This is a genomic window from Cellulomonas massiliensis JC225 (genome assembly GCF_000312005.1).
GTDB lineage: Bacteria > Actinomycetota > Actinomycetes > Actinomycetales > Cellulomonadaceae > Cellulomonas > Cellulomonas massiliensis.
Genome location: NZ_HE978588.1, coordinates 3,308,898 through 3,365,075 on the forward strand (window position 1 = coordinate 3,308,898; position 56,178 = coordinate 3,365,075).

Consider the following 56,178-nt stretch of genomic DNA (forward strand, 5'->3'; position numbering starts at 1 on the left):
CCAGGCGGCGTCGGGGCCGCCGGTGCCCGTCCGCGCCGCCACGGGCAGCTCGTCGAGCCGGCGCAGCAGCCCGGACGCGGCGAACGGGGGGTTCAGCAGGTCGTCGCGGACGCCGAGGTCGGCGACGAGCACCGTCGGCACGCCCGCGGCCAGCGACTCCAGCGCGGCCGTGGAGCTCACGGTGACGAGCGTCGTGCCGGGCCGCAGCCGGTCCCGCAGCGGCCCGGTCGCGAAGCGCAGCCGGTCGGCGGGGTGGCCGAGCCGCGCGTGCTCCTGCGCCCACAGCCGCGGGTAGGGGTGCGGCTCGAGGTGCGTCTGGCGCTCGCCCCGCGTCGCGCGCAGCTTGACGACGACGTCCAGCCCGGTCGCCGCCGCGTCGGCGAGCCCGGCGAGCAGCCGGACGCGCTCCCCGCGCGCCGCGGGGACGGACGGCTGGGCGGCGAACAGCACGGTCGGCGCCCCGGACGAGGGCGTCGCGCCGGGGTCCGGCGGGGCGAACGGCAGGCGCGTGAGCACGAGGCGCGGCTCGAGCCCCTGGGCGGCGAACGCCGCGCGGTAGGCCTCACGCTCGGCGCGCGAGTGCACGACGAAGGCGTCGCACCACGCCCGCCGGCGCACCCCCACCGCGGTCGCCGGCAGCGCGAGGCCCGGCAGCCCGGTGACGAGGGCGGGGCGGCGGCCGGGCAGGTCGTGCACGAGGCGCCCGACGACCTGGCCGACCGGCCCGGTCGCGGCGACCAGGACGACGTCGAACGGCTCGGAGCGCAGCAGGCGCCGCAGCCGCCACACGGGGAGCACCGCCGGCTCGGGCCCGGGAGCGCCCGCCGTCGCCGCCGCGACCTGGGCCGGTGTGGGCAGCACGGGGCTGCGGACCACGACGGTGCGCGTCCGGACGGGCTCCGCCGTCCGAGCGCCGCCGGGCTCGAGCGCGGCGAGCGTCGCGACGGCCCACTTGAGGTACGCGTCGGAGTCCGCGACGGCCAGGACCCGCACCGTCACGCCTGCGCGGGTCGAGGGGCGAGCGCGGCGGGCGGGCGCAGCGCGAGCACGCTCGACAGGTGCTCGCGCACCGCCGGCGCGGCACGGCCGGTCCACCAGTCGTCCGGGACGGGCGTGGCCTCGACGCGCACGCCCGTGCTCGCGTGCAGCGCGCCGAGCAGGACGTACGCGGTGGAGGGCAGGCAGACGACGCGCTGCGGCGCGCGCAGCCCCCGCAGGACCATCTCGACGGGCAGGCCCGCCGGCTGGACGCGGACGCCCTCGAGCGCCGCCACGCGCCGGAGGACCTCGGGGTCGCTGCGGCGGTGCGGCAGGTAGAGCACGGGCGCACCCGCGGCGACCTGCCGGACCCACTCGACGTAGGGCTCGGGGCGGACCCAGCCGTCGGCCACGAGCGCGGAGCCGACGACCACGGTGAGCTCGGCCGGCCCCGGCACGGCGGGCTGCCCGGCGAGCCACTCGAACCGGTGCACGACGACGTCGACCCCGAGCCGGCGCAGGCGCCCGATGACCCGGACGTCGAGCGGCATCGCGGTGAACAGCCGCAGCCGGCCCTGCCGCGCGAGACGGCGCAGCCGGGCCGTCGTCAGCCGGCCGAGCACCTGCCGGGCGGCGGAGGCCCGTCCGGACGAGCGGGTGGGCCGCACCAGCGGCCGGTTCGCGACGAGCAGCTTCGCGAGCGTCACCGTCGCGAGCCCGTCGTCGAGCAGCACCACGTCGCCGGCGGGCGGCGTGCGCAGCAGCTGCGCCTGCCACCGCCCCGAGAACGCGTCGCCGACGAGCCACGGCGCCGCTCCCGGCACGGTGCCGTGCCCGTCCACGAGCGCGACACCGGCCGGCAGCGCGCCGGCGCGCAGCTCCTGCGCGGCCCGGTCGAGCGACGGCACACCGGGCCGCACGAGGATGGTGGTCCGCGGGCCGGCCAGACCGGCCGCGTGCGCCTCGAGCGCGCCGAGGAGCTGCAGCGGTGACTCGACCACCGCGAGCGCTCCGGGGCCCGGGCCGGCGGCGCTCACGACGCACCCCGGGCGAGCGCGGCGACGCGCGCGGCGTGGCCGCTCCCCCGCCACCGGGTCACCGCTCCCCGCACCAGCGGCTGCACGACGGACAGCAGCGCGCGGCGCGCGGCGCGGCGCCACCGGCGCCGCTCGTGCGGCGGCCTGCCCCGGGCCCCCGGCAGCGCCAGCTCGGTGAGCCGCTCGCGCGGCACGTACAGGCCCCGCTCGTCGTCGGGGACGCTCGTCAGGGTCCGGACCGCACGCTCCCGCCAGGCGGCCAGGCGTCGCGGCTGCATGCCGTACGCGACCGCGTCGACGACCTCCTGCAGCCGGTCGCCCGCGAGGCCCCGCGCCCACGCGTGCACGATCGCGACCGGCACCCGGTTGCTGTTCCCCGCCTCGAGCCGCTGCAGGAGCAGCTCGGTCCCGACGGCCTCCGTGGGCAGCCCGAGCAGCGTGCGGGCGGTCGCCGTGGCGGTCGAGAAGCAGCCCACGACGAGCGCCGGCGGGTGCGCCACCAGGGCCACCTCCGCCGGCAGCGGGTCGTCGACGACCACGAGCTCGATGCCCTCGCGGTCCGCTGCCGCCCGGACCGGCGCGAGCAGCCCCGGCGGCGCGGACGGGTGGGGCTTGAGCACGACGCGGCGCGCGCCCGCCGCGGCGGCGCGCCGCACCATGCGGGCGTGCAGCTCGGCCTCCTCCGCGGCGCTGAGCAGCTCCAGCGCGGCGAGGTACTGGCCCACGAGGAGTGCCGTCGGCACCTCGTCGTCGGGCCACCAGCGCGGCCGAGCCTCCTGCGCCATCTCGTCGAGGAGCCCGAGGAACGGCTCGGCGGGCACGGCGCGGGCCTCGAACCCGAGCTCGCGCGTCGTGACCGGCTGCAGGCCGGGCACGAGGTCCAGGTGGACGAGCGCCCGGAGCCGCTGCCGCGCGTGCAGGGCCGGCTCGCGCCGCCACGGCCCGTACGCCATCAGCCCGTCCGAGTGCACCGTCAGCGGCGCGCTGCGCAGGACGCGCGCCAGCCACGCCGCGGGGTTCACCGTCGGCGACTCGACGACGAGCTCGACCGGCCCCTCCCCCAGGCCCCAGACCGTGCGCAGGAGCCGCTCGAGCACCGGCAGGTCGGTGTCCCGCGGCGACCAGACGTGCGGGTGCAGGCCGCCGAGCAGGTCCGCCAGGTGCACCACGCGGTCGAAGCGCGCCAGCACCGGACCGCAGCCCGGGATCTCGTCGAGGGCCGGCGCGAGCTCCGGGACGGGGGCCGCGTTGCTCACCAGGAGCACCCGCTCCTGCGGGCGCCCGAGCAGCCCGGCGTCGACCGCCGCGGCGGCGCCGGCGGCCGCGAACAGCGTCGAGGCGAGCACCAGCTGCGTCATGCCGCGACCTCCCCCTCCCGGGCCGCGCGGACCGCCCGCCGCACGAGCCGCCGGCGCTCGTCGTCGGCCCGCTCCAGCTCGGCCGCCACCACGTCCTGCGGCAGGCTGCGCACGAGCCGGCCGACCCCGACGCGCAGCGCCCGGCGGTCGGACGGCGTCATGCGCCCGGCCCGGCGCAGGTGGTGGCTGCCCACCGCGACCACGGTCCGGGCGACCTTCGGCCACCACCGGTCCGCCTCGCGGTCCGCCGCGACGAGGCCGACGACGCGCTCGAACGCCGGCACGACGTGCAGCTGCCGGGAGTCGACGACCTGGGTGAGGGACGTCGCGGAGCCGCGCCGGTACCGCACGCCGGGCGAGTCGACGACCGCGTAGGCGTGCGCGTGCAGGTGCAGGCGCCACACCCACGGCCGGTCCTCCGCGGTGTGCAGCCCGTCCGGGAACGTGAGCAGGCCGTCGGTCGCGAGCGCGCGGTCGTACATCCCGGCCCACGCGTAGGGGTAGTCGACCATGGTCGAGTGCTCGGAGGGCAGGATCGAGCCGCGCGGGTCGAGCACGACGTCCCGGCGAGCCTCCGGGGCGCGACGCAGCACGCGCTCGCGGCCCTCCACCGTCGTGTGGTCCGTCCGGACGAACGAGCAGCGCAGCGCGTCCAGCGCGCCGGCGAGGTGCGCCAGATGGCCCGGGGCGAGCCAGTCGTCGGCGTCGAGGTACGTGACGTACCGCCCCGTGGCGTGCGCCAGCCCGGAGTTCCGGGCGCTGGCCAGCCCCAGGGCCCGGTCGTGGCGCACCACCGTCAGGCCGGGCAGCCGCGGGGCGAACGCCGCGGCCACCTCCCCGGTGCCGTCGCTCGAGCCGTCGTCGACGAGCACCACCTGCAGCTCGCCCGGGGCGAGGCCCTGGCGGGTCAGGCTCACGAGCGCGTCGGCGACGACGTCGGCGGCGTCCTTCGCGGGGACGACGACCGAGACGCGCGGCGCCGCCGGTGCCGGCACCGTCAGCTCGCGACCCGGCGCAGCCGGGACATCGGGGCGAGCTCGCCCGGGAAGACGCGCTTGACGCCGTCGCCCATCGCGTCCTGGAGGATGCGGATGTCCCGCACCAGGTGCTCGAAGCCGGTCGGCTCCAGCGAGGCCGCGTGGTCGGACCCCCACATCGTGCGGTCGAGCGTGATGTGCCGCTCCACCGCGACCGCGCCGAGCGCGACCGCCGCGAGGGAGATCTGCAGGCCGCGCTCGTGGCCCGAGTAGCCCACCGGCACGCCGTAGCGCTCGCGCAGCGTGTGGATCGCCCGCAGGTTCGCCTCCTCGGCGGGCAGCGGGTACGTCGACGTGGCGTGCAGCAGCACGAGCCGGTCGGTGCCCAGGATCTCGACGGCCGCGTCGACCTGCTCGAGCGTCGACATGCCCGTCGACAGAATGACCGGCTTGCCCGTCGCCGCGAGCGCGCGCAGCAGGTCCACGTCCGTGACCGACGCCGAGGCCACCTTGTGCACCGGCACGTCGAGGTCCTCGAGGAACTCGACGGACGGGACGTCCCACGGCGAGGCGAACCACTGCAGGCCGCGGTCCGCGGCGTGGGCGGCGATCTTCTGGTACTCGGCGGTGCCGAGCTCGACGCGGTGCTTGTACTCGAGGTACGTCATCTCGCCCCACGGCGTCTGCCGGATCTTGTCCCGCTGGTCCGGCGGCGTGCTGATCTCGGGCGTGCGCTTCTGGAACTTCACCGCCTGCGCCCCGGCGGCGGCCGCGACGTCGATGAGGCGCTCGGCGAGCTCGACGTCGCCGTTGTGGTTGATGCCGATCTCGCCGATCACGTAGACCGGCTGCCCGTCACCGACGAGGTGCTCGCCGATGGCGACCGGGGTCTGCGGAGGCGTCATGGGGGTGCTCCCTGTGCTCGGGTGGGTCGTCACGGCGTGCTCGTCGTGACGGGGGCGGCGCTCGTCGGAGCGCCCTCGGACGACCGGCCGCGCGAGGCGATCAGGTCGCAGACCTCCCGGACGGCGCCGTGCCCGCCGCGCCGGGTCAGGACGAGCCGCGCGGCGGCCCGCACGTCCGGGTGGGCGTCGGCCACGGCGACCGGCCAGCCGACCCGCGCCATCGCCGCGAGGTCGTTGACGTCGTTGCCGACGAACGCGACGTGCGCCGGGTCGAGGCCGCGGGCGGCGATCCACTGCGTCAGCGCGGACGCCTTGTCGTCGACGCCGTGGCGCACCTCGACGCCGAGCTTGGCGGCGCGGGCGGGCACGACGGCGTTGCGCTCCGTCGACAGGACGAGCACAGGCACGCCGCTCTCCCGCAGGCGCGCGACGCCCCAGCCGTCGCCGCGGTGCACCCGGACGGTCTCCCGGCCGTCCTCGTCGACCCACGCGTGGTCGTCGGTGTGGACCCCGTCGAAGTCGGTGACGAGCGCGTCGACGTCCGGCAGGAGGCCCTGCTGCTCCCGCCGGCCGGCGAGCAGCCGCGCGAGCTCGAGGTCCTGGGGGTCGTCGATCTCGAGCGAGCCGTCCGCGTCCACGACCTGCAGGGCCAGCCGGCCGAAGAACCGGCGCCCCGTCTCGCGCAGGCCCGCGGTGCGCATGACGTAGAAGGCGCCGGTCTCGCGGAAGTGGGGCGCCCGCTCCTGGCGGCGTGGCCGGTGCAGCGCCGAGTGGCCCACGGGTGCCGCCTCGCCGCCGTCGAGCGTCCACTGGAAGTCGTGCGTCGGTGCGACGGCGAACGCGACGTCGGCCTCGCCGGACGCGACGCGCCCGATGGCCGCGGCGAGGTCGTCCGGGTCGACGAAGGGCGAGGTGCACTGCAGCAGCACCGTGACGGCCGGCCGGACGCCGTCCGCGGCGAGCGCGTCCAGGGCGTGAAGGACGGCCGACTCGGACGACACGGTGGCGCCCGAGAGCTCGTCGGGACGGCGGACGACCGCGGCCCCCGCGGCGCGCGCCTCGGCCGCGATGCCGTCGTGGTCCGTCGAGACGACGACGTGGGCGGCGCCCGCGGCGAGCGCGGTGGCGACCGCCCGCGCGACGAGCGAGCGACCGCCGACCCGCTGGAGGTTCTTGAGCGGCACGCCCTGCGAACCGCCGCGGGCCGGGATGACGACGAGCGCGCCCTGCCCCCTGCCGGCCGCGCCCGCCGTCCGTCCGCTCGTCATGGCGCGAACGTAACGACGCCGTTCGACGCGGCGTCGACGCGGGCGCCGCGGCCCGGCGAACGTCAGGTGACGCCGGTGAACGGGGGGCGGCGCGCGGGCGCGACGGCCGAGCCGCGTGAACGGCCGGCGAACGACGCCCGTCCGCGGCGCGCCGCCGGGCGGCCGGCGGTCGCGTCAGCCGCGGCGCAGCACGGGGTTGCGCAGGACGCCGATGTCCTCGACCTCGACCTCCACGACGTCACGGTCCGTGAGCGGGCCGACCCCGGCCGGCGTGCCCGTGAGGATGACGTCGCCGGGCAGCAGCGTGAAGACCTCGGAGACGTACGAGACTAGGAACGCCGCGTCGAACACCATCTGCGACGTGCGCCCGTCCTGCCGGGTCTCGCCGTTTACGCGGGCCGTGACCTGCAGGTCCTCGGTGTCGAGGGCGGGGACGATCCACGGGCCGATCGGGCACGAGCCGTCGAACCCCTTGGCGCGCGTCCACTGGTCGTCGCTGCGCTGGATGTCGCGGGCCGTGACGTCGTTGGCCGCGGTGAAGCCGAACACGTGGTCCAGCGCCCGCTCCGGGCTGACGTCCTTGGTGACCTTGCCGATGACGATCGCGAGCTCCGCCTCGTGCTCGACGCGCTGCGACCAGTCGGGCAGGACGATCGGGTCGTCCGGACCGATGACGGAGGTGTTCGGCTTGAGGAACAGCAGCGGCGCGCTCGGGACCTCGTTGCCGAGCTCGGCTGCGTGGTCGGCGTAGTTGCGGCCGACGCCGACGATCTTCGAGCGCGGGATCACCGGCGCGAGCAGGCGCACGGCGTCGTCGTCGAGCCGGACGCGCTCGCCGGTCGGCTGGACCGGCATGTAGATCGGGTCGCCGGTGATGACGACGAGCTCTTCCTGTCCCGGCTCCCCCTCGACGAGGGCGAAGCGGGGGTCCTGACCGGTGGTGAACCTGGCGATGCGCACGGGCCCACCCTAGATCGCGCCCGCGGGTCAGACGCGGACGAGCACCTCGCCGTGCAGCACCGCGAACCAGCCGTCCGCGTGCCGGCCCCACTCGCGCCAGCCGTCCGCGAGCAGCTCGAGACCGACCTCGTCCGCGAGGCCGTGGCCGATCGCCTGGGCGGCGAAGTTCGACGCTACGCACCGGTCGGCCCACAGCTCCGACCACCACTGCCGGTCGACCGGGCTGGAGTAGCACCAGACGCCGGCGCCGGGCGCGATCGCCTCGGGCTCGAACCCGGCCTCGAGCACCCACGAGACGAGTCGCCGGCCGGCGTCGGCCTGCGTCCCGTTCGCCTCCGCGACCTCGTGGTAGAGCGCGACCCACTCGTCCAGGCCCGGCGAGGAGGGGAACCAGGTCATCCCGGAGTAGTCCGCGTCGCGCACCGCGACGTAGCCGCCGGGCCGCGCGACGCGCCGCATCTCGCGCAGCGCCGCGACGGGGTCCGTGAGGTGCTGGAGCACCTGGTGGGCGTGCACGACGTCGAAGGACGCGTCCTCGAAGGGCAGCTCGTAGGCGTCGGCCACCTCGAACCGGACGTTGGTGCGGCCGGCCTCCGCGGCCGCCTTGCGCGCGACGTCGACCACCGCCGCGGAGGCGTCCACGCCCACGACGTCGCCCTCGCTCGCGCGGGCGGCGAAGTCGATCGTCACGGAGCCGGGGCCGCAGCCCACGTCGAGCAGCCGGGTGGACGGCTCCAGCACCGGCAGGACGTACGCCGCCGAGTTCTCGGCGGTGCGCCACCGGTGCGAGCGGAGGACGGACTCGTGGTGCCCGTGGATGTAGACGTCGGGCTCGCGGACGGGGCTCACACGGCACTGTAACCACCCGGTAGCCCCGATTCTCTACGGGCGGGACGGTTCGTCTCGGTGTGCGAGACTGACGGGCGAAGAAGGGGGCCGCCGAGCGTCCTAGAGTGCCCGCATGCCCCGGATCGTCGGCATCGACGTCGCCCGCGGCCTGGCCGTGCTCGGCATGATGACCGCGCACGTCGGGCCCGACGACCACGGCCCCGTGCCGCCGGGCGGCTGGTCGCAGCTCGCCGACGGCCGCCCGTCCGCGCTGTTCGTCGTCCTGGCGGGCATCTCGCTCGCGCTGCTGTCGGGCGGGGACCGCCCTGTCGACGGGCCGGACCTGCGGCGTGCGCGCGTGCGGGTCCTCGCCCGGGCGGGCGTGGTGCTCGTCCTGGGCCTCGGGCTGCAGGCGCTCGGCACCCCGGTCGTCGTCATCCTGCCGACGTACGCGGTGCTATTCACGCTCGGCTGCCTCGTCCTGCGGCTGCACCCCGTCGTCCTGGCCGCCGCGGCGCTGGCCGTCGCCGTGCTCGGGCCGGTCCTGCGGCTCGCGCTCGTCGACGCCCTCGGCCAGGACCGCGTGGGGGCCGACGCGTTCGCGACCCTCTGGGTCGGCGAGTTCTACCCGGTCGTCGTCTGGCTCGCGTACCTGCTGGCCGGGCTGGCGCTCGGACGCCTCGACCTGGCGTCGGGGCGCGTGCAGGCGTGGGCCGCCGCCGCGGGCGCGGCGCTCGTCGCCGTGGGGCACCTCGGGTCGCACGCCGCGCTCGCGGCGGGCTGGACGACACGCGTCGCGACCGCCGAGCCGCACTCGTCGACCACGTTCGAGGTCGTCGGCAACACGGGCGTGGCCCTGCTCGTCGTCGCGGCGTGCCTGGCCGTCGCCACCCGTGCGCCGCGGCTCGTCGCGCCGGTCGCCGCCGTCGGGGCGCTCGCCCTCACCGCGTACACCGTGCACGTCGTCGCCATCGCGGTGCTCGGCGAGCAGGTCGTCTGGCAGCCGCGCGTCTCGACCTGGGCGGCCTTCCTGCTCGTCACGACCGGCGGCTGCTGGCTCTGGCACGCGACGCTGGGCCGCGGACCGCTCGAGCGCGTGCTGCACGGGATCTCGACCGGGCTGGCCGACGTGCTCGTACCGCCGGCGCCGGTGGACCCGGACCGCGAGCGCGAGCTCAGCTGAGGCCGCGCGCGAAAAGGGAGAGAGTGATCAGCGCGCTGATCACCGCCAGCGCGGGGACGGTCCCCTGGGTGGCGGCCGCCCGCGCCATGCGGTGATCGGTGAGGACGAGCACGAGCGCCGCCGCGAGCATCGACCCGCACGCGAGCAGCACGAGCGCGAGCCCGGTCGTCAGGTCCCCCGCCCACATCACGACGACGCCGGCCAGCGCCCCGAGCGCCAGGAACAGGTTGTAGAAGCCCTGGTTGTACGCCCAGGGACGCACCGCCTCCACGTCGTCCGGGTGGGTGCGGAACCGTGCCTGCACGTCCGGCCGGTGCGGGAACCACACCGCCTCCATGACGAAGATCAGCACGTGGAGCGCCGCGGCGAGCGCGGCGAGGACCGAGGTGACGACGACCACGGGCACAGTGTGGCCGCTCGGCCGCGCACGCGCGAGGGCGCCTCGCACGCCGACCTACCCTGGACGCGTGCGCACCGCCGTCCTCCTCCCGCCCGCCGCGTGGCGCGCGCGGGCGGACGCGCACGCGCGGCGGGCGGACGTGCTCACGGCGGAGCACCGCGCACGCCGCTCTCGCCACGAGAGGCACGCGGTCGAGGACTTCCTCTTCGAGTACTACCCCGCCTCCCCCGGGCAGCTGCGCCGCTGGCACCCCGGGGCGGAGGTCGCGCTCGCGCCCGGCGACGAGCCCGCCCCGCAGGCGTCGTGGCGCTGGTACCGCACGGACGACGACGGGGCCGTCACCCTCGACCTCGACGCGTTCGCCACCGAGCGGGGCGAGGCGGTGCGGTTCGTCGTCGGGCTGCTGACCGCCACCGCCTCCCGCCCTGCGGCGACCGGCTGCTTCGGGCTGCACGAGTGGGCGATGGTCTACCGCGAGCCGGCGGGCGCGCACCGGCACACGCTGCCGCTGCGCCTCGGCGAGGAGGGGACGGACGCCGTCGTCGAGCGGCACCGCATCCGCTGCTCGCACATCGACGCGTTCCGGTTCTTCACCCCGGACGCCCTCCCGCTCAACACGCTGCAGCCGACCCGCGAACGGCAGGTCGCGATGGAGCAGCCCGGCTGCCTGCACGCCGCGATGGACGTCTACAAGTGGGCGCTCAAGCTCGGCCCGCTCGTCCCGGGCGAGCTGCTGCTCGACTGCTTCGAGCTCGCCCGCGAGATCCGGACGACCGACATGCAGGCCTCCCCGTACGACGTCTCGAGGTTCGGCCTGGAGCCCGTCGCGATCGAGACCCCCGAGGGCAAGGCGGAGTACGTGTGCCGTCAGCGCGACTACGCCGACCGCTCGAACGCGCTGCGCGGGCGGCTGGTCGAGGCCGCGTCGGCGGTCGTCGACGGCTGACGCGACCCGGCGACCCCGACCCCGACCGCCGGCCGCTCAGCCCGCGAGCGCCGCGCGCACCAGCGCGGAGAGCTTCTTGCCGTCCGCCGAGGTGCCCGCGCGCGCGGTGGCCTCCTTCATGACGGCGCCCATGTCGCGCATGCTCGTGGCGCCGGTCGCCGCGACGACATCCCGGACGAGCGCCTCGAGCTCCTCGTCGGACAGGCGCGCGGGCAGGTAGGTCTCGATGAGGTCGGCCTCGGCGGTCTCGGCCTGCGCGCGCTCGGGCGCACCCGCGTCGGTGTAGATGTCCGCGCTCTCGCGGCGCTTCTTCACCTCGCGGGCCAGCACCTTGAGCACGTCGTCCTCGGTGAGCTCGCGCTGCACGGGCCCGGCCTTCTCCTCGGCCCGCACGGCGCCGATCGCCTGGCGCAGCACCCCCGTGCGGTGGGCGTCGCGCGCCTTCATCGCGGCGGTGAGGTCGGACGTGAGCCGGTCGAGGGTCTGTGCCATGTCCCCATCCTGCCGCGCACCCGCTGCCCTGGTCGTGGCGAATCGCGCTCGGTACCGTGCGTGCGGTGCCAGCCGAACGAGTGGTCCGGGACGCGACGCCCGCCGACGCCGCCGCCTGCGCGGCGATCTACGCGCCGTACGTCGAGGGCACCGCGGTGTCCTTCGAGCAGCGCGCCCCCACGCCCGACGAGATGGCCGGCCGGATCGCGGTCGCCCAGGAGCGCCACGCGTGGCTCGTCTGCGAGGACGACGGACGCGTCGTCGGCTACGCCTACAGCGGCACCTTCCGGACCCGGGCGGCCTACCGCTGGACCGCCGAGGTGAGCGTGTACCTCGAGACCGGCCTGCGCCGCTCCGGCGCCGGCCGCGCGCTGTACGAGGCGCTGCTGGCGCGGCTCGCTCAGCGGGGCTTCCGCACGGCCGTCGCCGGCATGACCGAGCCCAACGAGGCGAGCACGGCGCTGCACCTGGCGCTCGGCTTCGAGCGCGTCGGGACGCTGCGGGACGTCGGGTTCAAGGACGCCGGTGGCACGCCACGACGTGGTTCCAGCGGCCGCTCGGCCCGCACGACGACGCGCCGGCCGAGACGGTCTGACGCCCACTCAGCGGCGGTAGCGCCGCACGAACGCCGCCAGCACGCGGGGCGGCGCCCACACGTCCGCGGCCTCCACCCGCGTCAGCACCTCCTCGAGCTCCGCCGGCGGGAAGTAGCCGTAGGTGGCGTACGTGCGCACCCGGCCCTGGATGCCGGGCACATCCAGCTCGGGGTGGAACTGCGTCGCGTAGAGGTTCCGGCGCACGCGGAACATCTGCACGGGGCACGTCGGCGAGGACGCGAGCAGCACCGCCGTCGGCGGCAGCACCCGGCAGGCCTCCTTGTGCCCGACGAACGCGTCGAACGCGTCCGGCACGTCCGCGAGCAGCGGGTCGGCGCGGCCCTCGTCGGTCAGCGTCACGCGCACCGCCCCGACCGGCTCGGCGTACGTCGAGTCGATCGTGGCGCCCTGGTGCACCCCCAGGGTCCCCACGCCGTAGCAGGCGCCGAGGAACGGCAGGTCGCGGGCGACGACGTCGTCCAGCAGCGCGGACATCTCGGCCTCGACGCGCTGCTGCACCGGGGACTTGTGCGCGGCGCTGGCGTCGAACGGGCTGCCGCCGACGATGATCCCCGAGATCGCGTCGAGGTCGATGTGCGGCATGGGTCCCGCCTCGAGGCGCACCCGGACCAGCTCGTCCGGGGCGAGACCCCCGTGCTGGAGGAAGGCCGCGTACTCCCCGTCCGCGGCGTCGTCCTCCGCGCGCGAGGCCAGCAGCACGAACGGCTTCATGGCTGCAGCGTGGCAGCGGGCGTCCCGCCGCGCGACCTCGGTCGGGCGCGCCGTCAGGAGGCGACCGGCGCCGCGTCGTCCGCGTCGTGCGGGTGGGGCGCGACCCGGCTCGCGTCGTCGGCCCCCAGCAGCCAGCGGATCGTCCGGGTCACCACGACGCCACCCGCGTGGTCGAGCCGGCGACGCACGGTGGGGCGCGGCCCGACGCCGAGCTCGGCCGCCGCCCAGGCGGGCAGCGACGACGCGGCGGCCGACGCGAGCAGGGCGTAGCCCGGCCGCAGCGACCACGGGACCGGCGGCTCGGTGAGCAGGAACCGAGCGGTGTCGCGCGCCTGCTCCCCCGCGCCGAGCGCGGGGCGGAAGGCCGCGAGCGCCTCCGCCAGCGCGGCCACCGTCTCCGGCGGGTCGGGCACGCCCAGGCGCCGGGCGACCGTGGCCGCCTGCGCGACGTACGCGTCCTGCCCGGCGGCGTCGAGCGGGCGGGCGCCGAGGCGCTGGTGCGCGTGCAGGAAGCTGTCGACCTCCGCGACGTGCACCCACGTCAGCAGCTCGGGGTCGTCCGCGCGGTAGGGACGGCCGTCGGGCGCCCGGCCGCGGACGCGCGCGTGCACCGCCCGCACCCGGTCGACCGCGGCCTGCGCGTCGTCGGCCGTCGCGAACGTCGTCTCGGCGAGGAACGTGCTCGTGCGGGCCAGCCGCCCCCAGGGGTCCCCGCGGTAGCCGGAGTGCCCGGCGACGCCCGCCATCGCCAGGGGGTGCAGCGACTGCAGCAGCAGCGCCCGCAGGCCGCCGACGAACATCGAGGCGTCGCCGTGGACGCGCCGGATCGCGGCGTCGGGCTCGAACCAGCGCGGGCCAGGCGTCCCATGGATGCGCGCCCGCGACTCGACGCCGTCGGGGCCGGCGACGCGCAGGAACAGCGACGTCCCGACCCGGTCACGCCAAGTGCTCACGCCCTCATGGTGCGGGACGGACCGCGCTCACGCCCCCGGGAGGGCGGACGCGCCGGATCCGACCGCGCCGGCGCGCACGTCGTCGACGCCCCGGTTGGCCAGCGCGTCGGCGCGCTCGTTGCCCGGGTCACCCGCGTGCCCCTTGACCCAGACCCAGTGGATGGTGTGCCGCGCCACCTCGGCGTCGAGCTCCTGCCAGAGCTCCTTGTTCTTCACCGGCTTCTTGTCACCGGTCAGCCAGCCGTTCCGCTTCCAGCCGTGCACCCACTTCGTCACGCCGTTCATCACGTACGTGGAGTCGACGTGCAGCGTGACGTCGCACGGCTTGGTGAGCGCCCGCAGGCCCTCGATGACGGCGGTGAGCTCCATCCGGTTGTTCGTCGTCGCGGCCTCGCCGCCCCACAGCTCCCGCTCGTGCCCGCCGGAGCGCATCCACGCGCCCCAGCCGCCGACCCCGGGGTTGCCCTTGCAGGCGCCGTCGGTCCACATCTCCACGCGGGGCAGCTCGTCCACGCGCCCACCCTACGGCCGCTCGTCGGCACCCTCGGGCGCGGCCCCCGCGAGCGCCGTGGGACCATCGACGCACCATGCGCACAGGTGACCTCGCGGACCGTCTGCCGGCCGACCCGACCGACGACGCGCTGCTCGAGGCGTTCACCGGCTGGGCGGCGGACCAGGGCCTGACGCTGTACCCGCACCAGGAGGAGTCGCTGCTCGAGCTCGTCACGGGCTCGCACGTGATCCTCTCGACGCCCACGGGCTCCGGGAAGTCCCTCGTCGCCGTCGCGGCCCACTTCGTCGCGCTCGCCCGCGGCCGGCGCTCGTTCTACACCGCGCCGCTCAAGGCCCTGGTGAGCGAGAAGTTCTTCGCGCTCGTCGAGGCGTTCGGCGCCGCGAACGTCGGGATGATGACGGGCGACTCGTCCGTCAACGCGGACGCGCCGATCATCTGCTGCACGTCCGAGATCCTCGCGAACCTCGCCCTGCGGGACGGGCCTGACGCCGACGTCGGCCAGGTCGTCATGGACGAGTTCCACTTCTACGCCGACCCGCAGCGCGGCTGGGCCTGGCAGGTGCCGCTGCTCGAGCTGCCGCGCGCGCAGTTCGTCCTCATGTCGGCGACGCTCGGCGACGTGGCGTTCTTCGCCGAGGACCTCACGCGGCGCACCGGCGAGCCCGTCGCGGTGATCACCAACGCCGAGCGCCCGGTCCCGCTCACGTTCTCCTACGTCGTCGAGCCGCTGCACGAGCTGCTCGACGAGCTCGTCACGACGCACCGCGCGCCGGTGTACGTCGTCCACTTCACGCAGAAGGAGGCCGTCGAGCGGGCGCAGTCGCTGCTGTCGACGACGCTCGCGAGCCGGGAGCAGCGCGACGCGATCGCGGCCGAGCTCGGCGGCTTCCGCTTCGGCCCCGGGTTCGGGCGCACGCTGTCGCGCCTGCTGCGCCACGGCGTCGGCGTGCACCACGCCGGGATGCTGCCCAAGTACCGCCGGTTGGTGGAGCGGCTGACCCAGAAGGGCCTGCTGCCCGTGGTCTGCGGCACCGACACCCTCGGCGTGGGCATCAACGTGCCCATCCGGACGGTCGTGCTCACGAGCCTGGTGAAGTACGACGGCGTGCGCATGCGGCACCTGTCGGCGCGCGAGTTCCACCAGATCGCCGGGCGTGCCGGGCGGGCGGGATTCGACGTCGTCGGCGAGGTGATCGTGCTGGCGCCGGAGCACGTCATCGAGAACCGCCGCGCGCTCGAGAAGGCGGGCGACGACCCGCGCAAGCAGCGCAAGATCGTCCGCAAGCAGGCGCCCGCCGGCCACGTGAACTGGACGGACAAGACGTTCGAGCGGCTCCGCGACGCGCCGCCCGAGCCACTGACGTCGAGCTTCGCGGTCAGCCACGCGATGGTGCTGCACGTGCTCGCCCGGCCGGGCGACCCGGTGGCGGCGATGACGCGCCTGCTCGCCGACAACCACGAGCCCGCGGGCGCGCGCGGCCGGCACGTGCGCCGGGCGGTCGCGGTCTACCGCTCGCTGCGGGCCGCGGGCGTCGTCGAGCGCGAGTGGGTCGACGACCCCTCCGCGCCGACGGGACGCCGGCGGACCGTGCGCCTCGCCCGCGAGCTGCCCGCGAACTTCGCGCTCAACCAGGCGCTGTCGCCGTTCGCGTACGCGGCGCTCGACCTGCTCGACCCCGGGGACCCGGGCTACGCCCACGACGTCGTCTCGGTCATCGAGGCGACGCTCGACGACCCCCGCCAGGTGCTGGCCGCGCAGGAGAACAAGGCGCGCGGCGAGGCGGTCGCCGCGATGAAGGCCGACGGGCTCGACTACGACGAGCGGATGGCGCTGCTCGAGGACGTCACCTACCCGCGCCCGCTCGCCGAGCTGCTGGAGACCGCATTCGCCACCTACCGGCGCACGAACCCGTGGGTCGCGGACCTCGCGCTGTCGCCGAAGTCGGTGGTGCGCGACCTGCACGAGCGGGCGATGACGTTCGCGGAGTACGTCGCGTTCTACCAGCTCGATCGCACCGAGGGCGTGCTGCTGCGCTACCTCGCGGACGCGTACCGGGCGCTGCGCCAGACCGTCCCCGAGGACGCCCGCACCGAGGAGCTGTGGGAGCTCGTGGAATGGCTCGGCGACCTCGTCCGCCGCACCGACTCGAGCCTCCTGGACGAGTGGGAGCGCCTGTCCAACCCCCTGGACGAGCACGGCGCCGACGCGCCGGGGGGCACGGACGACGACACCCCGGAGCCCCTCTCGGCGAACCCGCGCGTGCTGCGCGCGCTCGTCCGCGGCGCCCTGTTCCGCCGCGTCGAGCTGGCGGCGCGCGAGGCCTACGGCGCGCTCGCCGCCCTCGGCGACACGGACGCCGACGGCCTGCCGTGGACCGCCGACCGGTGGGCCGCGGCCCTCGACCCGTTCTACGACGACCACGACGAGATCCTCACCGGGCCACCGGCGCGCGGGCCGGGGCTGTTCCTCCTCACCACGGGCGCCGCGACGTGGCAGGTCCGCCAGCTGCTGGACGACCCGGAGGGCGACCACGACTGGCGCATCGACGCGACGCTGGACGTCGCGGCCTCCGACGAGACGGGCGAGCTGCAGTTGCGCGTCACCGCCGTCGGACCACTCTGAGGCGACCGCCGGCGGCCCGCAGCGGCGGCCGACTGAGGACAGGCAAACCTGCATCGGCGCAGGTCAGGGCAGCCTTCGCTTCGGTGACACGGCGTCGGCACCGGCCTACCGTGGCCGAATGACCACGTTCTCCGAGCTCCTCGTGCACCCCTCCGGGACCGAGCGGCGGCTGACCGCCGGCGGCCTCAACCGGCTGCGCGCCGGGGTGCTGGGAGCGAACGACGGCGTCGTCTCCGTCGCCGCCACCGTGGTCGGCGTGGCCGGCGCGTCGTCCGCGCGCACCGCGGTCCTCGTCGCCGGCGTGGCGGCCCTCGTCGCCGGCGCCCTGTCGATGGCCGCCGGCGAGTACGTCTCCGTCAGCTCGCAGCGCGACGCCGAGCGCGCCGCGGCGCTGCCGGCCGCGCAGCAGGTGAACCCGTGGCACGCCGCCGGCGCCTCGCTCGCCGCCTTCGTCGTCGGCGGGCTCGTCCCGGTGCTCGTCGCCCTGGTCCCGTGGTCGCACGCGGCCGTCGTCCCGGCGATCGCCGCCGGCGTCGTCGTCGCCCTCGTCGTGACCGGGGCGGTCAGCGCCCGGGTCTCCGGCGCCGACGTCCGCCGCGCCGTCCTGCGGAACGTCGCCGGCGGGTCGGTCGCGATGGCCGTCACCTACGGCGTCGGGTCGCTCGTGGGCCTCGCGCTCTGACGGCCCGCGCCGCCCCTACGCTGGCGCCGTGACGAAGCCGAAGCACGGACCGACGGGCACCCCGGCCCTCGTCGCCCTCGCGGCCGCGGGCGTCGCCCACACGGTCCGCGCCTACGAGCACGACCCGTCGTCGGCGCTCGGCTACGGGCTGGAGGCGGCGCAGGTGCTCGGCGTCCCGCCCGAGCAGGTGTTCAAGACCCTGCTCACGAGCGTGGACGGGCGCCTCGTCGTCGCGGTCGTCCCCGTCACGGGGCAGCTCGACCTCAAGGCGCTCGCGCAGGCGGTCGGCGGCAAGCGCGCCGAGATGGCGGCGCCGGCGGTCGCCGAGCGGGCCACCGGCTACGTGGTCGGCGGCATCTCCCCGCTGGGGCAGCGTCAGCAGCACCCGACCGTGGTCGACGAGACGGCCTGGCTGTTCGACACCGTGCTCGTCTCCGCCGGTCGCCGCGGGCTGGACGTCGAGGTCGCGCCGGCCGACCTCGTCCGCCTCACCGGCGCCGTGGTCGCCGACGTCGCGAAGGACTGAGCCGGCGGTACGGTCCATCCCCATGGACGCCTCGCCGCTCGTCGCCCGGCTCGCGGCCGTCCGCGAGCGCATCGCCCGCGCCGCCGGCGCCGCCGGCCGCGACCCCGGGCAGGTCCGGCTGCTGCTCGCGACCAAGACCCAGCCGGTCGACCTCGTGCTCGCCGCCCTCGACGCCGACGACGCGGCGCGCGCCGGCGACGCCCGCCTCTCGCCGGTCCTCGTCGGCGAGAACCGCGTCCAGGAGCTCGTCGCGAAGGGGCCCGCCCTGGCGGGGCGTGCGCCGCTGCACCTCATCGGCCCGCTGCAGTCCAACAAGGTCAACGCCGCCCTGCGGTGGGCGACGTGCGTCGAGTCGGTGGCCTCGCTCGACCTCGCGCAGCGGCTCGCCGCGCGCGCCACGGCCCTCGACGTCCACGTGCAGGTCAACGTCTCCGGGGAGCCGACGAAGCACGGCGTGGCGCCCGGCGAGGCGGTGGCCCTCGTGCGCGAGGTGGCGGCGCTGCCGGGGCTCCGGGTGACCGGCCTCATGACGGTCGGCGCGAACAGCCCCGACCCCGAGGTGGTGCGGGCGGGCTACCGCGAGCTGCGCCGGCTGCGGGACGCGGTCGCCGACCTCGGCGTGCGCGAGCTGTCGATGGGCATGAGCGGCGACCTGGAGCTCGCGGTGGCGGAGGGTGCGACCGTCGTCCGGGTGGGCAGCGCCGTCTTCGGCCCTCGGGCCTGAGGGCCGCTCAGCCGCGGGCGCCGACGAGCTGGCGCCGCTCCTGCACGGTGCGCGCGACGGCCGCACGCAGCCGGACGGAGCGCTGCGCCCGGGCGGTCCGGGTGCGGGCGGCAAGGACGTCCTCGCGCCGGGCGAGGCGGTCCGGTCGGTGCTGGTGCATCGTCCCCTCCTGTCCGCGCTGCGGGTGCGGTCGGGGCCCGCGCGGCCGGACCCGACGACGAGGAGCGGCGAACCCCCGCGCCGATACCTCTGCACCCAGAACGTCTGCCGGGGCGCCCGCGGTTGGGGCCGCCGTGGACGGTGCCCGCGGGCCGCCGGGCCATACTGAGGCACGTGCCGACGACCACCGACCGCCGCCGCCCGCGCCGGGTCTACGGCGTGGGCACCGACCCCGACGCCCGGTTCTCCCTCGCGAACGAGCGCACGTTCCTCGCCTGGGTCCGCACGTCGATCGCCCTGCTGGCCGCCGGCGTCGCGCTCGAGGCCCTGGAGCTGCCCGTGCACGCCGTCCTGCGGTGGTGCGCCTCGATCCTGCTCGTGCTCCTAGGCGTGCTCGCCGCGGCGTGGGCGTGGGTCGCCTGGGCGCGCGTCGAGCGCGCCGTCCGGACCGGCGCGCCCCTGCCCCCGCCCGTCGCCGGTGCCGTCGTGAGCGTGGGCGTCGGCGTGGCGGGTCTGCTGCTCCTCGTCGGGCTGCTGGTCGCGTGACGTCGCCGGCCCGGCACGTCGGCGACGCCGGCCTGCAGCCGCAGCGCACCGACCTCGCCTGGCGCCGGACGGCACTCTCGCTCGCCGGCGGCTCCGTCGCGGCGGGCAAGGTGCTCGAGCTCGTGCTGGGGGGCGGCTCGTGGGCGCTCGCGGTCGTGGGGACGGGGCTGGCCGGCGTGCTCGCCGTCGTCGCCCACCGGCGCAGCCGTCGGGAGGTCGCCGGGGGCCGGCTCGTCGCGACGTGCGCCGTCACGGCCCTCCTGCTCGGGCTCGGTGCGCTCGCGTTCGTCGTCGGCGCACCCCTCGTCCGCTGAGGCGCGGGCGGCTCAGGGCACCCGGGCCGTCCAGGAGTCGTCCGCGAACTTCGTGGCGACCAGCTCGCGCGCCCGGGCGAGCTCGTCCTCGGTGAGGGAGCCCTCGACCGTGCGGTACGCCCGGCGGAAGTGCGCCGCGAAGGCCGCGACCACGTCCTCGCGGGGCAGCTGCGTCTGCGAGCGCACCGGGTCCACCCGCTTGTTGGCGCTGCGGGTGCCCTTGTCCGACAGCTTCTCGCGGCCGATCCGCAGCACCTCGAGCATCTTCGTCGCGTCGATGTCGTACGACATCGTGACGTGGTGCAGGACGGCGCCCCCGGCCACCCGCTTCTGGGCCGAGCCCGCGATCTTGCCCGCCGGCGACGAGATGTCGTTGAGGCCCGACAGCTCGGCCCGCACCCCGACGTCGGCGAGCGCGCCGAGCACCCACTGGTTGAGGAACGCGTACGACTCCTCGAAGCTCATGCCGTCGACGAGCGACGCGGGCACGACGAGCGAGAACGTGATGCAGTTCCCCGCCTCCATGAACATCGCGCCGCCGCCGGAGATGCGGCGCACCACCGTGATGCCGTAGCGGGCAGCCGCCTCGAGGTCGACCTCGTTGCGCAGCGACTGGAACGACCCGATGATGACGGCCGGCTCGACCCACTCCCAGAACCGCAGCGTCGGTCCGCGCAGCCCGGCCGCGAGCTCCTCGGTCAGCACCTGGTCGAGCGCGGCGTTCAGCGCGGGCGGCAAGGGCCCGGGGTGGACGACCTCGATCGTGTGGTCGTCCCACGTCGTCGAGAAGCCGAGCGCGCGGCGGACCGCGACGGCCACCGCCCGCTCGTCGAAGCCGACCATCGCGACCGGACCGGTGATCTCCCCCGCGCGCTCCGCCGCCCGCAGGGCCGCGCCGACCGCGTCGGCGAGCGTCGCGGTCGGCGTCGTGGCGGGCTGCCCCACGAGGGCGCGGGACAGGACGCCCAGCGCGTCGTCCGGCTCGAGGAAGAAGTCACCGCTGACGCTCGCCGCGCTGATGAGGCCGTCGTCCACCTCGACGTCGACGACCACCAGCTTGCCCGAGGGGACCTTGTACTCGCCGTGCGCCACGGGCTCAGCCTAGGCGCCGCGCCCGGACGAGCCGGCGCTCAGGGTGCGAGCGACTGGACGGCGGTCAGTGCGCGCTGCTGGACCAGCGCGTCCAGCGACTCGGGGTCGCCGAGCGTCGCGAGCGCCGCCTCGTGGCCGACGCTCGCGAGCGAGACGGCGGTCCAGCTGACGATCGCGTTGCCGACCAGCAGGTGCCCCTCGTACGTGGCGAAGTCGTCCCCCTCGGCGGTCTGGGTGACCTCCTGCACGATGGACGGGTACAGGCCCGGGCCCTCCAGCGCCGGCTGGGCCGTCCAGGTCGCGCCGTCGATGCCGGGGTTCGCCTGGCTGTACGTGGTGCAGGAGTCGAGCGTGTTGACGAGCTCGCCGAAGGCCGTCCGGGCCTCGTCGGCGTCGTCGAGCAGCAGCACCTCCTGCTGGAAGTTCAGGTCGTCGTTGAACCACGACCGGGCGTCGAAGAACTCCGGCGCGTCCCGGACGACGGTCACGGCCACCGTGCACGCCGCGGGGTCGACGCTCGAGCCCTCCGGCAGGCCCCACGCGAGCTGCCCCGCCGTGATGCCCGGCTTCACGCCCGGGGCGGCGGCCGGCACGGACGCGCGCAGGTCGGTCGGCGTCACGAACAGCCCCGCCGCGCTGTCGTCGTCGAACTCCGCGGCGGGCGGCGTCACGCTCGGGGTGGGCGCCGGCGTCGAGGACGACGCGGACGCCGTGGGGCTGGGAGGCGCCGGCAGCGTCGGGGTCGGCGAGGTGGTGCTCGAGGCCTGCAGCGAGCGGACCAGCAGCGTCCCGACGACGACACCGACGACGAGCAGCCCCACCATCAGCGCCCACCAGGGGGCACCCGGACGCCGCGGCGCGGCGCGCCGGTCACGTGCGGGCTCCGGGTCACCTCCCGTGCCGGCCACCTGGCGCGCCTCCTCCGGTCCGGCCTGCGTCTGTCGCGCAGGTCACACGTCCGAGGCTATGGCCCCGGGCGACGACGTGCCGGGTGATTGTCAGCGCGGCGCGATCCCGTGGTGGCGAAGCCCCCAGATGGCGGAGTCGGTGAGCGCCTCCCACGCGGCCTCGAGGAGGTTGGGCCCGACGCCGACCGTGCTCCAGGCGGTCTGCCCGTCCGACGTCTCGATGAGGACGCGCGTGACGGCGTCGGTGCCGTGCATCGCGTCGAGGATGCGGACCTTGAAGTCGATGAGCTCGAACGAGCCGAGCTCCGGGTAGACGCGCAGGAGCGCCTGCCGCAGCGCGTGGTCGAGCGCGTTGACCGGGCCGTTGCCCTCGCCGGTCGAGACGTGCCGCTCGCCGCCCGCGTGCAGCTTGACCGTCGCCTCGGCGGTCGCCGGCGTGCCGCGGCCCCCGGAGCGCTCGACGATCGTCCGCCACGACTCGACGCGGAAGTACCCGGGCCGCCCGCCCTCGATCTCCTCGACGAGCAGCAGCTCGAACGACGCGTCCGCGGCCTCGTACGTGTACCCGTGCGCCTCGTCGTCCTTGACGCGGTCGGTGACGCGCTGGAGCACCTCGGGCTGCTGGGACAGGTCGAAGCCGAGCTCGCGTCCCTTGAGCTCGATCGACGCGCGCCCGGCCATGTCGCTGACGAGCATGCGCATGTCGTTGCCGACGAGGGACGGGTCGGTGTGCTGGTACAGGTCCGGGTCCACCCGGATCGCCGACGCGTGCAGCCCCGCCTTGTGGGCGAAGGCGCTGGCGCCGACGTACGGCTGGCGCGCGAACGGTGAGATGTTCGTGATCTCCGCGATCGCGTGCGCGATCCGGGTCAGCTCGGGCAGCCCGCCGGTCGCGCCGCCCGCCTCGTCCGGGCGCGCCAGGACGGGGAGCGCGTACTTGAGCTCGAGGTTCGCGACGATGGACAGCAGGTCGGCGTTGCCGGTGCGCTCGCCGTAGCCGTTGACCGTGCCCTGCACGTGGGTGCAGCCCGCCTCGACGGCCGCGAGCGAGTTGGCGACCGCGCAGCCGGAGTCGTTGTGCGCGTGCATCCCGAGCACGGCGTCGGGCCCGACCGCCTCGCGCACGGCCTGGACGATCTCGGTGACGTGCCGCGGCACCATCCCGCCGTTGGTGTCGCACAGGCACACGACCTCGGCGCCCGCCTCGAACGACGCGAGCACCGCCTGCAGCGAGTACCGCGGGTCGAAGCGGAAGCCGTCGAAGAAGTGCTCCGCGTCGACGACCACGCGGCGGCCCTCCCGCACGAGGAACGCCACCGAGTCCGCGATCATCGCGAGGTTCTCCTCGCCCGTCGTGCGCAGCGCCCGCTCGGCGTGGCGGATGTCGTGCTTGGCGACGAGCGTGACGACCGGGGCCTCGCTGTCGACCAGCGCGCGCACCTGCGGGTCGTCGACGGCGCGCGTGCCCGCCTTGCGCGTCGAGCCGAACGCGGCGAGCTCCGCGTTGCGCAGGTCGAGCTCCTTCGCGGCGCGCCGGAAGAACTCGGTGTCCTTGGGGACCGCGCCCGGCCAGCCGCCCTCGATGAACCCGACGCCGAGCTCGTCGAGCAGGGGCGCGATCGCCAGCTTGTCGGCGACCGAGAGGTTCATCCCCTCCTGCTGGGCGCCGTCGCGCAGCGTCGTGTCGTACACCTGGAAGCCGGTCGTGAGGTCGGTGCTCACCGTCGTGCTCTCTTCGTCCGGGGCCGGGGGCCGGGATCTCGTCCGTGCTGGTCCTGCTCGTGCTCGTCCTGCTCGTGCTGGTCCTGCTCGTGCTGGTCGTGCGGGCCGTGCCGGGACCTCTCGTCGTCCCCGTCCCCGGCGGTGGGTGGTGCCGGGTGAGGGGGCGGCGGCCCGGCGCGGGGTGGTGGCCGGACCAACAAAAAGACCCCCCGGGGTCGGGAGGTCTGCGCGTCAGCGGGTGTGCCGACGCGCTACTCGATAATGAGGGCCCAGAGGGTCATGCGGTCAGCATGGCACACATCCCGGCCCGTGGTCACGCGTCCCATCTGCTGGACGCGCCGCGGCGCCACCTCGGGCGAGGGGGCGCCGCGGCGACCGCTGCGGCGAGGCGCTCAGGCCAGCCGGTACAGCCAGCCGTGGCGGTCCTGCGCGCGGCCGTACTGGATGTCGGTGAGCTCGTCGCGGATGCGCGTCGTCACCGGCCCCGCCTCGCCGTCGGCGACCGTCACGTCGAACGTCTCCGAGCCCAGGCGGCCGATGGGCGTGATGACCGCGGCCGTGCCGCACGCGAAGACCTCGCTCACCGAGCCGTCCGCGAGGCCGGCCAGCAGGTCGGCGAGCGCGATCGACTCCTCCTGCACCCGGTGCCCGGCGTCGTGCAGCAGCTGGATGATCGACGACCGGGTGACGCCCTCGAGGATCGTGCCGGACAGCGCCGGGGTGGCGACCGTGCCGTCGGAGCGCACGACGAACACGTTCATGCCGCCGAGCTCCTCCAGGTACGTGCCGGTGGCCGCGTCGAGGAAGCACACCTGCTCGAAGCCCTTGTCGTAGGCCTGCTGCTGCGGCAGGAGCGACGCCGCGTAGTTGCCGCCGCACTTCGCCGCGCCCGTGCCGCCGGCCGCGGCCCGCGAGTACGTCTCGGAGACCCAGATGCTCACGGGTCGCACGCCGCCCGCGAAGTACGGGCCGACGGGCGAGGCGATGACGAGGAACTCCGCCTCGAGCGACGCCCGGACGCCGAGGAAGCTCTCCGAGGCGTACATGAACGGCCGCAGGTAGAGGCTCTTCTCGCCGCCGCCCGGCACCCAGGCCAGGTCGGTGCGCACGAGGGCCTCGATCGCGCCGAGGAAGTCCGCCTCCGACAGCTCGGGCAGGGCCAGCCGGTTCGCCGAGCGGGCGAAGCGCTCGGCGTTCGCCTGCGGGCGGAAGGTCCAGACCGACCCGTCGTCGTGGCGGTACGCCTTGAGGCCCTCGAAGATCTCCTGGGCGTAGTGCAGGACGGCCGTCGCGGGGTCGAGCTGCAGCGGGCCGTAGCGCTCGACCCGGCGGTCGTGCCAGCCGTCGGCCTGCGACCAGGAGACGCGGGCCATGTGGTCGGTGAAGACGGTGCCGAACCTCGGCGCCGCCAGCGCCTCCTCGCGCTGCGCGTCCGGGACGGGCGCGTCGTTGCGGCGGATCTCGAAGAGGTCGGCGGACGTGGGCGTTGCGAGCGTGCTCATGATCGGGGGGCCTTTCACCAGGGTCGGGTCGACGGTACCGGTGAGGACGGCCGGGTGGACAGGTCGCGCGAGCGCCGTGCGGGACGGGGCTCGGCGGCCACGGGCTCGGGCCCGCGGGTGCCGGTGGTCAGCCGGCGACGCGCTGGGCGAGGTCCTTGCCCACCTCGGCCGTCGACCGTACTCGCTCGGCCGAGCCGCGCTCGGCCAGGTCGGCGGCGACGGCGGCCTCGATGCGGCGCGCGGCGTCGGCGTGGCCGAGGTGGTCGAGGAGCAGCGCCACCGACAGCACGGTGGCCGTCGGGTCGGCCTTGCCCTGCCCGGCGATGTCGGGGGCCGAGCCGTGCACCGGCTCGAACATGCTCGGCGCGGTGCGGTCGGGGTTGATGTTCGCCGACGCGGCCAGGCCGATGCCGCCGGTGATCGCCGCGGCGAGGTCGGTGAGGATGTCGCCGAAGAGGTTGTCGGTGACGACGACGTCGAAGCGCGACGGGTTCGTCACGAGGAAGATCGTCGCCGCGTCCACGTGCAGGTAGTCGACCGTCACGTCCGGGAACTCGGCGTTGACGGCCTCGACGGTCCGGCGCCAGAGGTGCCCCGCGTGCACGAGCACGTTGTGCTTGTGGACGAGCGTGAGCTTCTTGCGGGGGCGCGCGGCGGCGCGGGCGAACGCGTCGCGCACGACCCGCTCGACGCCGAACGCGGTGTTGACGCTCACCTCGTTCGCGACCTCGTGCGGCGTGCCGACGCGGATGGCGCCGCCGTTGCCCACGTACGGCCCCTCGGTGCCCTCGCGCACGACGACGAAGTCGACCTCGCCCGGGTCCGCGAGCGGGCCGGTGACCCCGGGGTAGAGCTTGCCGGGGCGCAGGTTCACGTAGTGGTCGAGCGCGAAGCGCAGCTTGAGCAGCAGACCGCGCTCCAGCACCCCCGACGGCACGCTCGGGTCGCCGATGGCGCCGAGCAGGATCGCGTCGTGGGTGCGGATCGCGTCGAGGTCCGCGTCCGTGAGCGTCTCGCCGGTGGCGTGCCAGCGGCGGGCGCCGAGGTCGAAGTCGGTCGTCGTCAGCGTGGCCGCGCCGCCGAGCGCCTGCTCGAGGACCAGGAGCCCCTGCTCGACCACCTCGGTGCCGATGCCGTCCCCGGCGACGACGGCGAGGTTGAGGGTCGGAGCGGGGTTCTGGGCCATGCCGTCACTCTAGGCCGCGTCCCACGGCTCGGGACGGCCATCTCACCACTCGGACGGGCCTTAGTCCACCGGAGGGGTCGGGCCCTCGGTCGGGTAGACCACCTCGAACCACTCGCAGAAGACCGGCATCGTCGGCCCGAACGCCTCGTCCCCCAGCACCCGTCGCCAGTAGCGCTCGTGCTCCACCCGCCACGACGCCAGCGTCGCGTCGCCCTCGCCCTCCGCCGCGGCGAACTCGTCCGTCACCTCGTCGAACGGCACCGTCTCGGTGCGCGTCGTGCGGATGAGGGCGCTCGGCGTCCCGGCACCGTCGAGGACGATCGACAGGTCGCCGACCTGGGGCGGCCGCTCGTCGCCGAACTCCGACCACGCGGTCGCGGTCGCGCGCTTGCGGCCCGCCAGCACGAGGCCGAGCAGCTCGTCGGCCAGCGCGGGCGAGTCCCCGAACGAGAACGACGGCGGCGGGACCACGTCCTTCGGGGTGCCGCCGACGACGACCTCGAACTTGCCGAGGCCCAGGTGGCCGCGCGCCGCCTGCCAGAACGCGCTCATCCCGTCGTCCACGACCGCCGGCTCCTGCTCGTCGGCGGCGTGCAGCTGCTCGTCCGTCATCGTCGTCCCTCCGTCGTCGGATGCCCCATCCTGGCGCACCGGACGGCGACGGGCCCGGCGGTTCGTGACCGCCGGGCCCGTCGTGCGTGCTGGAGCTCCGGTCAGCGAGAAGCCGAACCCCCGTGCTTTCTGGTCGGGCTCGCCGTCCCCCTGACCTCCGGCACCGGCTCGCTGCGCTCGCCAGTACCTCCGGTCAGCGGGACGCCGAACCCTCGTGCCTTCTGGTCGGGCTCGGCTTCTCCCTGACCTCCGGCACGTGCTCGCTGCGCTCGCCCGTACCTCCGGTCAGCGAGAAGCCGAACCCTCCACGTAGTCGGTGTCCGCGGGCTTCACCCACGCGAACAGCTTGCGCAGCTCGCGGCCGACCGGCTCGATCGGGTGGTTCTGGCCCTTCTCGCGCAGCGCCTGGAACTCCGGGGCGCCGGCGTCCTGGTCCGCGATGAAGCGCTCGGCGAACGCGCCGTTCTGGATGTCCGCGAGGACGGCCTTCATGTTCTCCTTCACGTCGGGCGTGATGACCCGCGGGCCGGAGACGTAGTCGCCGTACTCGGCCGTGTCGGAGACGGACCAGCGCTGCTTGGTGATGCCGCCCTCGAAGATGAGGTCGACGATCAGCTTGAGCTCGTGCAGCACCTCGAAGTACGCCACCTCGGGCTGGTAGCCCGCCTCGGTGAGGGTCTCGAAGCCGTACTGGATGAGCTGCGACACGCCACCGCAGAGGACGGCCTGCTCACCGAACAGGTCGGTCTCGGTCTCCTCGGTGAAGGTCGTCTTGATGCCGGCCGCGCGCAGGCCGCCGATCGCCTTGGCGTACGAGAGCGCGAGCGCCCACGCCTGGCCCGAGGCGTCCTGCTCCACCGCGACGATGACCGGCACGCCACGGCCGTCCGCGTACTCGCGGCGCACGAGGTGGCCCGGGCCCTTGGGCGCGACCATGAGGACGTCGTGACCCGCCGCCGGCTTGATGTAGCCGAAGCGGATGTTGAAGCCGTGCCCGAAGACGAGCGCGGCGTCGGGCTTGAGGTTCGGCTCGATCTCGTCGCGGTAGACGTGCCGCTGCACCTGGTCGGGCGCGAGGATCACGACGACGTCGGCGTCGCGGACCGCGTCGGCGACGGTCGCGACCTTGAGGCCCTGGTTCTCGGCCTTGGCGCGCGAGGACGAGCCCTCGCGCAGGCCGACGGTGACGTCGACGCCGGAGTCGCGCAGGTTCAGCGAGTGCGCGTGCCCCTGGCTGCCGTAGCCGATGACGGCGACCTTCTGGGACTGGATGATCGACAGGTCGGCGTCGTCGTCGTAGAACAGCTCAGCCACGGTTCGTTCTCCTCGGTTGGTCGGGTGCTGCAGCAGGTGGGGCTGCGGGTGGTCGGGGGGTTCAGGCGGACCGGATGACGCGCTCGAGCGCCCGGTCGGTGATGGAGCGCGACCCGCGGCCGATGGCGACGGTGCCGGACTGCACGATCTCACGGATGCCGAAGGGCTCGAGGGCGGCCAGCAGGGCGTCGAGCTTGCCCGGCGAGCCCGTCGCCTCGACGACGACCGTGTCGGGCACGACGTCGACGACGTGCGCGCGGAACAGCTGCACGACCTCGAGCACCGAGGTGCGCGACGAGGCGTCGGCGCGGACCTTGACGAGCAGCAGCTCTCGCTGCACGGACGCGGCGTCCTCCAGCTCGACGATCTTGATGACGTTGATGAGCTTGTTGAGCTGCTTCGTGACCTGCTCGAGCGGCAGCTCGTCGACGTCGACGACGACCGTGATCCGGGAGATCTCGGGGTGCTCGGTGGGACCCACGGCGAGCGAGTGGATGTTGAACGCGCGGCGCGCGAACAGCCCCGCGACGCGGGTCAGCACGCCGGGCTTGTTCTCGACCAGGACGGACAGGGTGTGACGGCTCATGTCGGTGCCTCTCAGTCCTCGCGGTCCCACGCCGGGCTGATGCCGCGGGCGTACTGGATGTCGTCGTTGCTCACGCCGGCGGCGACCATCGGCCACACCATCGCGTCGCGGGAGACGGTGAAGTCCACGACGACGGGCCGGTCGTCGATCTCGAGCGCGCGCTTGATCGTCGCGTCCACGTCCGCCTTCGTCTCGCACCGCAGCCCGACGCAGCCGTAGGCGTCCGCGAGCTTGACGAAGTCCGGCACGTGCACCGTGCCGTGGCCCGTGTGCAGGTCGGTGTTCGAGTACCGCGACTCGTAGAAGAGCGTCTGCCACTGGCGGACCATGCCCAGCGAGCTGTTGTTGACGATCGCGACCTTGATCGGGATGTCGTTGATCGTGCAGGTGGCCAGCTCCTGGTTGGTCATCTGGAAGCAGCCGTCGCCGTCGATCGCCCACACGGTCCGGTCGGGCTCGCCGACCTTGGCCCCCATCGCGGCGGGCACCGCGTAGCCCATCGTGCCCAGGCCGCCCGAGTTGAGCCACGAGTTCGGCCGCTCGTACCGGATGAACTGCGCCGCCCACATCTGGTGCTGGCCCACGCCCGCGGCGTACACCGCCTCGGGGCCGCTGAGCTCGCCGATCCGCTGGATCACGTGCTGCGGCGCGAGGTGCCCGTCGGACGGCTCCTCGTACCCGAGCGGGAACGTCTCGCGCCACGCGTCGAGCTGGCGCCACCAGCCCTCGAGGTCGGGCCTGCCGTGCTGCTCGTGCTCGCGCTCGAGCTCGGGCAGCAGGTCGCCGATGACCTCGCGCAGGTCGCCGACGATCGGCACGTCGACCGCCTTGTTCTTGCCGATCTCGGCGGGGTCGATGTCGGCGTGCACGACGGTCGCGTTCGGGGCGAACGACGACAGCAGGCCGGTCACGCGGTCGTCGAAGCGCGCGCCGAGGGCGACGACGAGGTCGGCCTTCTGCAGCGCCGCGACGGCGGCGACGGTGCCGTGCATGCCCGGCATCCCCAGGTGCTGCGGGTGGGTGTCCGGCAGGGCGCCGCGGGCCATGAGGGTGGTGACGACGGGCGCGCCCGACAGGTCCACCAGACGCCGCAGCTGGGCGCTCGCCCGGGCGCGGATCGTGCCGCCGCCGACGTACAGGACCGGCCGGCGCGCGGTCGCGAGCAGGCGGGCCGCCTCCCGGATCTGCTTCGCGTGCGGCTTGGTCACCGGGTGGTACCCGGGCAGCGCCACCTCCTGCGGCCAGCGGAAGGTCGTCTGGGCCTGCATCGCCGACTTCGCGATGTCGACGAGCACCGGGCCCGGACGGCCCGACGACGCGACGTGGAAGGCCTCCGCGATCACGCGCGGGATGTCGTCCGGGTTCGTGACGAGGTAGTTGTGCTTGGTCACCGGCAGCGTGATGCCGACGATGTCGGCCTCCTGGAACGCGTCGGTGCCGATGAGCGACGCCCCGACCTGCCCCGTGATCGCGACCATCGGCACGGAGTCCATGTGCGCGTCGGCGATCGGCGTGACGAGGTTCGTCGCGCCCGGGCCGGACGTGGCCATGCAGACGCCCACGCGACCCGTCGCGGCCGCGTAGCCGGCGGCGGCGTGCCCGCCGCCCTGCTCGTGCCGCACGAGGATGTGCCGCACGCGCTGCGAGTCCATCAGCGGGTCGTACGTCGGCAGGATCGCGCCGCCCGGGATGCCGAAGACGACGTCGACGCCGACCTCCTCGAGCGACCGGACGATCGACTGCGCACCCGTGACCTGCTCGACGACCGGGCCGGCGGTCGTCGCCGGTCGCGGCGGGACGACCGACGCCGGCGTGGCCGGCGGAGCGGACGGGCGAGGCGGAGCCGGATGAGGACCCTGGGCCATCGGTGTCTCCCTGGTCGAGCTGTCGGTGCGGTGGTGGTGCCGGGCACAAAAAAACCCTCGGGCCCGTGGGGGCCGACGAGGGGAGCGCGCGCGATCGAGGACCTGTGCGGTGGCCTCAGCCGGCGCGCTCAGGAAGTACTACGAGGGTGATGACGGTGATCGGCACGCGGCCGACAGTACGCCCGCCGTCGGACGATGTCACGCAGCGCCCCTCGCGTCTCACATGGTGGTTCACGCGTTCACGTCGTGGACGCCACGACGTCGTCGGCGGGCTCGGTGTCCATGTCGAACGCCGGGAGGCCGTCGATGCTCGTCCGGTTCTTCAGCCGCCGGTACGCCGCGCGCCCCTCGACGCCTTTGCGCTCCATGTGCGCCGGGAGCAGGTCCCGCTCCCCCACGTACTCCATGAGCGGCACCGCGTACCCGCACGAGTCGGAGACGCGCTCCACGTCGACCACGACCACGGCGCGCGCGCCGCGCGTCTCGGGGAACAGCGCCACGAGCTCCTCGAAGCCGTCGTCGTACAGGGTCACGAACCGACCGTGGCCGTGCAGCCGCACGATGTTGGGCGGGCCGTCGAACGCGCAGAACATCAGCGTGATCCGGCCGTTCTCGCGCAGGTGCGCGATCGTCTCCGCGCCGCTGGCCGTGAGGTCCACGTAGGCGACGGTGTGGTCGTCGAGCACGACGAACGCGCCGGGGACGCCCTTCGGCGAGACGTTCACGCGCCCGTCGGGACCGCTGGGCGCGGTCGCGACGAAGAACACGTGCTGCGCGAGCAGGAACGCCCGCATCCGGTCGTCGATCCGCTCGTGCACCTTCCCCATGCCGTCAGGCTACGGCGGGCGCGTCGAGCGCCGGGGAGGGGCTCACCTCACGAGACGTCGCGGCGCCGGAACACGAGCAGCGCGACCAGGGCGAGCACCGCCGCGACGACGGCGAGGTAGACGCCGCCGCGCGACATCGACAGCTCCCGCGTGGCGCTCTCGCACGACACCATCCCGCTCGCGTCGGTGGTGCAGACGTTGGGCAGCCAGTACTCGCTGCCGCCGCGCACCCACGCGTCGACGTTGGCCGCGAGCGTCCACGGGGCGAGCCCGGCCCACACCTGCCGCAGCACGACCTCGACGGCGACGAACCACCCGACGAGCGCCCCGAGGACCGCCGCCGTGTGGCGCAGCAGGAAGCCGAGCGCGACGCCGATGACGCCGCCGCCGAGGCCGAGCGCGACCATCCGTGCGCTCGACGCGAGCAGGTCCGGCCACGTGTCGTCCGTGACGGCGCCGAGCTGGTCGTGCAGCGCGTACGCCCCGTACGTGCCGCCGACGAGCACGCCCACCGTCACGAGCAGGAGCGGCAGCACGCCCAGCAGGGTGGCGAGCAGCTTGCTCGCGAACACCCGGCCGCGGCGCGGTGCGAACGTGAGCCAGTTCCCGATCGAGCCCGTCGCGAACTCCGCGCCGACGAAGCTCGCGCCGATCGCGAGCGCGCCCGCGAGCAGCACGACCGCCATGCTCTCGATCATCCCCACGCCCTCGCCGGCGAACGTCGCGACCGGACGCAGGAACCACTCGAGCCGCGGGGCCATGTCGTCGCAGCCGTAGTCCGCCTCCGGGTCGGGGTCCGCCGCCTGCGCGTCGCGGCAGTCCTGCTCCTGCTGCTCGCCGTTCTTCTCCCAGTCGTCGAGCTGCACCGCGAGGTGGGCCTGCGCCTGCTCGACCTCGGCCGGCGACGGCGGCGTCGACATCGTCCACGCGCCGACGACGCCGACGAGCGCGATCGCGACGACGCCGGCGGCGGCGAGCCACAGCAGGACCCGGGAGCGCAGCCGCGTGAGCTCCGCGTGCAGCAGCCGGGTCACGCCGCACCCCCGCCCACGCCGTCGACGACGGCCTCCGGGTGCGGGCCCGGGGACCCGCCCCCTGGCGACGAGCCGCCGACCACGCCACGGTGCGGGGCGCCGACGTGGCCCTCGGGGCCCTGGCCCGCCGTCAGCTCGAGGAAGACCGACTCGAGGCCCGCTCGCACCGGCACCAGCTCCTCGACCCACAGGTCGGAGGCGGCGAGCACGCGCGTGATCTGGGCGGGGTGCTCGGTCCCCTGGACGACGAGGTGGCGCCCGTCGGCCCGCACGGACCAGCCCTGCGCCGTGAGCAGGGACGAGGCGACCTCCTGCCGGTCGACGCGGACGCGCACCTCGAGGCCGCCGTGCGCGCCGAGCAGGTCCGCCACCCGGCCGTGGGCGACCATGCGGCCGCGGGCGATGATCGAGACGGTGTCGGCGACCTGCTCGACCTCCGCGAGGATGTGCGAGGAGACGAGCACGGTCTTGCCGCGGTCGGCCAGGCCGCGCATCGTCGCGCGGATCTCGTGGATGCCCGCGGGGTCGAGCCCGTTCGTCGGCTCGTCGAAGATGAGCAGGTCGGGGTCCTTGAGCAGCGTCGCCGCGATCGCGAGCCGCTGCTTCATGCCCAGCGAGTAGCCGCGGTAGGCGTCCCGGCCCCGGTCGGCCAGGCCGACGTCCTCGAGCACCTTGTCGACCACGCGGACGGGGGTCCCGATCGCCTGGGCCAGGAGCACGAGGTTGCGTCGGCCGGAGAAGCGCGGGAAGAACTTCGGCTGCTCGACGATCGCGCCGACGCGGTCGACGACGTCCGGCAGCCGCTGCGGGACGGGCGTCCCGAACAGGTGGGCCGTGCCCGCGTCCGCCCGCACGAGCCCGAGGAGCATGCGGATCGTCGTCGTCTTGCCCGAGCCGTTCGGCCCGAGGAAGCCGTGCACGCCGCCCGCCGGCACGTCGAGGTCGAGACCCTCGACGGCGACCATGCGGCGCCCGCGCCGCCGGTACGTCTTGCGCAGGCCGCGCGTCGAGATCGCGAGCTGCTCGTCCACCGTGACGGTCACGTCGTCCCCCTGCCGCTGCCCGCGGGTCCGCGGTCGCCGGACGCACCCGGCAGCGGCACGCTAGCGCAGGTCAGCGGGCCGGCGCGGGCACTTCGCGGGTGGTTCGGCCGGGCGCGTCGGCGCCGCGGTCACAGCCGCCAGACGCCGGCCTCCCAGGGCCGGAGCGCGACCGGGCCGGCCGCGAGCGGCGCCGTGTCGGCGTAGTTCCCGAGGACGAGGGCGGCCTCGCCGGCCACCGGCACGCCCGGGTCGACCTCCCGCGGCTCGCCGCCGACGTTCACCACGACGAGCAGCGTCCGCCCGCCCAGCGAGCGCGTGAACGCGTAGACGTGCTCGTCGTCCGGCAGCAGCATCGTGAAGTCCCCGAGCGCCACGACGGGGTCGTCGTGCCGGAGCTCGACCAGCCGGCGGTAGTGGTGGAAGACCGAGGCGGGGTCGGCGCGCTCCGCCTCCGCGGTCACCGTCCACCCCGGCGGCACCTCCAGCCACGGCGTGCCGGTGGTGAAACCCGCGTGCGCCGAGGAGTCCCACTGCACCGGGGTGCGTGCGTTGTCGCGGCTCATCGCCGCCAGCCCCGCCAGGAGCTGCTCGTCGGTCGCGGAGCCGAGCGCCCGCGCCTGCTCGACGTGCCGCAGCGACTCGATGTCGCGGTACTGGTCGAGCCGCGTGAAGTGCGCGTTCGTCATCCCGAGCTCCTCGCCCTGGTAGACGTACGGCGTGCCGCGATGCAGGTGCAGCAGCGTGGCCAGCGCCGTCGCGGACTCCCTCCGGTACCGGCCGTCGTCGCCCCAGCGCGAGACGATCCGCGGCTGGTCGTGGTTGTCCCAGTAGAGGCTGTTCCAGCCGACGTCCGCGAGCCCCGCCTGCCACCGCCCGAACGACGCCTTGAGGTCCGTGAGCCGTAGCGGGCGGGGGTCGAACTTCCCGCCCGGGCCGTGGTCCAGCCCGACGTGCTCGAACTGGAACACCATGTCGACCTCGCGGCGCGCCGGGTCGGTGAACAGCCGGGCGTCCTCGAGCGTGACGCCCGGCATCTCGCCGACCGTGAGCAGCCGGTCCGGGCGGCCCGCGAACACCTCGCGGTGCATCTCCGCCAGGAACTCGTGGATCCGGGGCCCGCACGTGTACGCGGGGCTCCCGTCGCCGTACGGCCCGTCGTGGACCATCCCGTCCGGGAGCGAGCCGTCGGGCGCGACGTCCTTCGACACCAGGTTGATGACGTCCATCCGGAAGCCGTCGACCCCCCGGTCGAGCCACCAGCGCATCATCGCGTAGACCGCCTCGCGGACCTGCGGGTTCTCCCAGTTGAGGTCCGGCTGCTTGCGGCTGAACAGGTGCAGGTAGTACTCGCCCGTCGCCTCGTCGAGCTCCCAGGCGGGGCCGGAGAAGAACGAGCCCCAGTTCGTCGGCTCGGCCCCCGGCTGCCCCGGACGCATCCCGCGGCGCGCCGGCCGCCACCAGTACCAGTCCCGCTTCGGGCTGTCCGGCGACGAGCGGGACTCGACGAACCACGGGTGCTCGTCGGAGGTGTGGTTGACGACGAGGTCCATGACGAGCCGCATGCCCCGCTCGTGCAGCGCGGCCGTCAGCGCGTCCAGGTCCTCGAGCGTGCCGAACAGCGGGTCGACGGCCTGGTAGTCGCTGATGTCGTAGCCGTTGTCGTCCATCGGCGAGGCGTACACGGGCGACAGCCACAGCACGTCGACACCGAGCGCGCTCAGGTGGTCCAACCGCTGCAGGATCCCCCGCAGGTCGCCGACGCCGTCGCCGTCGCTGTCCTGGAACGAGCGCGGGTAGACCTGGTAGACCACGGCGCGCGTCCACCACGGTGCGTCGTCGGGCGCGGACGTCGTCGGGGTGAGCGTCATGCGTCGATCCTGCCCCGCGCGGCGCGGTCCCGCCGCAGGACCCCTGCCGTCAGCCCAGCACCGCCCCGCGCGACGCCGACCCGACGAGCTTCGTGTACTTGCCGAGCACCCCCCGCGTGTACCGCGGCGGCAGCGGCGCCCAGCCGTCGCGCCGTCGCGCCAGCTCCTCGGGCTCGACCAGCAGGTCGAGCGTCGCGTTCGCGACGTCCAGCCGGATGCGGTCGCCGTCGCGGACGAACGCGATCGGGCCGGCGTCCACCGCCTCGGGCGCCACGTGGCCGACGCACAGACCGGTCGTGCCGCCGGAGAACCGGCCGTCGGTGAGCAGCAGCACGTCCTTGCCGAGGCCCGCGCCCTTGATCGCGCCGGTGATGGCGAGCATCTCGCGCATGCCCGGGCCGCCCTTGGGCCCCTCGTAGCGGATGACGACCACGTCGCCGGCGGTGATCGTGCCGTCCTCGAGCGCGTCCATCGCGGCGCGCTCGCGGTCGAACACGCGCGCCGTCCCCTCGAACACGTCCTCGTCGAAGCCCGCGCTCTTGACGACCGCCCCCTCGGGCGCGAGGGAGCCGCCGAGGATGGTGATGCCCCCGCTGCGGTGGATGGGGTTGTCGAGCGCCCGGAGGATCTTGCCGTCGGGGTCGGGCGGGTTCACGTCCGCGAGGTTCTCCGCGACCGTCCGTCCCGTGACCGTGAGGCAGTCGCCGTGCAGCAGGCCGGCGTCGAGCAGGGCCTTCATGACGACCGGCACGCCGCCGATGCGGTCGACGTCGTTCATGACGTACCGCCCGAACGGCTTGAGGTCGCCGAGGTGCGGCACCCGCGCGGCCACCCGGCGGAAGTCGTCGAGCGTGAGGTCGACCTCGGCCTCGTGGGCGATCGCGAGCAGGTGGAGCACGGCGTTCGTCGAACCGCCGAACGCCATGACGACGGCGATGGCGTTCTCGAACGCCTCCTTCGTCATGATCTGCCGGGCGGTGATCCCGCGGCGGAGCAGCTCGACCACGGCCTCCCCCGACCGGTGCGCGTACTGGTCGCGGCGCCGGTCGGCGCTGGGCGGCGCGGCCGAGCCCGGCAGGGACATGCCCATCGCCTCGGCCACCGACGCCATCGTGTTGGCGGTGTACATGCCGCCGCACGCACCCTCGCCGGGGCAGATCGCCCGCTCGATCCGGTCCACGTCCTCGCGGCTCATGAGCCCGCGAGCGCACGCCCCCACCGCCTCGAAGGCGTCGATGATCGTGACGTCCTTCTCGGTGCCGTCCGAGAGCTTGACCCAGCCGGGCATGATCGAGCCGGCGTAGAGGAACACGCTGGCCAGGTCGAGCCGCGCCGCGGCCATGAGCATGCCGGGCAGCGACTTGTCGCAGCCCGCGAGCAGCACCGAGCCGTCGAGCCGCTCCGCCTGCATGACGGTCTCGACGGAGTCGGCGATCACGTCACGGCTGACGAGCGAGAAGTGCATCCCCTCGTGGCCCATCGAGATGCCGTCCGACACCGAGATGGTGCCGAACTCCAGCGGGTACCCGCCCCCGGCGTGCACGCCGCCCTTGACGGCCTTCGCGAGGCGGTCCAGCGACAGGTTGCACGGCGTGATCTCGTTCCACGAGCTCGCGACGCCGATCTGCGGCTTCGCGAAGTCCTCGTCCCCGAGACCCACGGCCCGGAGCATGCCGCGCGCGGCGGTCGCCTCCAGCCCGTCCGTGACCTGCCGCGACCGCGGCTTGATGTCGACCTGCGGCTCCACGCTCGTCATGAGCCGAGACTAGGCACTGGCCGCCCTCACGGCACGCGTCGGCCCGGCGGTGGCGCCGCCTGCGCGCGCGCGAGCCCGCCGGTCAGCCGCGGCGCAGGCGGGAGACGTCGCGGACGGCGCCCCGGTCGGCCGACGTCGCCATCGCCGCGTACGCCTGCAGCGCCGGGGAGACGTAGCGGTCCCGGTCCCTCGGCTGCCACGGGTTCTCCGACGACTCCATCTTGGCGCGGCGCTCCGCGAGCACCTCGTCCGGCACGTTGACCCGGATGAGGCGCGTCTCGACGTCGATCTCGATCTCGTCGCCGTCCTCGACGAGGCCGATGGTGCCGCCGGCCGCCGCCTCCGGGCTCACGTGGCCCACCGAGATGCCGGACGACCCGCCCGAGAACCGCCCGTCGGTGATGAGCGCGCACACCTTGCCGAGCCCGCGGCCCTTGATGAACGACGTCGGGTAGAGCATCTCCTGCATGCCCGGGCCCCCCGCAGGCCCCTCGTAGCGCACCACGACGACATGCCCGGGCTGGACCTGCTTGGTGAGGATCTTCTCGACGGCGTCGTCCTGCGACTCGCACACCAGCGCCGTGCCCACGAAGTGGAAGACGTCCGGGTCGATGCCCGCCGTCTTGATGATCGCGCCGTCCTCGGCGAGGTTGCCGCGCAGCACCGCCAGTCCCCCCTCGACGGTGTAGGCGTGCTCGACGTCGCGGATGCAGCCGTCCGCCGCGTCGGTGTCGAGCGTCTCCCAGACGTTGGAGGTGGAGAACGCCTGCGTCGTGCGCACCCCGCCGGGGGCTGCGTGGAACAGGTCGACGGCCCGCTGGGTCGCCTTCCCGCCGCGCACGTCCCAGTCGTCGAGCCACGCGCGCAGCGTCGGGGTGTGCACGCTCGTCACGTCGTGGTGCAGCAGGCCGCCCCGGTCGAGCTCGCCCAGCAGCGCGGGGATGCCACCGGCGCGGTGGACGTCCTCCATGTGGAAGTCGGGGTGGTTCGGCGCGACCTTCGACAGGCAGGGCACGCGGCGGCTGATCTCGTCGATGTCCGCGAGCGTGAAGTCGACCTCGGCCTCCTGCGCCGCCGCGAGCACGTGCAGGACCGTGTTCGTGGACCCGCCCATCGCGACGTCGAGCGCCATCGCGTTCGCGAACGCCGAGCGGGTCGCGATGCCGCGCGGGGCGGCCGTGTCGTCCTCGTCCTCGTAGTAGCGGCGCGTGAGCTCGACGATCGTGCGGCCCGCCTCGAGGAACAGCTCCCGCCGCGCGGCGTGGGTCGCCAGGGTGGAGCCGTTGCCCGGCAGCGAGAGGCCGAGCGCCTCGGTCAGGCAGTTCATCGAGTTGGCGGTGAACATGCCCGAGCACGACCCGCACGTGGGGCACGCGTTCTCCTCGACGCGGCCCAGCGCGTCGTCGGAGACGTTGTCGTCGGCCGAGTAGTTGATGGCGTTGATGAGGTTGAGCGCGGTCTTCGCGACCCCGTCCGCGACGACCGCCTTGCCGGCCTCCATCGGCCCGCCGGAGACGAAGACCACGGGGATGTTGAGCCGCAGCGCCGCGTTGAGCATGCCGGGCGTGATCTTGTCGCAGTTCGAGATGCAGACGAGCGCGTCCGCGCAGTGCGCGTTGACCATGTACTCGACCGAGTCGGCGATGAGGTCGCGGCTCGGCAGGGAGTAGAGCATCCCGCCGTGGCCCATCGCGATGCCGTCGTCGACGGCGATGGTGTTGAACTCCTTCGCGACGCCGCCGGCCTCCCGGATGGCGCCGGCGACGAGGTCGCCCATGTCCTTGAGGTGCACGTGACCCGGGACGAACTGCGTGTACGAGTTCGCGATCGCGATGATCGGCTTGCCGAAGTCCTCCGAGCCCATGCCGGTCGCGCGCCACAGCGCGCGGGCACCGGCCATGTTGCGGCCGTGGGTGGACGTACGAGAGCGCAGCGGACGGCTCATCGCGGTGGTGCTCCTTCGGGCGCGGGCGCCGGGGGTGACGCCGCCTCACCGTACGTCGCGACGAGGGCGGACGCGGACGGCGTCCGCCCTGTGACCCGACCCCGGCGGTCAGGGCCCCGCGACCGGGCGATCAGTGCGCCGCCGCGCGCTCCTGCTCCGACTCCGCGCCCTCGCGGATGTGCCGCGTGACCCACGGCGCGACCGCGAACATGCCGCCCGCGACGACGAGCGCGACGACGCCGATCCCGCCGAAGTAGGCGGCGGTCGAGACGCCCTCGGTCGCCTGCACCAGCTGAGCCGTGATCGCGTTGCCGGCGGAGGTCGCGAGGAACCACAGCGCCATGGCCTGACCGCGGAAGGCGCGCGGGGCGAGCAGTGTGGTCGCCGCGAGACCGACGGGCGAGAGGCAGAGCTCGCCGAGGGTCTGGATGAGGTAGACGACGACGAGCACCCACCACGGCGACTTGCCGTCGCCCGCCGCCGCGTCCATCACGGCGAGGAACACGAACGACAGCGCCGCCAGCGTCAGCCCGATGGCGAACTTCACGGCCGTGGGCGGCCGGTCGTCGAGGCGCACCCAGAGCCACGCGAACACCGGGGCCAGCACGATGATGAACGCGGGGTTGAGAGACGCGTAGAGCTCGGGCGAGAGCGTCACCGAGCCCACGGTCAGGTCGGTGGAGTCCTTCGCGTACGACGCGAGCGTGCTCGCCGCCTGCTCGAAGATCATCCAGAACAGCATCGCCGCGAGGAACAGCGGCACGTACGCGCGCAGCCGCGAGCGCTCGCGCGAGGTGACCTTCGGGGAGCGGAACATCACCCAGAAGGTCGCGACCGGCGCGGCGAGCGCGATGTACGACAGCGCGTCGACCACGGTCGTCGTGGAGAGCCCGCCCTGCACCAGCCACGCGACCGCGAACGCGACGAGCGCGCCGAGGACGACGACGACGAAGAGCCGGACCACCGGGACGCGGTCCTCGCGGGTGAGCGGGTTGGGCGGCACCTCGCCCGCTCCCCCGAGCAGCCGGCGGCCGAGGACGAAGAAGACCAGGGCGATCGCCATGCCCACCGCCGCGACCGCGAAGCCGGCGTGGTACCCGCCCCACGCCCGCGCCGCGCCGACGAGGAACGGCGCCGAGAGCGAGCCGATGTTGATGCCCATGTAGAAGATCGAGAAGGCCGAGTCGCGCCGCGGGTCGTCGCGCCCGTACAGCTCTCCGACGAGGGACGAGACGTTCGGCTTGAGCAGGCCCGTGCCCAGCGCGACGAGCACGATGCCGAGGTAGGACCAGCCCGGCGCCGGGACCGCGAGCGCGACGTGGCCCGCCGCGATGACGACGCCTCCGTACAGCACGGAGCGGCGCCCGCCGATGACGCGGTCCGCGAGCCAGCCGCCGAGCACCGACAGCAGGTACACCGACGCCCCGTACGCCGCGACGAGCGCCTCGCCGGCCGACCGCTCGATCCCGAGCCCGCCGTTCGCCACCGTGTCGGTGACGTAGTACAGGAGGATCGCCCGCATGCCATAGTAGCTGAACCGCTCCCACAGCTCGGTGCCGAAGAGCGTGAACAGCCCGAGCGGGTGGCCGAAGAACGCGCGGTCCCGGGGGACGGTGCGTGCGGTCGGCTCCGACGTGCTCACGCCGGCGGCGGCGTCTGCGGATCCGCTCATGCGGCCATCGTGTCCGCCTCGCGCCCGTCCCACCAGCCCTCTCGCCGCTCCGGCCGGAGCATCCGGACGAGTAGCCCGAAATCAGGACGTACGTCCCTGCTCCGACGGGTGCGGTCTGAGGACGCTGGAAGCAGGACGGTCCGTCCGTCCAGGGGAACTCAACGACGAGACCATCCGAGAGAAGGCGACCGCCATGACCGCAGTCCAGAACCGTCCGGACGCCCCCGCCCTGCCCGTCGAGACCGACGTCGTCACCACCTCGAGCGCCCGCGCGGCGCTCGCCGTGACGCGGCTCGCGACCGGGTTCATCTTCTTGTGGGCGTTCCTCGACAAGACGTTCGGCCTCGGCTACTCGACGCCGAGCGAGCGCGCGTGGATCAACGGAGGGACCCCGAGCCAGGGCTTCCTCACGAGCGAGGGCGTCATCGGCCCGTTCGCGGACTTCTTCCACGGCATCGCCAGCCCGCTGACCGACTGGCTGTTCATGCTCGGCATGCTCGGGATCGGCGCCGCCGTGATGCTCGGCGTCGGCCTCCGGGTCGCCGCGTGGGCGGGCTCGATCATGATGGGGCTCATGTGGCTCGCCGAGTGGCCGCTGGAGCAGGGCTCGACCAACCCGCTCGTCGACTACCACGTGATCTACGCGCTCGCGCTCGTCGTCTGCGCCCTGACGCTCGCGGGCGACACGTGGGGTCTCGGACGCCGGTGGGCCGCCCTCCCGATGGTCCGCCAGCAGCGCTGGCTGCGCTGACGCGACGTCCACCGGGCACGGTCGTCCCGCCCCACCTAGCGTGGCGGCGTGACGACCGTCCTGTGGTTCCGGCGTGACCTGCGGCTGTCCGACCATCCCGCCCTCGTGGCCGCGGTCGACGAGGCCCGCGCGGCCGGCGGCGAGGTGGTCGCGCTCTTCGTCGTGGACCCCGCGCTGTGGCGTGGGTCGGGCACACCGCGGCTGGCGTACCTGGCGCGGTCGCTGCGGGCCCTCGACGAGGCGCTCGGCGGGCGCCTCGTGGTGCGGCGGGGCGACCCGCGGTCGGTGGTCCCGCGCGTCGCGCAGGAGGCGGAGGCGTCCGCGGTCCACGTCACCGCCGCCACCGAGCCGTACGGGCGGCGGCGCGACGCCGAGGTCGCCGACGCCCTGGGCCGAGCGGGGCGTCCGCTGGTCGGCACCGGCTCCCCGTACGCCGTGGCGCCCGGGCGCCTGCGCACGCGGGGCGGCACCCCGTTCCAGGTGTTCACGCCGTTCCGCTCGGCGTGGCTGGACCACGGCTGGCACACCCCGGCCCCCCGGCCGCGCTCCGTGCCGTGGGCGTCGCTGCCCTCGGACGGCCCGCCCGAGGAGCCGTCCACCGACGTGCGGCTGCCGCCCGCGGGCGAGGCGGCGGCCCGCCACCGCTGGTCGGAGTTCCTCGCGGACGACCTCGCCCGGTACCGCACGGAGCGCGACCGGCCGGACCTCGACACCACCTCGTCCGTGTCGGTCCACCTCAAGTACGGAGAGCTGCACCCACGCACCCTGCTCGCGGACCTCGCCGCCGCGCCGAGCGGCGACTCGGTCGCGACCTACCGCTCGGAGCTCGCGTGGCGGGAGTTCCACGCCGACGTGCTCTGGCACCACCCCGACGCGACCCGCCGGTCCCTGCGCACGGTCGTCGGCGAGGACGCGTGGGTGGACGGCGCGGCGGAGCAGCAGGCGCTGGACACGTGGGCCGCCGGCCGCACCGGGTACCCGCTGGTCGACGCCGGCATGCGGCAGCTGCGCGCCGTCGGCTGGATGCACAACCGGGTCCGGATGGTCGTCGCGTCGTTCCTCGTCAAGGACCTGCACGTGCGCTGGCAGCGCGGCGCGGACCACTTCATGGCGTGGCTCGTCGACGGGGACGTGCCGCAGAACCAGCTGAACTGGCAGTGGGTCGCGGGCACGGGGCGGGACGCGTCGCCGTACTTCCGGGTCTTCAACCCGGTCTCGCAGGGAGAGCGCTTCGACCCCGACGGCACGTACGTCCGGCGCTGGGTGCCCGAGCTGCGCGGCATCCCCGGAGCGGCGGTGCACCGCCCGTGGGAGCTGCTGGACGCCCCCGACGACTACCCCGCCCCCGTCGTCGACCACGCGGCCGAGCGCCGCGCGACCCTCGAGGCGTTCGAGGCCCACCGCCGGGCCTGACCGACCCCAGCGGGCCTGACCGGCCCGAGCGGGTCAGCCGATCTGCCGCGCCCGGTACTCGTCCTCGAGCAGCCCCATGTCGATGGCGTCGCACCACCGCTCGCCGTCGCGATAGGCGTCGCGCCGGCGGCCCTCGAGCCGGAAGCCGAGGTTCTCGTAGATGGAGATCGCGCGCGTGTTGACCGCGAGCACGTCGAGGCCGACGCGGTGCAGGCCGAGCCCGTCGAACGCGAGCCCGAGCACCAGCTCGATCGCCTCGGTGCCGTACCCGCGCCCCCGGTACGCCGGCCGCATCGCGAGCCGCATCTGCGCCGAGCCGACGGCCTCGTCGATGTCCTGCAGCACGATCTCGCCGAGGTACTCGTCCGCGGGGTCCATCGTCACCGCCAGGTCGATCCGCCCCGGGGCGTCGGCGACCGCGGCGCACCACGCGTCGACCTCGGCCCGCGTGAACTCGTGCGTCGTCCCCGTGAGCCGCCTGCCCTCCGGGTCGGTGACGAGGTCCCAGACCCCGTCCGCGTCCTGCGGTCCGATCGGGCGCAGGACGAGCATCTCGCCCAGCAGCGTCGGCTTCTCCATGCGCCCTCCCGTCGGGCGGCCACGTGGGCCAAGGACCGGTCAGCCCATCGTCGGCAACCGCTCCGTGGCGGGTCAAGCGTCGGTCACGGCGAGTCGGTCACACCCGACGCGCCGTGACCGCACGGCTCAGCCGGCCTGCACCCGCTCCAGCACGATCTCCCGCACGCGCCCCGCGTCCGCCTGGCCGCGGGTCGCCTTCATCACGGCGCCGATGATCGCGCCGACCGGCCCCAGGTTGCCCGAGCGGATCTTCTCGGCGACGTCCGGCTGCGCCGCGAGGGCGTCGTCCACCGCCGCGAACAGCGCGCCGTCGTCGGAGACCACCTCGAGCCCCCGGGCCGCGACGACGGCCTCGGGGTCACCCTCGCCCGCCAGCACGCCCTCGAGCACCTGGCGCGCGAGCTTGTCGTTGAGCCGGCCGGAGTCGACGAGCCCCTGGAGCGACGCGATCTGCGCCGGGGTGATCGGCAGCTCGGCCAGCTCGACGTCGCGCTCCTTCGCGGTGCGCGCGAGCTCGCCCATCCACCACTTGCGGCTGGCGGCCGGCGTGGCGCCCGCCGCGGTCGTCGCCTCGATGAGCTCGACGGCGCCCGCGTTGACGACGTCGCGCATCTCCAGGTCGGAGTAGCCCCAGTCCTGCTGCAGCCGCCGGCGGCGGGCGACCGGCAGCTCCGGCAGCGCCGCCCGGAGCTCCTCGACCCACGCGCGGTCCGGCACGATCGGGACGAGGTCGGGCTCCGGGAAGTAGCGGTAGTCCTCGGCGTCGGACTTGATGCGGCCCGACGTGGTGACGCCCGTGTCCTCGTGCCAGTGGCGCGTCTCCTGCACCACGGTGCCGCCTGCGTCGAGCACCGCGGCCTGGCGGCTGATCTCGTAGCGCACCGCCCGCTCGACGGAGCGGAACGAGTTGACGTTCTTCGTCTCGGTGCGGGTGCCGAGCGGCGCGTCCGGCGACGGGCGCAGGCTGACGTTGACGTCGGCCCGCACGTTGCCGCGCTCCATCCGGGCCTCGGAGACGCCGAGCGCCCGGAAGATGTCACGCAGCGTCTGGACGTAGGCCCGCGCGACCTCCGGGGCACGGGCGCCCGCCCCGAGGATCGGGCGGGTGACGATCTCGACGAGCGGGATGCCGGCCCGGTTGTAGTCGACCAGCGAGTACTCCGCGCCGTGGATGCGGCCCGTCGAGCCGCCGACGTGCGTGTTCTTGCCGGCGTCCTCCTCCATGTGGGCGCGCTCGATGTCGACGCGGAACGGCGTGCCGTCCTCGAGCTCGATGTCGATGCCGCCGTCGAAGGCGATCGGCTCGTCGTACTGGGACGTCTGGAAGTTCTTCGGGACGTCCGGGTAGAAGTAGTTCTTGCGCGCGAACCGGCAGCTCTCGGCGATCGAGCAGCCGAGCGCGAGGCCGATCTTCACCGCGTACTCGACCGCCGTGCCGTTGACCGCGGGCAGCGCGCCCGGCAGGCCGAGGGAGACGGGCGTGACCTCGGTGTTCGGCTCCGCGCCGAACGTCACCGAGGCGCCGTCGAACATCTTCGTCGCCGTGCCGAGCTCGACGTGCACCTCGATCCCGATCACCGGGTCGTACCGGCGCACCGCCTCGTCGTAGTCGACCAGGTCCACCGTCGTCGTGCTCACTTCGCGACCTCCAGCTCGGGCGCGCGCGACAGCAGCGGCCCCTCCCACGACTGCTCCAGCAGCGCCTCCAGCGCGGCGCCGACCCGGTAGAGCCGGTCGTCGGCCTTGGCGGGCGCCAGCACCTGGAAACCGGCCGGCAGCCCGTCGTCCGACAGGCCGGACGGCACGGACAGGCCGGGCACCCCCGCGAGGTTCGCCGGGATCGTGGCGACGTCGTTGAGGTACATGGCCAGCGGGTCGTCCAGCTTCTCGCCGAGCCGGAACGCGGTGGTGGGCGCGGTCGGCGAGACCAGCACGTCGGCCCGGGCGAACGCGGCGTCGAAGTCGCGCTGGATGAGCGTGCGGACCTTCTGCGCGCTGCCGTAGTAGGCGTCGTAGTAGCCCGCCGAGAGCGCGTACGTGCCGAGGATGATCCGGCGCTTGACCTCGTCGCCGAAGCCCTGGCCGCGGGTGGCCGCCATGACCCGCTCGGCCGTCGCGGGGCCCTCCGCCGGCTCGACGCGCAGGCCGAACCGCATGCCGTCGAACTTCGCGAGGTTGCTCGACGCCTCCGCCGGGAGGATCAGGTAGTAGGCCGCGAGCGCGTAGGTGAAGTGCGGGCACGTCACCTCGACGATCTCCGCACCGGCCGAGCGCAGCAGGTCGAGGGACTCCTCGAACCGCGCGAGCACGCCGGGCTGGTAGCCCTCGCCCTGCAGCTCGCGGATCACGCCGACGCGCACGCCGCGCAGGTCCCCGGTCGCGCCCTGGCGCGCCGCCGCGACGAGCGCCGGCACGGGCTCCGGGATGGACGTCGAGTCGCGCGGGTCGTGCCCGCCGATCAGCTCGTGCAGCAGCGCGCTGTCGAGCACCGTGCGCGTCACGGGGCCGGCCTGGTCGAGGCTGCTCGCGAGCGCGATGAGCCCGTACCGGGAGACCGAGCCGTACGTCGGCTTCACGCCGACCGTGCCGGTGACGGCGGCCGGCTGACGGATCGAGCCGCCGGTGTCGGTGCCGATCGCGAGCGGGGCCTCGTACGCGGCGACGGCCGCGGCGCTGCCGCCGCCGGACCCGCCGGGGATGCGCTCGAGGTCCCACGGGTTGTGCGTGTTCCCGTAGGCGGAGTGCTCCGTCGAGGAGCCCATCGCGAACTCGTCCATGTTGGTCTTGCCGAGGATCGGCAGGCCCGCGGCCTTGATCCGCTCGACGAGCGTCGCGTCGTAGGGCGGCACCCAGCCCTCGAGGATCCGCGAGCCCGCCGTCGTCGGCAGGCCCTGCGTGACGACGACGTCCTTGACGGCGATCGGCACGCCCGCGAGCGCGTGCAGCTGCTCCCCCGCGGCCCGCCGGCGGTCGACGTCCGCCGCCGTGGCGAGCGCCTCCTCGCCGCTGACGTGGAGGAACGCGTGCACCTGGCCGTCGACGGCGGCGATCCGGTCGAGGTGCGCCTGCGTCGCCTCGACGCTGGTCACCTCGCCGCTCGCGAGGCGGTCGGCGAGGTCGGCCGCGGTCAGCCGCGTGAGGTCGCTCATGCCTCCTCCCCCAGGATCTGGGGCACGAGGAAGCGCCCGCCCTCCGCCGCCGGCGCCGAGGCGAGCACGGCGTCGCGGTCGACCGGCGCGACCGGCACGTCCGGGCGGAACACGTTCGTCAGCGGCAGGGGGTGGCTGGTGGCCGGCACGTCGGGGGTGGCGATCTCGCTCACGCGCGCGACCGACTCGACGATGACGTCCAGCTCGCCCGCGAGGCGGTCGAGCTCGGCGTCGGTCAGGTCGATCCGGGCCAGCCCCGCCACGCGCGCGACCTCGTCGCGGGAGAGGGAGGACATGGCCGAGAGTCTAGACGTGCGCCCGCCCGCCCGGCCGCCGGCCGTCGCTACGGTGACCCCCGTGACCGGACGGTACGAGCGCCTGGACCCCGCCGCCGTGCGCGGCACCGTCGACCGGCTGCACGCGCGCATCACCGCGCGCTTCCCGGACCGCAACCTGCGGCACGTCGCGGCCGAGCTCGCCGGGCTCGTGCGCGAGGTCGCGGAGGGCGAGGCCCGCACCCGGCGACAGGAGCACCTCGCGCGCGTCGTCTCGCTGGTCGCCGTCGTCCTCGTCGTCGTGACGACCGTCGTGGCGCTCACCGTCGCCGTCCGCGACGCCGTCGGCGCCGCGTCCTCGCTGCGCGCGTTCGAGTGGCTGCCGCTGCTGGAGAGCGCGATCAACGACGCCGTCTTCGCCGGCATCGCCGTGTGGTTCCTGGTCGCGGTGCCCGACCGTCTGCGCCGCGCCGCGACGCTGCGGCGCCTGCACCGGCTGCGCTCGCTCGCGCACGTCGTCGACATGCACCAGCTCACGAAGGACCCGGAGCGGCTGCGGCCGTCCTTCCGCCCGACCGACCGCAGCGTCGAGGTCGACCTCGACGCGGACGGCCTGGCCGCCTACCTCGACTACTGCACGGAGCTGCTCAGCCTCGTCGCGAAGACCGCGGCGCTGTGCGCCGAGGACAACACCGACCCGGTCGTCCTCGACACGGTGAGCACCGTGGAGAACGTCACCGGCGGCATGTCGACGAAGATCTGGCAGAAGATCGCGACGCTCGACCTGCCGCCCGTCAGCCCACCCGCGCCGTCGCCGTCGCGACGAGCGTGAGGAGCGCCTCGGCGTACGCGTCGGCGGCCGTGTCGGCGCTGAAGGACTGCTCGGGACGGCCGAGGAGCTCGACGACGACCTGGTAGCGGCCGTCCGTCGAGCGGGCCAGGCTGCGGAACGTCCGCCCGAGCAGCTCGCGCATCTGGTCCTCGCGCGGGAGCCACAGCGCGTCGCCCAGCGCGACGGAGTCCAGCGCCCACTCCGTCGTGCCGTTGAAGCCCAGGACGGTGCCCGTGTCGTACGCGTGCGCCTCGATCGTCATCTCGCTGATCGTGAAGACCTCGCCCGCCAGCGCGTCCTGGAGCACGACGAAGCGGTCGCCCGAGGCGGGGTGCCAGCGCAGCCCGGCGTCGCGCAGCCTGCGAGCGAGCTCCACCTGCACGAGCGGTGCGTGCGCCGTCATCGTCGACCCTTCATCGCGCCATTATCGGCCTGGGACCGCACGGCCGCGCCCCGGCCCGCCCGACCCCGCGCCGGGCCCGGGACGCGGGGCCGCACCGCTCTCCACACATCCTCCACGCACGTGTCACCCGGTCGGGCTACCTCCGCTCGCGCCGTCGTGGTTACGGTTCCACGGAGCGGCGACCGCCGCGCTGCCGGCGTCCGGGCGGGGACCCGCCCACGCCGGGCGGCACTGGTACGAGCAAGGAGGCCACGTGCCCCACCGTCGCACGTCCCCCGTCCTGGCCCTGAGCGGCCTGCTGCTGACGACCGGCCTCGTCGGCGTGAGCGGCGCCACGACCGCCGTCGCGGCAGACGGGCCGACGACCACCGTGACCGGTGTCGTGCGGCTCGAAGGGCAGCCGGTCGCGGGGGCTCCCGTGTCGGTCGTCGAGCGCCTCGACCGCCAGTACGACAACGTCATGGGCTACTGGGAGCCGGTGCGCCGCGGCGACACGGTCGTGTCGGGCGTCACCGACGCCAACGGTCGGTACGAGCTCGAGGTCGCGGCCGACGCACAGCCGTCGCCGCTCCGCGACCGCGTGGTGACGGTGGACCGGCTCGGCACGGTGTCCCGCTACGTGCCCACGTTCGGGGGCGGCGGCACGCGGCTGCCCGACGCCACGGCCGTCGACCAGACGATCGCCGCGAACGCGATCGACGTCGACCTCGTCGACGCCGCGATCCTCAAGGGCTACGTCAAGGACGCCGCCGGTCGGCCGATCGACGACCAGCGCGTCTGCGTCAGGAGTGGGCGTGTCACCGCGCTCGACGTCCTCCAGCTGTCCTGCGCGACGACCAACGCCCGTGGCTGGTACGTCATCGGAGGGGTCGTCCCCGGGCCGGTGACCGTGGAGGCCTACACCGCGAGGCACCAGCACCTCTCGACGAGCACCAGCGCCGCCGCCGGCACGTCGACCAAGGCGTCCACCCTCCAGGAGCGCGCGGTCGCGCCGACCGGTCGGCTCGTCGGCGTCGTCCGCGGCGACCGCCCGTATGCCGTCGCCATCGAGTCGTCCCGCGGGACGACGACCTACGAGAGCGTCAGCTCGACGGGCCGGTTCGACGCGACCCTGCCCGTCGGGACGTACCGGGTCGGGTACGGCGGCAACTCGCGCACCGGGTGGGTCAAGGTCACCGACGGCGGCCGGACCTCGCTCGGCGTGCTCGACACCCCCTCCCCGGGCGTCACCGTCACCATCCCCGTCACCTTCGACGGCAAGGCGAACCCGAAGGGGCACTGGCTCCTGGTCACCGGCCACGGCGAGGACCACGCCGTCCGGAAGGACGTGGAGTTCGACGGCGGCAGTGTCGTGCTGCCGCACGTCGGCCCGGGGAAGTACCGCCTCACGTTCGACGACACGGAGGTCGACGACCCCGACGACGTGGTCGACAACACCGACCCCAAGTCGGTGATCGTCACGGTCCCGCGCGGCGTGACCACGTACCGGGCGCCGGCCGTCGCGCTCACGAGGACGACATGGGTGACGCTCAGCGGGACCGTCACGTCGGGCGGTGACCCGGTCGAGGACTTCGGCTGGTCCGACGCGGAGGGCGTCTTCTCGAGCCGGGTCAAGGTGGCCGGCACGAAGAGCCTGAAGCTCCAGGACCCCTGGGGCTACTACGCACCGGTCGTCCTGCCGGTCAACGGCAACCAGAGCGGCATCGTCGTGCAGCCGCAGCCGTACGCCCAGCCCTGACGTACCGCGCGGACGACGAGAGCGGTCGGTGCCCGTGCACCGGCCGCTCTCCTCGTCTCCCCGTCCCGACCCGGGACGAACAACCCGCGCCCGCGGCCGCGAGCCGTCGCATGCTCGGGACGTGCGCCAGACGCCCGTGTACTACTACTCGTCCGCCAGCGGGCTCGTGCGCGCCTTCGCGGAGCGGCTGGGGCGGCCGGCCTTCAACCTCGCCGAGCGGGAGCACCGCCGGAGCGAGGTCGACGGGCCGTGGGTGCTCCTGACGCCGTCCTACAAGACCGGCAACGAGGCGAACGACACGATCCCCGAGGCCGTGCGGCGCTTCCTGCGCTCGGCAGCCAACCGCCGCCGGCTCGTCGGCGTCATGGGCTCGGGCAACCGGAACTTCGGCCGGTACTACCAGCACGCGGCACGCGAGATCGCCGCACGCTCGGGCCGGCCCGTCCTGTTCGAGTTCGAGCTCTCCGGCACCCCGTGGGACGTGCAGGAGTGCCGCCGCATCCTGGCCGAGCTCGACGACGCGCTGGCGCGGCGGCCGCGCTGAGGCGCTCAGGCCGCGACGCGCGCCTGCCGGCGGGCCGAGGCCCGCAGTCCCCACCACACCCCGCCGCCCACCGTGACGGCGAGCCCGACCCCGCCCAGCGCGAGCGCCGCGAACGTCGCGCCCACGGTGGTGAACACCCCGGCGACGAACGGCGCGACGTCCTCGTCCGGCACCACCAGGAACCGCGCTCCGTCGACGTCGGTGCCCGGCACGGCCAGCGTGTACGCCCCGGCACCGGCCGCCTGGAAGGCCACCACGGTGCGGGCGTGCACCCCGCCCATGGTCGTCGAGAGCGAGACGCCGGGCGCGTCGTCCGCGACGAACGTCGTGCCGTCCGGCGCGATGACCTTCACCTCGCCGTCGAACGTCGCCTCGACGTCGTCGTCCACCGCGAGCACGACGACGTACCGCGCGCCCGCGTCGAGCGACGCCGTGGCCGTCCCCGGGGCCGTGCCCGACGCGACGACGGCCGGGCCCGGCGTGCCGTCGGCGCGCAGCACGTCGGTGGGCAGCAGCGCGACGAAGCCGCGCACGACGAGCACCGCGGCGACGGCGGCAGCGACCAGCAGCAGCGCGCCGAACGCCGTCAGCGTCACCGGGCCCGCGAGCGACGTCGGGCGAGGGCGCCCGACGGTGCCCGGGAGCGAGCCGTACGGCAGGGCGGCGCTGGGGCCGTGGCCCGCCGCCTCGGTCCCGGACGGCCCGCCCCCGGACGGCACGCTCACGACTCGGCGTGCCCGTTCGAGCCACGGGCGCCGGCGATGCCGCTCGCGGCGCCCTGCAGCACTGACGCGATGTCGATGCCGGTGAGCGAGCGGACGACCTCCTGCCCCTCCCCGAGCACCTGGCCGACCGTCTTGGTCACGGCGGACGCGCCGTCGGTCGACACGACGGTCAGCTGCTTGATCGCGGCGATCGGGTCGGAGGCGGCCCGGACGATCTCCGGCAGCACGGCGATGACCTGCTGCGCGAGGATCGCCTCGCCCTGCTCACGCAGCGCCTCGGCCTGCGCCTTCGTCGCCTCGGCGGCGGCCAGGCCCTCGGCGCGCGCCGCGGCCGCGCGCGCCAGACCGAGCGCCTCGACGGCCTGCGCCTCGGCCAGCTGGCGGTCCCGCTCGGCGTTGCCGGCGCGGATGGTCGCCTGCGCGGCGGCGTCGGCGTCCTGCACCGCCGCGACCTTGTTCGCCTCGGCGATGCGCGTCCGCTTGAACGCGTCGGCCTCGGTCGAGGCGTTCGCCGCATCACGCGACGCCGTGGCCGCCTGGACCGCCGCGTACGCGGCCGCCTCGGCCGGCTTGCGGACGTCGATGTCGAGCTGCTCCTCCGTGACCTTGGCCTTCTCGGCGAGGGCCTCGCGCTCCTGCGTCGCGACGAGCCGGTCCTGCTCGGCGCGCGCCAGCTGGCCCGCGGCCTCCGCCTCGGCGTTCGCGCGGTCCGTCTCCGCCTTGATCGACGCCTGCTTGAGCGCGAGGTCGCGCTGACGCTCGGCGATCGCCTCCATCGCCTGGATCTTCGCGAACTCCGAGACCTGCTGCGCCTCGGCCTCCTTGACCTCGGCGACCTGGCGGGCGCGCGCGGCCTCGGCGCGGCCGAGGTTCTGCAGGTAGTCCGACCCGGGGGTCGAGATGTCGGAGATGTTGAGCAGGTCGACCTGCAGGCCCTGCTCGGCCAGGTCCGTCTTCGTCGACGCGACGACGGCGTCCTGCAGCGACTTCCGGTCGCTGATGATCTGCTCGATCGTCATGTCGCCGATGATCGAGCGCAGCGAGCCCTCCAGGGACTCCTTGATCACGTCGGTGAGCGTCGCCTGCTGCGACAGGAAGCGCTGGGCCGCGCGCCGCACGCCCTCCTCGTCGCCGCGGACCTTGAAGTTGATGGACGCCTTGATGGCGAGCTTGATGCGGTTCTTGTCGACACCCTCGACGGTGATGCCGATCTGCCGCTGCTCGAGCGAGATCGGGAAGCCCTGCTGCAGCACGGGCCAGACGAAGACGCGTCCGCCGACCACGACGCGCTGGCCGCCGTCGCCGGCGTTCTTCCCGGCGCCCCGGCCGACGATGACGAGCGCCTCGTTGGGCGGCACGCGGCGGATGCGCTTGGTGACGAGGCCGAGCACCGCGAAGAACGCGATGACGAGGGCCAGCACCGCCAGGACGGCGGTGCCGTTCGTGATCAGGTCGTCGAACATGGTGTCCGGGCGCGCCCGGCGTCCTTCCTCTCGGGGGTGCGGCGTCGTCGCCGCGGGGTCTGCGGGCCGGTCAGGCGCGGGTGACGTGCACGCGGGAGCCGGACACGGCGACGACGACCACGCGGGTCCCGGCCGGGATCGGCTCGTCCGCCCACGCGAGCCGGCTCTCCAGGTCGCGTACGCCCTCGAGCCGGACCTCGCCGCCCTCGGGGCCCGTCGTCGCCGTGAGCACGCCGAACGCGCCCTCCAGCGGCGGCGGCGCGGGGTCCTCGGAGGCCGCCAGGCGGTTGATGACGAGCTGCGCGACGCCGCCGGCGAGCAGCGCGAAAGCGACCGCGATGACGTACGCCCACACCACGGCCAGGTCGGCCGACAGCGCGAGCACGCCCGACGCGCCGAAGACGACCGCGCCGATCCCCACCGCCATCCCGGAGATCCCGCCGTCGCCGATCTCCAGGGACTCGAAGATCTCGCCCACGACGAGGGAGAGCACGAGCAGCACGAGACCGATGCCACCGATGACGAGGAAGACCGTCACGACCGTCCTTTCGTGGGCGCCCCCGGGGCGCGCGGGCGCCCAGTATGTCGCAGTGCCGCCCGGCCCCGGGCGACCTCCGTCACCTCTGCCTGCACGTTCACCCGGACGAGCCGCTGCCCGACGCCGCGTCCGGCTCCCCCGGGCGGGCCTGCCGCTCCGAGGGTCCGTTCCGCTAGGTTGCCGCCTGGCCGCACGCGCCGACGGCGTGCGCAGGGACCGAGGGGACGTCGATGCTGCGCTACGTGCCGCTGCTGCTCGAGCTGGGGCTGCTCGTCTACTGCCTCATCGACTGCGTCCAGGCCGACCCCGACCGGGTGCGCAACCTCCCGAAGGTCGTGTGGGTCTTCCTCATCGTCCTGGTGCCCATCGTCGGCGGGATCGCGTGGCTCGTCGCGGGTCGGCCCGAGCGCGCGCCGTCGCGGGCGGTGCCGTGGCCCTCCACGCAGACCGCCGGCTTCCCCGAGTACGAGCGCCCCCGCCGGTCCGGCGCGCCCGACGACGACCCCGAGTTCCTCGCCTCGATGCGCCGCTCCGACGACACGCACGAGCGGATGCTGCGCGACTGGGAGGACGACCTGCGCCGGCGCGAGGACCGGCTGCGCGAGAGCCCGCCGGACGACGAACGCAGCGGCGAGCGCCAGGGCGGCTGACCCGCTGACCGGGTGACCCGGACGCCGGGGCGCGTCGGTCGTGGGAGCCCGCAGGTACCGTCGTCCCATGCCGACCCAGCACCGTCGCCGGAGCCTCGCGCTCGCGGCCCTCGCCGCCGCCCTCGTCGCCCCGCTCGCCACGGCCCCGGCGCACGCCGTGCCCGCCGGCACCGTCTCGGGCACCGTCGAGCTCGACGGAGCGCCCTTCGCCGACCACGTCGTGCTGCTGTACGACCGGACGAACGCCGACCTCGTGCGGCGCGCCTCGACGGACGAGTCGGGCCGCTACTCCTTCACGGTTCCGGTGGGGACGACCTACTCGGTCGCCGTCCAGGAGACGACGTGGACCCTGCGGACCTACGCGGGCGACGGGACGCGCGCGAGCGACCGCCTGTGGCGCACGATGGACGAGGAGGCGCAGACGCTCGACGTCTCCGTCGCCGAGGCCGGCGTCGTCAAGGGGTACGTCCGCGACCGGCGGGGAGCGCCCGTCGCCGGCGTCCAGGTCGCGGCCCAGGGCGTCGGGCGAGGGCTCGGACCGCAGCCTCGCGGCACGACGAACGCGAACGGCTTCTACGTCCTGCCCGGCCTGCGGCCCGGTGCGACGGAGGTCGTGCCCCAGATCGTGCAGGAGGTGGTCTTCCCGGTGCCGGCGGCCCGCGTCACGGTCGCGGCCGGGGAGTCGGCCAAGGCTCCGACCCTCACGCTCCCCGACCTGGGCGTCGTCGCGGGCAAGTTCCGGACCTCGTTCCACTCCCCCGTCGTGCTCGAGTCGGCGTCCGGCCAGCGCCTCGCGGTGCGGCCCTCCCAGACCGGGCACTTCGAGGTCCACGTGCCCGTCGGCTCCTACCGGCTCGCCGTCGGCAACGGCGTGCGGACCCCGGCCGTGACCGTCGTCCGCGACGGCCGCACGTCGATGGGCGTCATCCCGCAGTCGGGGGCCGCGAACGGCCCGACCACGGTGATCGGCCGGGTGACGTCGCCCTCGGGCCCGGTCGCCGACGTCGCGGTCCTCGCCAGCGACGCCTACGGCGTCCCCACCGCGCGCGCCCGCACCGGTGCCGACGGCCGCTTCTCGCTGACCGGGCTGCGTCCCGGACGGTTCCGCCTGACCTACACGCCCGCCGGCACGACCGCCACCTCGCTGGGCACGCTCGGCCCGGAGGCCGGCCTCGTCACGGTGCCGTCGGGCTCCAGTCGCGTCTCCGCCGGGACGGTCGAACTGCCCCGCACGGTGGTCGTGCGCGGCAGCGTCACCGGTCCTGACGGCCCGGCCGCCCGCGTCTCGGTCCGCGCACCGCACGCCGTCGTCACGACGTCCGAGACGGGCGCGTACGAGCTCCGCGTGGCCGGCGCCACGACGATCACGTTCGCCGACCTGGACGACGAGCTCCTGACCCGACGCATCGCGGTGACGGGCACGGCCGACCGGACGCTCGACGTCACGCTGACCCGTTGAGCCGCCGGCGCGGCGTTCAGCGGGCGCTGAACGCCGCGTCGAACGCCGCGGCCGGCGGGTCGAACGCGTTGCGCCGGACAAACTCCAGGGCCTCCGGCGCGCCGACCAGCCGGTCCATCCCGGCGTCCTCCCACTCGACCGAGATGGGCCCGTCGTACCCGATCGTGTTGAGCGCGCGGAACGAGGCCTCCCACGGCACGTCGCCGCGCCCGGTCGAGACGAAGTCCCACCCGCGACGCAGGTCCGCCCACGGCAGGTGCGAGCCCAGCCGCCCGTTGCGGCCGTTGCCGATGCGGACCTTCACGTCCTTGCAGTCGACGTGGTAGATCCGCTCGCGGAACTCGAGGATGAAGTCGACCGGGTCGAGCTGCTGCCAGATGAAGTGGCTCGGGTCCCAGTTGAGCCCGAACGCCTCGCGGTGCCCGATGGCCTCGAGGGTGCGCACGGTCGTCCACCAGTCGTACGCGATCTCGCTCGGGTGGACCTCGTGCGCGAACCGCACGCCGACCTCGTCGAAGACGTCGAGGATCGGGTTCCAGCGGTCCGCGAAGTCCTGGTAGCCCGCGTCGATCGCCTCGGCCGAGACCGGCGGGAACATCGCCACGTACTTCCAGATCGACGAGCCCGTGAAGCCGACGACCGTCTTCACGCCGAGCTTCGCGGCCAGCCGGGCGGTGTTCTTCATCTCCTCGGCGGCGCGCTGCCGCACGCCCTCGGGGTCGCCGTCGCCCCAGACGACGTCCGGGAGGATGTCGCGGTGCCGCTGGTCGATCGGGTCGTCGCAGACGGCCTGGCCCTTGAGGTGGTTCGAGATCGCCCACACCTGCAGCCCGTACCGGTCGAGCACGTCGCGCCGGCTCTGCACATAGGCCTCGTCGTCCCAGCGCCACGGGTCCAGGTGGTCGCCCCAGCAGGCGATCTCGAGGCCGTCGTAGCCCCACTCGGACGCGAGCCGGGCGACCTCCTCGAACGGCAGGTCGGCCCACTGACCGGTGAACAGGGTGACGGGGCGGGTCATCGTGCGGC

At 74.7% G+C, this 56,178-nt stretch carries 55 protein-coding genes and 1 pseudogene (1 of these 56 cut by a window edge); 16 read left to right on the forward strand and 40 right to left on the reverse strand.

All coding sequences use genetic code 11. The features are described 5' to 3' along the window. The 8 genes from HGCM_RS20040 to HGCM_RS15770 form a co-directional block, all read right to left on the reverse strand. Positions 1–999, reverse strand: a 999-nt coding sequence (locus HGCM_RS20040) for a DUF6716 putative glycosyltransferase (RefSeq protein WP_019137775.1), incomplete at its 3' end; no start/stop codon positions are given. Then, positions 996–2,015 carry a hypothetical protein gene (locus HGCM_RS15740; protein WP_026075532.1) on the reverse strand — a complete coding sequence of 340 codons (1,020 nt, stop codon included), beginning with the start codon at positions 2,013–2,015 and terminating at the stop codon, positions 996–998. The genes HGCM_RS20040 and HGCM_RS15740, both read right to left, overlap by 4 nt. Then, positions 2,012–3,373 (reverse strand): polysialyltransferase family glycosyltransferase, encoded by a 1,362-nt coding sequence (locus tag HGCM_RS18575; RefSeq protein ID WP_019137777.1) that lies wholly within the window; start codon positions 3,371–3,373, stop codon positions 2,012–2,014. The genes HGCM_RS15740 and HGCM_RS18575 overlap by 4 nt, the downstream gene beginning before the upstream one ends. Beyond that, positions 3,370–4,368, reverse strand: a complete 999-nt coding sequence (locus HGCM_RS15750; protein WP_019137778.1) for a glycosyltransferase family 2 protein — start codon at positions 4,366–4,368, stop codon at positions 3,370–3,372. The genes HGCM_RS18575 and HGCM_RS15750 overlap by 4 nt, the downstream gene beginning before the upstream one ends. Positions 4,369–4,370: 2 nt before the next feature. Continuing rightward, on the reverse strand, positions 4,371–5,255 hold the full coding sequence (locus HGCM_RS15755) for an N-acetylneuraminate synthase family protein (RefSeq protein ID WP_019137779.1): 885 nt from the start codon (positions 5,253–5,255) through the stop codon (positions 4,371–4,373). Between the two features lie 29 nt (positions 5,256–5,284). Continuing rightward, positions 5,285–6,523: an acylneuraminate cytidylyltransferase gene (locus HGCM_RS15760; RefSeq protein ID WP_019137780.1), complete on the reverse strand. Its 1,239-nt coding sequence runs from the start codon at positions 6,521–6,523 to the stop codon at positions 5,285–5,287. A gap of 174 nt (positions 6,524–6,697) precedes the next feature. After that, a complete protein-coding gene (locus tag HGCM_RS15765; protein WP_019137781.1) occupies positions 6,698–7,483 on the reverse strand; it encodes a fumarylacetoacetate hydrolase family protein in 786 nt (261 codons plus the stop codon). A gap of 27 nt (positions 7,484–7,510) precedes the next feature. Continuing rightward, the gene (locus HGCM_RS15770) at positions 7,511–8,332 is read right to left on the reverse strand and encodes a methyltransferase domain-containing protein (RefSeq protein ID WP_019137782.1); all 822 of its coding nucleotides are present in this window, start codon (positions 8,330–8,332) and stop codon (positions 7,511–7,513) included. 112 nt (positions 8,333–8,444) lie between these two features. On the opposite strand from HGCM_RS15770, the gene HGCM_RS18580 reads away from it, so the two are divergent. Then, entirely contained in the window at positions 8,445–9,494 is a 1,050-nt protein-coding gene (locus tag HGCM_RS18580) for a heparan-alpha-glucosaminide N-acetyltransferase domain-containing protein (protein ID WP_019137783.1), read from the forward strand. Here HGCM_RS18580 and HGCM_RS15780 read toward each other — a convergent pair. Continuing rightward, positions 9,487–9,894: a DUF1304 domain-containing protein gene (locus HGCM_RS15780; protein ID WP_019137784.1), complete on the reverse strand. Its 408-nt coding sequence runs from the start codon at positions 9,892–9,894 to the stop codon at positions 9,487–9,489. The genes HGCM_RS18580 and HGCM_RS15780 overlap by 8 nt on opposite strands. Before the next feature lie 67 nt (positions 9,895–9,961). On the opposite strand from HGCM_RS15780, the gene HGCM_RS15785 reads away from it, so the two are divergent. After that, positions 9,962–10,840, forward strand: a complete 879-nt coding sequence (locus HGCM_RS15785) for a hypothetical protein (protein WP_019137785.1) — start codon at positions 9,962–9,964, stop codon at positions 10,838–10,840. A gap of 36 nt (positions 10,841–10,876) precedes the next feature. Here HGCM_RS15785 and HGCM_RS15790 read toward each other — a convergent pair whose 3' ends face one another. Further along, the gene (locus HGCM_RS15790; RefSeq protein ID WP_019137786.1) at positions 10,877–11,332 is read right to left on the reverse strand and encodes a GatB/YqeY domain-containing protein; all 456 of its coding nucleotides are present in this window, start codon (positions 11,330–11,332) and stop codon (positions 10,877–10,879) included. A gap of 80 nt (positions 11,333–11,412) precedes the next feature. Here HGCM_RS15790 and HGCM_RS19175 point away from each other — a divergent pair. Continuing rightward, positions 11,413–11,790 (forward strand): annotated as a pseudogene (locus tag HGCM_RS19175) (GNAT family N-acetyltransferase); the annotation flags it as partial. Between the two features lie 144 nt (positions 11,791–11,934). Here HGCM_RS19175 and HGCM_RS15795 read toward each other — a convergent pair. The 3 genes from HGCM_RS15795 to rnhA are packed head-to-tail and all read right to left on the reverse strand — an operon-like array spanning position 11,935 to position 14,126. Beyond that, positions 11,935–12,660 (reverse strand): glutamine amidotransferase, encoded by a 726-nt coding sequence (locus HGCM_RS15795; RefSeq protein WP_019137787.1) that lies wholly within the window; start codon positions 12,658–12,660, stop codon positions 11,935–11,937. Between the two features lie 53 nt (positions 12,661–12,713). Then, positions 12,714–13,613, reverse strand: a complete 900-nt coding sequence (locus tag HGCM_RS15800; RefSeq protein WP_019137788.1) for an oxygenase MpaB family protein — start codon at positions 13,611–13,613, stop codon at positions 12,714–12,716. A gap of 27 nt (positions 13,614–13,640) precedes the next feature. Beyond that, entirely contained in the window at positions 13,641–14,126 is a 486-nt protein-coding gene (gene rnhA / locus HGCM_RS15805) for a ribonuclease HI (protein ID WP_019137789.1), read from the reverse strand. Positions 14,127–14,200: 74 nt separating this feature from the next. Here rnhA and HGCM_RS15810 point away from each other — a divergent pair, with 74 nt between their 5' ends. The 4 genes from HGCM_RS15810 (at position 14,201) to HGCM_RS15825 (ending at position 18,682) form a co-directional block, all read left to right on the forward strand. Continuing rightward, a complete protein-coding gene (locus HGCM_RS15810; RefSeq protein ID WP_019137790.1) occupies positions 14,201–16,750 on the forward strand; it encodes a DEAD/DEAH box helicase in 2,550 nt (849 codons plus the stop codon). A 118-nt stretch (positions 16,751–16,868) separates the two neighbouring features. After that, on the forward strand, positions 16,869–17,432 hold the full coding sequence (locus tag HGCM_RS15815; protein ID WP_019137791.1) for a VIT1/CCC1 transporter family protein: 564 nt from the start codon (positions 16,869–16,871) through the stop codon (positions 17,430–17,432). 28 nt (positions 17,433–17,460) lie between these two features. After that, a complete protein-coding gene (gene ybaK / locus HGCM_RS15820; protein WP_019137792.1) occupies positions 17,461–17,958 on the forward strand; it encodes a Cys-tRNA(Pro) deacylase in 498 nt (165 codons plus the stop codon). A 22-nt stretch (positions 17,959–17,980) separates the two neighbouring features. Further along, on the forward strand, positions 17,981–18,682 hold the full coding sequence (locus tag HGCM_RS15825; RefSeq protein ID WP_019137793.1) for a YggS family pyridoxal phosphate-dependent enzyme: 702 nt from the start codon (positions 17,981–17,983) through the stop codon (positions 18,680–18,682). Between the two features lie 7 nt (positions 18,683–18,689). On the opposite strand, the gene HGCM_RS19515 is transcribed toward HGCM_RS15825, so the two are convergent. Next, entirely contained in the window at positions 18,690–18,842 is a 153-nt protein-coding gene (locus tag HGCM_RS19515; RefSeq protein ID WP_019137794.1) for a hypothetical protein, read from the reverse strand. Positions 18,843–19,015: 173 nt separating this feature from the next. On the opposite strand from HGCM_RS19515, the gene HGCM_RS15835 reads away from it, so the two are divergent. Continuing rightward, the gene (locus tag HGCM_RS15835; protein WP_019137795.1) at positions 19,016–19,387 is read left to right on the forward strand and encodes a YidH family protein; all 372 of its coding nucleotides are present in this window, start codon (positions 19,016–19,018) and stop codon (positions 19,385–19,387) included. Next, complete coding sequence (locus HGCM_RS15840; RefSeq protein ID WP_019137796.1) at positions 19,384–19,701, forward strand: DUF202 domain-containing protein; 318 nt, start codon at positions 19,384–19,386, stop codon at positions 19,699–19,701. The genes HGCM_RS15835 and HGCM_RS15840 overlap by 4 nt, the downstream gene beginning before the upstream one ends. 12 nt (positions 19,702–19,713) lie before the next feature. Here HGCM_RS15840 and lplB read toward each other — a convergent pair whose 3' ends face one another. The 16 genes from lplB to HGCM_RS15920 form a co-directional block, all read right to left on the reverse strand. Beyond that, on the reverse strand, positions 19,714–20,793 hold the full coding sequence (lplB, locus tag HGCM_RS15845; protein WP_019137797.1) for a lipoate-protein ligase small subunit: 1,080 nt from the start codon (positions 20,791–20,793) through the stop codon (positions 19,714–19,716). A 38-nt stretch (positions 20,794–20,831) separates the two neighbouring features. Then, positions 20,832–21,617 (reverse strand): hypothetical protein, encoded by a 786-nt coding sequence (locus HGCM_RS18960; protein WP_154653418.1) that lies wholly within the window; start codon positions 21,615–21,617, stop codon positions 20,832–20,834. Between the two features lie 174 nt (positions 21,618–21,791). After that, positions 21,792–23,423 carry a citramalate synthase gene (cimA, locus tag HGCM_RS15855; protein WP_019137798.1) on the reverse strand — a complete coding sequence of 544 codons (1,632 nt, stop codon included), beginning with the start codon at positions 23,421–23,423 and terminating at the stop codon, positions 21,792–21,794. 392 nt (positions 23,424–23,815) lie between these two features. After that, positions 23,816–24,925, reverse strand: coding sequence for a branched-chain amino acid aminotransferase (locus HGCM_RS15860; RefSeq protein WP_019137799.1), 1,110 nt, complete (start codon positions 24,923–24,925; stop codon positions 23,816–23,818). A 127-nt stretch (positions 24,926–25,052) separates the two neighbouring features. Next, entirely contained in the window at positions 25,053–26,111 is a 1,059-nt protein-coding gene (locus tag HGCM_RS15865) for a 3-isopropylmalate dehydrogenase (RefSeq protein ID WP_019137800.1), read from the reverse strand. Positions 26,112–26,171: 60 nt separating this feature from the next. Continuing rightward, entirely contained in the window at positions 26,172–26,723 is a 552-nt protein-coding gene (locus HGCM_RS15870) for an ASCH domain-containing protein (protein ID WP_019137801.1), read from the reverse strand. 285 nt (positions 26,724–27,008) lie between these two features. After that, positions 27,009–28,037, reverse strand: a complete 1,029-nt coding sequence (gene ilvC / locus HGCM_RS15875; protein WP_019137802.1) for a ketol-acid reductoisomerase — start codon at positions 28,035–28,037, stop codon at positions 27,009–27,011. A gap of 61 nt (positions 28,038–28,098) precedes the next feature. Next, entirely contained in the window at positions 28,099–28,623 is a 525-nt protein-coding gene (gene ilvN / locus HGCM_RS15880; protein WP_019137803.1) for an acetolactate synthase small subunit, read from the reverse strand. Positions 28,624–28,634: 11 nt separating this feature from the next. Beyond that, complete coding sequence (locus tag HGCM_RS15885; RefSeq protein WP_019137804.1) at positions 28,635–30,488, reverse strand: acetolactate synthase large subunit; 1,854 nt, start codon at positions 30,486–30,488, stop codon at positions 28,635–28,637. 239 nt (positions 30,489–30,727) lie between these two features. Further along, positions 30,728–31,315, reverse strand: a complete 588-nt coding sequence (locus HGCM_RS15890; protein ID WP_019137805.1) for a pyridoxamine 5'-phosphate oxidase family protein — start codon at positions 31,313–31,315, stop codon at positions 30,728–30,730. Between the two features lie 47 nt (positions 31,316–31,362). Continuing rightward, on the reverse strand, positions 31,363–32,349 hold the full coding sequence (locus HGCM_RS15895) for an ABC transporter permease subunit (protein WP_019137806.1): 987 nt from the start codon (positions 32,347–32,349) through the stop codon (positions 31,363–31,365). Beyond that, positions 32,346–33,392 (reverse strand): ABC transporter ATP-binding protein, encoded by a 1,047-nt coding sequence (locus HGCM_RS15900; protein WP_019137807.1) that lies wholly within the window; start codon positions 33,390–33,392, stop codon positions 32,346–32,348. The genes HGCM_RS15895 and HGCM_RS15900 overlap by 4 nt, the downstream gene beginning before the upstream one ends. 128 nt (positions 33,393–33,520) lie before the next feature. Beyond that, positions 33,521–35,260 (reverse strand): glycoside hydrolase family 13 protein, encoded by a 1,740-nt coding sequence (locus tag HGCM_RS15905; protein ID WP_019137808.1) that lies wholly within the window; start codon positions 35,258–35,260, stop codon positions 33,521–33,523. 49 nt (positions 35,261–35,309) lie between these two features. Next, complete coding sequence (ilvD, locus tag HGCM_RS15910; protein WP_026075536.1) at positions 35,310–37,016, reverse strand: dihydroxy-acid dehydratase; 1,707 nt, start codon at positions 37,014–37,016, stop codon at positions 35,310–35,312. 82 nt (positions 37,017–37,098) lie between these two features. Continuing rightward, a complete protein-coding gene (gene ilvD, locus HGCM_RS15915) occupies positions 37,099–38,961 on the reverse strand; it encodes a dihydroxy-acid dehydratase (RefSeq protein ID WP_026075537.1) in 1,863 nt (620 codons plus the stop codon). 130 nt (positions 38,962–39,091) lie between these two features. Next, on the reverse strand, positions 39,092–40,633 hold the full coding sequence (locus tag HGCM_RS15920) for a peptide MFS transporter (protein ID WP_019137811.1): 1,542 nt from the start codon (positions 40,631–40,633) through the stop codon (positions 39,092–39,094). A 193-nt stretch (positions 40,634–40,826) separates the two neighbouring features. On the opposite strand from HGCM_RS15920, the gene HGCM_RS15925 reads away from it, so the two are divergent. Further along, positions 40,827–41,384 (forward strand): hypothetical protein, encoded by a 558-nt coding sequence (locus tag HGCM_RS15925; protein WP_019137812.1) that lies wholly within the window; start codon positions 40,827–40,829, stop codon positions 41,382–41,384. A gap of 48 nt (positions 41,385–41,432) precedes the next feature. Continuing rightward, on the forward strand, positions 41,433–42,797 hold the full coding sequence (locus HGCM_RS15930) for a cryptochrome/photolyase family protein (protein ID WP_019137813.1): 1,365 nt from the start codon (positions 41,433–41,435) through the stop codon (positions 42,795–42,797). A 33-nt stretch (positions 42,798–42,830) separates the two neighbouring features. On the opposite strand, the gene HGCM_RS15935 is transcribed toward HGCM_RS15930, so the two are convergent. The 4 genes from HGCM_RS15935 to gatC all read right to left on the reverse strand — a co-directional run bounded on the left by HGCM_RS15935 (position 42,831) and on the right by gatC (position 46,821). Then, positions 42,831–43,376: a GNAT family N-acetyltransferase gene (locus HGCM_RS15935; RefSeq protein WP_019137814.1), complete on the reverse strand. Its 546-nt coding sequence runs from the start codon at positions 43,374–43,376 to the stop codon at positions 42,831–42,833. Between the two features lie 126 nt (positions 43,377–43,502). Beyond that, positions 43,503–45,014: an Asp-tRNA(Asn)/Glu-tRNA(Gln) amidotransferase subunit GatB gene (gene gatB, locus HGCM_RS15940; RefSeq protein WP_019137815.1), complete on the reverse strand. Its 1,512-nt coding sequence runs from the start codon at positions 45,012–45,014 to the stop codon at positions 43,503–43,505. Further along, positions 45,011–46,525 (reverse strand): Asp-tRNA(Asn)/Glu-tRNA(Gln) amidotransferase subunit GatA, encoded by a 1,515-nt coding sequence (gatA, locus tag HGCM_RS15945; protein ID WP_019137816.1) that lies wholly within the window; start codon positions 46,523–46,525, stop codon positions 45,011–45,013. Before gatA ends, gatB begins: the two co-directional genes overlap by 4 nt. After that, positions 46,522–46,821 (reverse strand): Asp-tRNA(Asn)/Glu-tRNA(Gln) amidotransferase subunit GatC, encoded by a 300-nt coding sequence (gene gatC / locus HGCM_RS15950; RefSeq protein WP_019137817.1) that lies wholly within the window; start codon positions 46,819–46,821, stop codon positions 46,522–46,524. The genes gatA and gatC overlap by 4 nt, the downstream gene beginning before the upstream one ends. Before the next feature lie 61 nt (positions 46,822–46,882). Between gatC and HGCM_RS18590 the strand changes: the two genes are divergently transcribed. After that, positions 46,883–47,632, forward strand: coding sequence for a hypothetical protein (locus tag HGCM_RS18590; protein WP_019137818.1), 750 nt, complete (start codon positions 46,883–46,885; stop codon positions 47,630–47,632). Here the strand turns inward: HGCM_RS18590 and HGCM_RS15960 are convergent. After that, positions 47,595–48,035 (reverse strand): hypothetical protein, encoded by a 441-nt coding sequence (locus tag HGCM_RS15960; RefSeq protein ID WP_019137819.1) that lies wholly within the window; start codon positions 48,033–48,035, stop codon positions 47,595–47,597. The two genes, HGCM_RS18590 and HGCM_RS15960, sit on opposite strands and share 38 nt — an antisense overlap. Before the next feature lie 253 nt (positions 48,036–48,288). Between HGCM_RS15960 and HGCM_RS15965 the strand changes: the two genes are divergently transcribed. Next, positions 48,289–49,773 (forward strand): hypothetical protein, encoded by a 1,485-nt coding sequence (locus tag HGCM_RS15965; RefSeq protein ID WP_019137820.1) that lies wholly within the window; start codon positions 48,289–48,291, stop codon positions 49,771–49,773. Between the two features lie 121 nt (positions 49,774–49,894). After that, complete coding sequence (nrdI, locus tag HGCM_RS15970) at positions 49,895–50,317, forward strand: class Ib ribonucleoside-diphosphate reductase assembly flavoprotein NrdI (RefSeq protein WP_019137821.1); 423 nt, start codon at positions 49,895–49,897, stop codon at positions 50,315–50,317. Positions 50,318–50,322: 5 nt separating this feature from the next. Here the strand turns inward: nrdI and HGCM_RS15975 are convergent, their stop codons facing one another. The 3 genes from HGCM_RS15975 to HGCM_RS15985 all read right to left on the reverse strand — a co-directional run bounded on the left by HGCM_RS15975 (position 50,323) and on the right by HGCM_RS15985 (position 53,043). Further along, the gene (locus tag HGCM_RS15975; RefSeq protein WP_019137822.1) at positions 50,323–51,042 is read right to left on the reverse strand and encodes a hypothetical protein; all 720 of its coding nucleotides are present in this window, start codon (positions 51,040–51,042) and stop codon (positions 50,323–50,325) included. Beyond that, complete coding sequence (locus tag HGCM_RS15980; RefSeq protein ID WP_019137823.1) at positions 51,039–52,505, reverse strand: SPFH domain-containing protein; 1,467 nt, start codon at positions 52,503–52,505, stop codon at positions 51,039–51,041. The genes HGCM_RS15975 and HGCM_RS15980 overlap by 4 nt, the downstream gene beginning before the upstream one ends. Positions 52,506–52,575: 70 nt before the next feature. Continuing rightward, a complete protein-coding gene (locus tag HGCM_RS15985) occupies positions 52,576–53,043 on the reverse strand; it encodes an NfeD family protein (RefSeq protein ID WP_019137824.1) in 468 nt (155 codons plus the stop codon). A 230-nt stretch (positions 53,044–53,273) separates the two neighbouring features. On the opposite strand from HGCM_RS15985, the gene HGCM_RS15990 reads away from it, so the two are divergent. Both HGCM_RS15990 and HGCM_RS15995 read left to right on the forward strand, forming a co-directional pair. Continuing rightward, positions 53,274–53,693 carry a PLD nuclease N-terminal domain-containing protein gene (locus HGCM_RS15990; RefSeq protein WP_019137825.1) on the forward strand — a complete coding sequence of 140 codons (420 nt, stop codon included), beginning with the start codon at positions 53,274–53,276 and terminating at the stop codon, positions 53,691–53,693. 67 nt (positions 53,694–53,760) lie between these two features. Beyond that, the gene (locus HGCM_RS15995) at positions 53,761–55,152 is read left to right on the forward strand and encodes a carboxypeptidase-like regulatory domain-containing protein (RefSeq protein WP_019137826.1); all 1,392 of its coding nucleotides are present in this window, start codon (positions 53,761–53,763) and stop codon (positions 55,150–55,152) included. Between the two features lie 16 nt (positions 55,153–55,168). Here HGCM_RS15995 and HGCM_RS16000 read toward each other — a convergent pair whose 3' ends face one another. Continuing rightward, the gene (locus tag HGCM_RS16000) at positions 55,169–56,170 is read right to left on the reverse strand and encodes a sugar phosphate isomerase/epimerase family protein (RefSeq protein ID WP_026075538.1); all 1,002 of its coding nucleotides are present in this window, start codon (positions 56,168–56,170) and stop codon (positions 55,169–55,171) included. Continuing rightward, a protein-coding gene (locus tag HGCM_RS16005) for a Gfo/Idh/MocA family protein (RefSeq protein ID WP_081596477.1) crosses the window boundary here: on the reverse strand, positions 56,167–56,178 show its final stretch. It continues 1,188 nt past the right edge of the window; only the last 12 of its 1,200 coding nucleotides appear in the window; its start codon lies beyond the right edge, outside the window; it ends in the stop codon at positions 56,167–56,169. Before HGCM_RS16005 ends, HGCM_RS16000 begins: the two co-directional genes overlap by 4 nt.

Excerpts from the sequence above, each read along its gene's own strand:
- HGCM_RS18575 (WP_019137777.1), bottom strand. The coding sequence starts at position 3,373 with ATGACGCAGCTGGTGCTCGCCTCGACGCTGTTCGCGGCCGCCGGCGCC.
- HGCM_RS15755 (WP_019137779.1), bottom strand. The coding sequence starts at position 5,255 with ATGACGCCTCCGCAGACCCCGGTCGCCATCGGCGAGCACCTCGTCGGT.
- HGCM_RS15760 (WP_019137780.1), bottom strand. The coding sequence starts at position 6,523 with ATGACGAGCGGACGGACGGCGGGCGCGGCCGGCAGGGGGCAGGGCGCG.
- HGCM_RS18580 (WP_019137783.1), top strand. The coding sequence starts at position 8,445 with ATGCCCCGGATCGTCGGCATCGACGTCGCCCGCGGCCTGGCCGTGCTC.
- HGCM_RS15790 (WP_019137786.1), bottom strand. The coding sequence starts at position 11,332 with ATGGCACAGACCCTCGACCGGCTCACGTCCGACCTCACCGCCGCGATG.
- HGCM_RS15795 (WP_019137787.1), bottom strand. The coding sequence starts at position 12,660 with ATGAAGCCGTTCGTGCTGCTGGCCTCGCGCGCGGAGGACGACGCCGCG.
- HGCM_RS15810 (WP_019137790.1), top strand. The coding sequence starts at position 14,201 with ATGCGCACAGGTGACCTCGCGGACCGTCTGCCGGCCGACCCGACCGAC.
- HGCM_RS15815 (WP_019137791.1), top strand. The coding sequence starts at position 16,869 with ATGACCACGTTCTCCGAGCTCCTCGTGCACCCCTCCGGGACCGAGCGG.
- HGCM_RS15825 (WP_019137793.1), top strand. The coding sequence starts at position 17,981 with ATGGACGCCTCGCCGCTCGTCGCCCGGCTCGCGGCCGTCCGCGAGCGC.
- HGCM_RS19515 (WP_019137794.1), bottom strand. The coding sequence starts at position 18,842 with ATGCACCAGCACCGACCGGACCGCCTCGCCCGGCGCGAGGACGTCCTT.
- HGCM_RS18960 (WP_154653418.1), bottom strand. The coding sequence starts at position 21,617 with ATGGTGGGGCTGCTCGTCGTCGGTGTCGTCGTCGGGACGCTGCTGGTC.
- HGCM_RS15860 (WP_019137799.1), bottom strand. The coding sequence starts at position 24,925 with ATGAGCACGCTCGCAACGCCCACGTCCGCCGACCTCTTCGAGATCCGC.
- HGCM_RS15865 (WP_019137800.1), bottom strand. The coding sequence starts at position 26,111 with ATGGCCCAGAACCCCGCTCCGACCCTCAACCTCGCCGTCGTCGCCGGG.
- HGCM_RS15870 (WP_019137801.1), bottom strand. The coding sequence starts at position 26,723 with ATGACGGACGAGCAGCTGCACGCCGCCGACGAGCAGGAGCCGGCGGTC.
- ilvN (WP_019137803.1), bottom strand. The coding sequence starts at position 28,623 with ATGAGCCGTCACACCCTGTCCGTCCTGGTCGAGAACAAGCCCGGCGTG.
- HGCM_RS15885 (WP_019137804.1), bottom strand. The coding sequence starts at position 30,488 with ATGGCCCAGGGTCCTCATCCGGCTCCGCCTCGCCCGTCCGCTCCGCCG.
- HGCM_RS15890 (WP_019137805.1), bottom strand. The coding sequence starts at position 31,315 with ATGGGGAAGGTGCACGAGCGGATCGACGACCGGATGCGGGCGTTCCTG.
- HGCM_RS15905 (WP_019137808.1), bottom strand. The coding sequence starts at position 35,260 with ATGACGCTCACCCCGACGACGTCCGCGCCCGACGACGCACCGTGGTGG.
- ilvD (WP_026075536.1), bottom strand. The coding sequence starts at position 37,016 with ATGACGAGCGTGGAGCCGCAGGTCGACATCAAGCCGCGGTCGCGGCAG.
- ilvD (WP_026075537.1), bottom strand. The coding sequence starts at position 38,961 with ATGAGCCGTCCGCTGCGCTCTCGTACGTCCACCCACGGCCGCAACATG.
- HGCM_RS15920 (WP_019137811.1), bottom strand. The coding sequence starts at position 40,633 with ATGAGCGGATCCGCAGACGCCGCCGCCGGCGTGAGCACGTCGGAGCCG.
- HGCM_RS15925 (WP_019137812.1), top strand. The coding sequence starts at position 40,827 with ATGACCGCAGTCCAGAACCGTCCGGACGCCCCCGCCCTGCCCGTCGAG.
- HGCM_RS15935 (WP_019137814.1), bottom strand. The coding sequence starts at position 43,376 with ATGGAGAAGCCGACGCTGCTGGGCGAGATGCTCGTCCTGCGCCCGATC.
- gatA (WP_019137816.1), bottom strand. The coding sequence starts at position 46,525 with ATGAGCGACCTCACGCGGCTGACCGCGGCCGACCTCGCCGACCGCCTC.
- gatC (WP_019137817.1), bottom strand. The coding sequence starts at position 46,821 with ATGTCCTCCCTCTCCCGCGACGAGGTCGCGCGCGTGGCGGGGCTGGCC.
- HGCM_RS15960 (WP_019137819.1), bottom strand. The coding sequence starts at position 48,035 with ATGACGGCGCACGCACCGCTCGTGCAGGTGGAGCTCGCTCGCAGGCTG.
- HGCM_RS15980 (WP_019137823.1), bottom strand. The coding sequence starts at position 52,505 with ATGTTCGACGACCTGATCACGAACGGCACCGCCGTCCTGGCGGTGCTG.
- HGCM_RS15990 (WP_019137825.1), top strand. The coding sequence starts at position 53,274 with ATGCTGCGCTACGTGCCGCTGCTGCTCGAGCTGGGGCTGCTCGTCTAC.
- HGCM_RS15995 (WP_019137826.1), top strand. The coding sequence starts at position 53,761 with ATGCCGACCCAGCACCGTCGCCGGAGCCTCGCGCTCGCGGCCCTCGCC.
- HGCM_RS16000 (WP_026075538.1), bottom strand. The coding sequence starts at position 56,170 with ATGACCCGCCCCGTCACCCTGTTCACCGGTCAGTGGGCCGACCTGCCG.